The sequence below is a fragment of the Asticcacaulis solisilvae genome (assembly GCF_017875235.1).
GTDB classification, from domain to species: domain Bacteria; phylum Pseudomonadota; class Alphaproteobacteria; order Caulobacterales; family Caulobacteraceae; genus Asticcacaulis; species Asticcacaulis solisilvae_A.
Genome location: NZ_JAGGMI010000015.1, coordinates 57,672 through 110,336 on the forward strand (window position 1 = coordinate 57,672; position 52,665 = coordinate 110,336).

At 62.4% G+C, this 52,665-nt stretch carries 44 protein-coding genes; 21 read left to right on the forward strand and 23 right to left on the reverse strand.

The genetic code is table 11. The features are described from left to right. Positions 1-348: 348 nt before the first annotated feature. Both J2X24_RS19315 and J2X24_RS19320 read left to right on the forward strand, forming a co-directional pair. Positions 349-657 carry a hypothetical protein gene (locus tag J2X24_RS19315; RefSeq protein ID WP_209725145.1) on the forward strand — a complete coding sequence of 103 codons (309 nt, stop codon included), beginning with the start codon at positions 349-351 and terminating at the stop codon, positions 655-657. Positions 658-921: 264 nt separating this feature from the next. Further along, on the forward strand, positions 922-1,791 hold the full coding sequence (locus tag J2X24_RS19320; RefSeq protein ID WP_209725147.1) for a transglutaminase family protein: 870 nt from the start codon (positions 922-924) through the stop codon (positions 1,789-1,791). A gap of 134 nt (positions 1,792-1,925) precedes the next feature. On the opposite strand, the gene J2X24_RS19325 is transcribed toward J2X24_RS19320, so the two are convergent. Next, positions 1,926-2,774, reverse strand: a complete 849-nt coding sequence (locus J2X24_RS19325; RefSeq protein WP_209725149.1) for an MTAP family purine nucleoside phosphorylase — start codon at positions 2,772-2,774, stop codon at positions 1,926-1,928. A gap of 639 nt (positions 2,775-3,413) precedes the next feature. Between J2X24_RS19325 and J2X24_RS19330 the strand changes: the two genes are divergently transcribed. Together J2X24_RS19330 and J2X24_RS19335 are read left to right on the forward strand one after the other, a co-directional pair. After that, positions 3,414-5,252: a hypothetical protein gene (locus J2X24_RS19330; RefSeq protein ID WP_209725151.1), complete on the forward strand. Its 1,839-nt coding sequence runs from the start codon at positions 3,414-3,416 to the stop codon at positions 5,250-5,252. Between the two features lie 130 nt (positions 5,253-5,382). Beyond that, positions 5,383-5,694, forward strand: coding sequence for a hypothetical protein (locus J2X24_RS19335; protein ID WP_209725153.1), 312 nt, complete (start codon positions 5,383-5,385; stop codon positions 5,692-5,694). A 304-nt stretch (positions 5,695-5,998) separates the two neighbouring features. Here J2X24_RS19335 and J2X24_RS19340 read toward each other — a convergent pair whose 3' ends face one another. Further along, entirely contained in the window at positions 5,999-7,075 is a 1,077-nt protein-coding gene (locus J2X24_RS19340) for a serine hydrolase domain-containing protein (RefSeq protein WP_310004898.1), read from the reverse strand. A gap of 249 nt (positions 7,076-7,324) precedes the next feature. Between J2X24_RS19340 and J2X24_RS19345 the strand changes: the two genes are divergently transcribed. Next, the gene (locus J2X24_RS19345; RefSeq protein ID WP_209725157.1) at positions 7,325-8,050 is read left to right on the forward strand and encodes a hypothetical protein; all 726 of its coding nucleotides are present in this window, start codon (positions 7,325-7,327) and stop codon (positions 8,048-8,050) included. Between the two features lie 4 nt (positions 8,051-8,054). Here J2X24_RS19345 and J2X24_RS19350 read toward each other — a convergent pair whose 3' ends face one another. After that, positions 8,055-8,747, reverse strand: a complete 693-nt coding sequence (locus J2X24_RS19350; RefSeq protein WP_310004834.1) for a YdeI/OmpD-associated family protein — start codon at positions 8,745-8,747, stop codon at positions 8,055-8,057. 99 nt (positions 8,748-8,846) lie between these two features. On the opposite strand from J2X24_RS19350, the gene J2X24_RS19355 reads away from it, so the two are divergent. From J2X24_RS19355 to J2X24_RS19370, 4 genes are all read left to right on the forward strand, one after another. Beyond that, positions 8,847-9,059 (forward strand): ParD-like family protein, encoded by a 213-nt coding sequence (locus J2X24_RS19355; protein WP_209725159.1) that lies wholly within the window; start codon positions 8,847-8,849, stop codon positions 9,057-9,059. Beyond that, on the forward strand, positions 9,056-9,835 hold the full coding sequence (map, locus tag J2X24_RS19360) for a type I methionyl aminopeptidase (RefSeq protein WP_209725161.1): 780 nt from the start codon (positions 9,056-9,058) through the stop codon (positions 9,833-9,835). Before J2X24_RS19355 ends, map begins: the two co-directional genes overlap by 4 nt. Positions 9,836-10,205: 370 nt before the next feature. Beyond that, the gene (locus J2X24_RS19365) at positions 10,206-10,532 is read left to right on the forward strand and encodes a PadR family transcriptional regulator (RefSeq protein ID WP_209725163.1); all 327 of its coding nucleotides are present in this window, start codon (positions 10,206-10,208) and stop codon (positions 10,530-10,532) included. Further along, a complete protein-coding gene (locus J2X24_RS19370; protein ID WP_209725165.1) occupies positions 10,529-11,077 on the forward strand; it encodes a hypothetical protein in 549 nt (182 codons plus the stop codon). Before J2X24_RS19365 ends, J2X24_RS19370 begins: the two co-directional genes overlap by 4 nt. Before the next feature lie 187 nt (positions 11,078-11,264). On the opposite strand, the gene J2X24_RS19375 is transcribed toward J2X24_RS19370, so the two are convergent. Beyond that, positions 11,265-12,821, reverse strand: a complete 1,557-nt coding sequence (locus J2X24_RS19375) for an FAD-dependent oxidoreductase (RefSeq protein ID WP_209725167.1) — start codon at positions 12,819-12,821, stop codon at positions 11,265-11,267. A 134-nt stretch (positions 12,822-12,955) separates the two neighbouring features. Here J2X24_RS19375 and J2X24_RS19380 point away from each other — a divergent pair, with 134 nt between their 5' ends. Continuing rightward, positions 12,956-13,492, forward strand: a complete 537-nt coding sequence (locus J2X24_RS19380) for a DUF488 domain-containing protein (RefSeq protein WP_245344966.1) — start codon at positions 12,956-12,958, stop codon at positions 13,490-13,492. A gap of 213 nt (positions 13,493-13,705) precedes the next feature. On the opposite strand, the gene J2X24_RS19385 is transcribed toward J2X24_RS19380, so the two are convergent. From J2X24_RS19385 to J2X24_RS19395, 3 genes are all read right to left on the reverse strand, one after another. Continuing rightward, positions 13,706-14,563 carry a hypothetical protein gene (locus J2X24_RS19385; RefSeq protein WP_209725169.1) on the reverse strand — a complete coding sequence of 286 codons (858 nt, stop codon included), beginning with the start codon at positions 14,561-14,563 and terminating at the stop codon, positions 13,706-13,708. Continuing rightward, complete coding sequence (locus tag J2X24_RS19390; RefSeq protein WP_209725170.1) at positions 14,560-15,285, reverse strand: tetratricopeptide repeat protein; 726 nt, start codon at positions 15,283-15,285, stop codon at positions 14,560-14,562. Before J2X24_RS19390 ends, J2X24_RS19385 begins: the two co-directional genes overlap by 4 nt. 85 nt (positions 15,286-15,370) lie before the next feature. After that, positions 15,371-16,075: a hypothetical protein gene (locus J2X24_RS19395; RefSeq protein ID WP_209725172.1), complete on the reverse strand. Its 705-nt coding sequence runs from the start codon at positions 16,073-16,075 to the stop codon at positions 15,371-15,373. Positions 16,076-16,239: 164 nt separating this feature from the next. On the opposite strand from J2X24_RS19395, the gene J2X24_RS19400 reads away from it, so the two are divergent. Together J2X24_RS19400 and J2X24_RS19405 are read left to right on the forward strand one after the other, a co-directional pair. Continuing rightward, the gene (locus J2X24_RS19400) at positions 16,240-16,812 is read left to right on the forward strand and encodes a gluconate 2-dehydrogenase subunit 3 family protein (protein ID WP_209725174.1); all 573 of its coding nucleotides are present in this window, start codon (positions 16,240-16,242) and stop codon (positions 16,810-16,812) included. 13 nt (positions 16,813-16,825) lie between these two features. Next, positions 16,826-18,541 carry a GMC oxidoreductase gene (locus J2X24_RS19405; RefSeq protein ID WP_245344967.1) on the forward strand — a complete coding sequence of 572 codons (1,716 nt, stop codon included), beginning with the start codon at positions 16,826-16,828 and terminating at the stop codon, positions 18,539-18,541. 72 nt (positions 18,542-18,613) lie between these two features. Here the strand turns inward: J2X24_RS19405 and J2X24_RS19410 are convergent, their stop codons facing one another. Continuing rightward, positions 18,614-19,960: a serine hydrolase gene (locus J2X24_RS19410; protein ID WP_209725178.1), complete on the reverse strand. Its 1,347-nt coding sequence runs from the start codon at positions 19,958-19,960 to the stop codon at positions 18,614-18,616. A gap of 28 nt (positions 19,961-19,988) precedes the next feature. Beyond that, positions 19,989-20,174, reverse strand: a complete 186-nt coding sequence (locus tag J2X24_RS19415) for a hypothetical protein (RefSeq protein ID WP_209725180.1) — start codon at positions 20,172-20,174, stop codon at positions 19,989-19,991. Between the two features lie 346 nt (positions 20,175-20,520). Between J2X24_RS19415 and J2X24_RS19420 the strand changes: the two genes are divergently transcribed. Next, positions 20,521-20,925 carry a hypothetical protein gene (locus J2X24_RS19420; protein ID WP_209725182.1) on the forward strand — a complete coding sequence of 135 codons (405 nt, stop codon included), beginning with the start codon at positions 20,521-20,523 and terminating at the stop codon, positions 20,923-20,925. Positions 20,926-21,050: 125 nt separating this feature from the next. Here J2X24_RS19420 and J2X24_RS19425 read toward each other — a convergent pair whose 3' ends face one another. After that, positions 21,051-22,796: an SLC13 family permease gene (locus J2X24_RS19425; RefSeq protein ID WP_209725184.1), complete on the reverse strand. Its 1,746-nt coding sequence runs from the start codon at positions 22,794-22,796 to the stop codon at positions 21,051-21,053. Positions 22,797-22,944: 148 nt separating this feature from the next. Between J2X24_RS19425 and J2X24_RS19430 the strand changes: the two genes are divergently transcribed. Both J2X24_RS19430 and J2X24_RS19435 read left to right on the forward strand, forming a co-directional pair. Then, on the forward strand, positions 22,945-23,931 hold the full coding sequence (locus J2X24_RS19430; RefSeq protein ID WP_209725186.1) for a mechanosensitive ion channel family protein: 987 nt from the start codon (positions 22,945-22,947) through the stop codon (positions 23,929-23,931). 215 nt (positions 23,932-24,146) lie between these two features. After that, positions 24,147-26,747, forward strand: a complete 2,601-nt coding sequence (locus J2X24_RS19435; protein WP_209725188.1) for a glycoside hydrolase family 2 protein — start codon at positions 24,147-24,149, stop codon at positions 26,745-26,747. A 178-nt stretch (positions 26,748-26,925) separates the two neighbouring features. On the opposite strand, the gene J2X24_RS19440 is transcribed toward J2X24_RS19435, so the two are convergent. Beyond that, positions 26,926-27,828, reverse strand: coding sequence for a LysR family transcriptional regulator (locus J2X24_RS19440; RefSeq protein WP_209725190.1), 903 nt, complete (start codon positions 27,826-27,828; stop codon positions 26,926-26,928). A gap of 388 nt (positions 27,829-28,216) precedes the next feature. On the opposite strand from J2X24_RS19440, the gene J2X24_RS19445 reads away from it, so the two are divergent. Next, the gene (locus J2X24_RS19445; RefSeq protein ID WP_209725192.1) at positions 28,217-31,012 is read left to right on the forward strand and encodes a TonB-dependent receptor; all 2,796 of its coding nucleotides are present in this window, start codon (positions 28,217-28,219) and stop codon (positions 31,010-31,012) included. A gap of 102 nt (positions 31,013-31,114) precedes the next feature. Here J2X24_RS19445 and J2X24_RS19450 read toward each other — a convergent pair whose 3' ends face one another. The 3 genes from J2X24_RS19450 to J2X24_RS19460 form a co-directional block, all read right to left on the reverse strand. Next, a complete protein-coding gene (locus J2X24_RS19450) occupies positions 31,115-31,528 on the reverse strand; it encodes a type II toxin-antitoxin system death-on-curing family toxin (protein ID WP_209725194.1) in 414 nt (137 codons plus the stop codon). Next, positions 31,525-31,752, reverse strand: coding sequence for an AbrB/MazE/SpoVT family DNA-binding domain-containing protein (locus J2X24_RS19455; RefSeq protein ID WP_209725196.1), 228 nt, complete (start codon positions 31,750-31,752; stop codon positions 31,525-31,527). Before J2X24_RS19455 ends, J2X24_RS19450 begins: the two co-directional genes overlap by 4 nt. A gap of 81 nt (positions 31,753-31,833) precedes the next feature. After that, positions 31,834-32,673: a helix-turn-helix domain-containing protein gene (locus tag J2X24_RS19460; protein ID WP_209725198.1), complete on the reverse strand. Its 840-nt coding sequence runs from the start codon at positions 32,671-32,673 to the stop codon at positions 31,834-31,836. Between the two features lie 270 nt (positions 32,674-32,943). On the opposite strand from J2X24_RS19460, the gene J2X24_RS19465 reads away from it, so the two are divergent. Further along, the gene (locus J2X24_RS19465; RefSeq protein ID WP_209725201.1) at positions 32,944-33,681 is read left to right on the forward strand and encodes a DoxX family membrane protein; all 738 of its coding nucleotides are present in this window, start codon (positions 32,944-32,946) and stop codon (positions 33,679-33,681) included. 549 nt (positions 33,682-34,230) lie between these two features. Next, positions 34,231-37,494, forward strand: coding sequence for a TonB-dependent receptor (locus tag J2X24_RS19470; protein WP_209725203.1), 3,264 nt, complete (start codon positions 34,231-34,233; stop codon positions 37,492-37,494). A gap of 264 nt (positions 37,495-37,758) precedes the next feature. Here J2X24_RS19470 and J2X24_RS19475 read toward each other — a convergent pair whose 3' ends face one another. Genes J2X24_RS19475 through J2X24_RS19485 form a run of 3 tightly spaced genes read right to left on the reverse strand, consistent with a single transcriptional unit; the run spans position 37,759 to position 40,736 of the window. Further along, positions 37,759-38,220, reverse strand: a complete 462-nt coding sequence (locus tag J2X24_RS19475; RefSeq protein ID WP_209725204.1) for a hypothetical protein — start codon at positions 38,218-38,220, stop codon at positions 37,759-37,761. Between the two features lie 21 nt (positions 38,221-38,241). Next, positions 38,242-39,252, reverse strand: coding sequence for an endonuclease/exonuclease/phosphatase family protein (locus J2X24_RS19480; RefSeq protein WP_209725206.1), 1,011 nt, complete (start codon positions 39,250-39,252; stop codon positions 38,242-38,244). Beyond that, positions 39,249-40,736 (reverse strand): hypothetical protein, encoded by a 1,488-nt coding sequence (locus J2X24_RS19485; RefSeq protein ID WP_209725208.1) that lies wholly within the window; start codon positions 40,734-40,736, stop codon positions 39,249-39,251. Before J2X24_RS19485 ends, J2X24_RS19480 begins: the two co-directional genes overlap by 4 nt. Positions 40,737-41,387: 651 nt before the next feature. Between J2X24_RS19485 and J2X24_RS22680 the strand changes: the two genes are divergently transcribed. Next, the gene (locus J2X24_RS22680; RefSeq protein WP_245344968.1) at positions 41,388-43,913 is read left to right on the forward strand and encodes a PAS domain S-box protein; all 2,526 of its coding nucleotides are present in this window, start codon (positions 41,388-41,390) and stop codon (positions 43,911-43,913) included. A 3-nt stretch (positions 43,914-43,916) separates the two neighbouring features. Here the strand turns inward: J2X24_RS22680 and J2X24_RS19510 are convergent, their stop codons facing one another. Continuing rightward, positions 43,917-45,053 carry an acyltransferase family protein gene (locus tag J2X24_RS19510; protein ID WP_209725210.1) on the reverse strand — a complete coding sequence of 379 codons (1,137 nt, stop codon included), beginning with the start codon at positions 45,051-45,053 and terminating at the stop codon, positions 43,917-43,919. 225 nt (positions 45,054-45,278) lie between these two features. On the opposite strand from J2X24_RS19510, the gene J2X24_RS19515 reads away from it, so the two are divergent. Next, positions 45,279-46,319: a LacI family DNA-binding transcriptional regulator gene (locus tag J2X24_RS19515; RefSeq protein WP_209725212.1), complete on the forward strand. Its 1,041-nt coding sequence runs from the start codon at positions 45,279-45,281 to the stop codon at positions 46,317-46,319. A 15-nt stretch (positions 46,320-46,334) separates the two neighbouring features. Here the strand turns inward: J2X24_RS19515 and J2X24_RS19520 are convergent, their stop codons facing one another. From J2X24_RS19520 to J2X24_RS19540, 5 genes are all read right to left on the reverse strand, one after another. Further along, on the reverse strand, positions 46,335-47,042 hold the full coding sequence (locus J2X24_RS19520; protein WP_209725214.1) for a hypothetical protein: 708 nt from the start codon (positions 47,040-47,042) through the stop codon (positions 46,335-46,337). Between the two features lie 104 nt (positions 47,043-47,146). Beyond that, the gene (locus J2X24_RS19525; RefSeq protein ID WP_209725217.1) at positions 47,147-48,481 is read right to left on the reverse strand and encodes a S41 family peptidase; all 1,335 of its coding nucleotides are present in this window, start codon (positions 48,479-48,481) and stop codon (positions 47,147-47,149) included. 102 nt (positions 48,482-48,583) lie between these two features. Then, positions 48,584-49,819: a zinc-dependent alcohol dehydrogenase gene (locus J2X24_RS19530; protein WP_209725219.1), complete on the reverse strand. Its 1,236-nt coding sequence runs from the start codon at positions 49,817-49,819 to the stop codon at positions 48,584-48,586. Between the two features lie 96 nt (positions 49,820-49,915). Continuing rightward, complete coding sequence (locus J2X24_RS19535) at positions 49,916-50,266, reverse strand: DUF2200 domain-containing protein (RefSeq protein WP_209725221.1); 351 nt, start codon at positions 50,264-50,266, stop codon at positions 49,916-49,918. Between the two features lie 88 nt (positions 50,267-50,354). Continuing rightward, entirely contained in the window at positions 50,355-50,855 is a 501-nt protein-coding gene (locus J2X24_RS19540; RefSeq protein ID WP_209725223.1) for a CAP domain-containing protein, read from the reverse strand. Positions 50,856-51,013: 158 nt separating this feature from the next. Between J2X24_RS19540 and J2X24_RS19545 the strand changes: the two genes are divergently transcribed. Beyond that, positions 51,014-52,516, forward strand: a complete 1,503-nt coding sequence (locus J2X24_RS19545; RefSeq protein ID WP_209725225.1) for a TolB family protein — start codon at positions 51,014-51,016, stop codon at positions 52,514-52,516. Positions 52,517-52,665: the final 149 nt, after the last annotated feature.

Consider the following 52,665-nt stretch of genomic DNA (forward strand, 5'->3'; position numbering starts at 1 on the left):
GATCTTGAGTGCATCGCCCCCGCGCGGCTTCCAAAACGCAATCATGTCCACCCGGCACGCTGTCGGCGCGCGGTCCATGCTTGTGCTCCACGCCAAACATGACAGGCTGGGGCAATGGTACGACATTCCACTAAAGGCGTCTCAGCTGCTCGGTCCAAATACGACCCGCTACGAATTTGCAGCTATCGATAGCGAGGATTCCGTCAGCATGGCGTGCATCGTCAGCACAGTGCCACGATCACCGCCTCGGGCCTGGGGCGAAGCTGGCTAGTTCAGCCGGCTGGGTTGGTTCAACGCAGGACATACCCATTGACTTAAACCTTAGGAAAGCAGGTAAAAATGATAACCGTGGACGAAACCGAACGGGCAAGTATCAAGGGAATTATCGACGACATTATGTTCCGCCATCGCGCCGGCTCGCTGACCGACCCACGCGGGCGAGGCGCGGTTGCAGCGTTTGTGACATCTTATGCGCCCCTCGATTATCTGAATGAAAGCGATGCCACGGCCCTGAACATCTATGTCGATGTGACCCTGCAGATGAACAAGCTGTCGCGGCAGACAGAGGACCCATGCGTGGTCCATCGTGTTAATACCATCATTCAGGTTGCGCTCGGCGACGAAGATGTGCTCCCAGCCATCCGACGCTTGCATTAGCCCTAAATCGCATTAGCAAAAGGCGATATCGCGCCTGGTTTGACGCGAACGGCCTCCACATAGTCAATATCACCGCCTGCGACGCAACCTAGTCCGTTCCAGCACGGGCCCAATCTGTCGTGGACGCGTCTCTGCACACCCACGGGGCAACACAGGCTTACGTCAGTATGCGGAAACTTGTTACGCGGCGATGGCAGCGCGTCGCAAAGAAGGAGGATTGGGGGGCACTGGTTCCAAAGTGTCGGTTCTGCCCAGGACAGTATAATGAAAAAACTATCGATCATGCACAGCACCGTCTATCGGTACAGTCGTCCCGTCGTGTTGAATGAACACAAGCTTATGGTGCGCCCGAGGGAAGGGCACCAGCTCAAACTCATCTCTCACAAGGTCAGTGTTTCGCCTCACGCCTCATTACGCTGGTCGCAGGATGTGCAGGGCAACACGATAGGTCGGGCAACATTCGAAGAGCCGACCGATATCCTGCAAGTCGACGCGCATAGCGTAGTTGAGCTGGACAGCGAACCGTGGCCCGTCTTTGACATCGATGCGTCTGCCATCTCTTATCCGTTTCTATATTCCGAGCACGACCTTACCGATCTCGGGCCCATGATGACCCCGCACTATCCAGACCCGGATAGCCTGCTGGAAAACTGGGTCAGAGGCTTCGTACGCAGTGTTCCAACCGACACGCTGTCCATGCTTAAGGACCTCAGCGCCGGCGTATCGAAGGCCATTACTTATGTGGCGCGTGACGCTGAAGGAACGCAGACGCCGTTGCAAACACTTGGCGTGCAGCGAGGGTCGTGTCGCGATTTCGCGGTTCTCCTGGCGGAAGCCGCGCGAAACCTTGGCTTCGGCAGTCGTATCGTGTCTGGCTACCGCTATTTTGGTGACACCGACGAACCGCGAACCGGCGACAATGACTCAACCCACGCCTGGGTGGAAATCTTCCTGCCGGGCGCCGGCTGGATCGCGTTTGACCCCACTAACAACTGGGTGGGAAACCACAATCTCATCCCGGTAGGGGTTGGAGGGGATATCCGGCAACTCGCCCCGGTAGCGGGTAGTTTTGCCGGGCCGTCGGATGCACTCATTAAAATGAAAGTTGGCGTTCAAATAAAGTCGTATCTATGATTCCTCTGACAAGATATCTGCAGGCATCCGGGAGCGCTGCCGGTTAAGACTTCAGCTGTCCGGAAAACAAACGAGTAAATGCAACTGATCCGGATATGTTTCCGGTGTTGGGATCAAAAAGCAGAAGCCATGTCCTATCGCCTAAGAACCTCCAGCCAGGCCTTTTGCTCCGCGCCGATCAGGCTATCGGGCGTCATGACCGCGCCTTTAAGCGCGCCCCGGATATCGTCCGGCGTGTCGCTGAACGGCGCCCGCATCAGTTCGGCCAGAAGTGCCCGCCCCTTCGCCACCGAGGCGGCATAAACCTCGAGGAAGCTTGAGACACTCACATGCTGGCTGGGATCGTCCATCCAGCAGTCGTAGTCGGTCACGACGCAGACTGTGCAATAGGCCATCTGGGCCTCGCGCGCCAGAAACGCCTCAGGCACATTGGTCATGCCGACCAGATCGCAATTCGCCGCGTCCCGCAGGAAGAAGCTCTCGGCGCGGGTGCCCAGGCGCGGACCTTCGACGCAGGCGTAGGTCTTGTCCATATGCAGGGGCTGGCCGATACGGGCGGCGGCGCGGGCGATGTCGGCGCTTAATGCCGGACAGGCCGGGTGGGCGGTCGAAACGTGCGCCGCCACGCCATCGCCGAAGAAGCTGTAGGCCCGCTTGCCGCGCGTATGGTCGAAATATTGCGACACGACGGCCAGGTCGCCGGGCCGGATCTCTTCGCGCAAGGACCCCGAGGCCGACAGCGAAAAGACGCGCCGCGCCCCCAGCTGTTTCAGGGCGAAGATATTGGCGCGGTAATTGACCTCGTGCGGCAGCAAGCGGTGCCCTGCCCCGTGGCGCGCCAGGAAGAGCAGGCGCTGCCCCAGATACCGGCCTTCGGCTATGGGGCCGGACGGCTGGCCGAACGGCGTCTCGATCCGGTGTTCCGCGGTGATCTCAAGCCCGTCCAGCGCGTAGAAGCCGGAACCGCCGATGACGCTCAGCATGGGGAAGGTCCTTGTGGAATCAGAGCGGGCACATTGGCGCATTTCGGCAGCGGCCGGAAGCGCGCCCCCGCGCCTTCCGCTGCGCGCCAATCGCGGACATAGAACCGCAAGGATGGCGGTTTCGAGAAATGTGCTCCGAATCGGACATCGACGCCGAGGAAATCAGCTTTCCGGTGCCCAAAAAGCGTTGGTGCATACCTATACGGGCCGCGTCGTCGCAAGGCTATGACTTCGTCGCGCAACATGGTGGTGTGATCAGGCCATATGGTAAAGCGGCATTAAGTGCAATTCGCCGATAAGATGTAATTCGTAAAAGATTATATTTCCAAAGTGACGCAATTCATGTAGGATGGCCTTGGTCGAGTTAGTAAATTATCGACCTCCGGATAAGCCCCGGATGTACGCATAAAGTCCAAGTGCGTTTGTATATCTTGCAAATTTCAGTTCAAAAAATATCAGGGTGAGTATTCCGGCGCCATCGGCGTGAATCCGGGATATATTTCTTATGCGATTTCTCAGATTGCCTGCATCATACTGCGATGCGGAATGCGTCTCCCTGTGCCTGATTATCGATCTGACCGGACGTTTGAGCCGGCCGCGCCGGGCGGTCGCGACGTTCGGTCCCAAAGGGATATCCTCATGACACTGATGCGAAGCCTGTTACTGGCGACGGCCCTGTCGTCCTTGACCGCAACCGCAGCCCTGGCGACGCCGCAATGCGTCGACCTGGGTTATGGCAGCCTGCCGGGCGCCAAGGGCAACAAGCTCTATCTCTATTTCCCGACGACGGACGACGCCACCTATCCCAGCTTCGGCGACAGCAATACGCCAACCCAGCCCGCGCAAAGTTTCGATGTCAGCGAACTGACAAGCTATACGGGCACGGCGACCGATCTGAAGAATGCCATCTTCGACGTCGTCAGCGATGACTATTGCGAGTTCAATGTCGAGGTCCTGCAAACGACGACGCGGCCGACCAGCGGGCCGGCGCGGCGCAACGTCGTGTCCATCGGCACCGATACGGCGGAATGGACGGACGCGGAGGGCGCTCACTGGGTCTGGGGCCTGGCCCAGGACGTCGATACGGGCGACGCCACGGCAATCGATTACTCCAAGGTCTGGGCGGGCACCTATCAGTTTACGGCAGGCGGCGCGGGTGGCGCGCTGAACGGCGCCAATTCGACCCTGGAACGGTGGGCGCATTCGATCGGCGGCACGGCGGCCCACGAAGCCGGCCACAATTACGGCCTCAGCCACAATGACGGCCTGCCCGTGGCAGCGGGCGAAGACGTGCTGACGCACCACCTGATGGCCAAGGGTTCGAACTATACGGATGAACAACGCGCCGCCTATCGCCGCCACTTCAGCAACCACGAATACGAGGTCCTGGCGGCCAATGTCGGCCTGTCGGTCCAGACCATGTGGAACTGGGACTTCGTCAATCCCAATGCCGAAACGGCGGTCAAGGTCCGCATCAACTTCCTCAGCACCCAGGCGTCGATGACGGTCAGCGGACCGTATCTCGGCGACCGTTCGCCGTGGAGCACGCCGACCGTATCGGGCGCCCTCGGGACACAGAGCTTCCAGGGGACGTCGTACAACAAATTCTCCGTCACCTGGTCGACAGCCAAGTCGTGGACAGGCGGAACGGCCGGCCAGGTCGCCGGCGGCCAGGTCTTCCACGTCGGCACCGGATTTTCAGGCGTCAATTACAACACCACCAACCCGATCATCATCACCAGCGTCGACCTGATCGACGCGTCGAACAACGTCCTGGCCCTGCACCCGCGCATCACCGGTTTCGACACCGGTACGCTCGACGCCGGCGACGGCGGTTTCGCCATCCAGGCGATCAACTTCAACGCGGTGCCGCTGATCGTCACGGATATCCGGGCGGCCTTCCTGCCGCGCCTCCTGTCGATCGACGCCATGCTGCCGGGCGAACAGAGGCTGACCGACATCTTCGGCCAGCCGCTGAAGCCATGGCGCGAGGCGCGCATCGGCGTCACCAAGACGACCCTCAAGCGCGGCCAGGCCGTGCCTATCCCGATCGCGAAACTGTCCGATGGTCCGCACTTTGTCCAAACCACGACAGAAGCGGACTGCAAGGGCCAGCGCGGCGACCGCAACGACGACCGTCCCGACACGGCAGGCTGCCGCGCGGGCACAGTGGCGTCGCTGTTCCCGTCGACCACGACCTATGTGACGGCCACGGTTATCGATCCCCAGGCCAAGCACTGGGACGCGGAGAAGAAGGCCTATGCCGTGGGGCCCGTCGAAAGCCGCATCTTCTATCAGGTCGCGGGCATTCACCCGGACCTGAACAAGAACCGTATCGACGATTTCGTCGAGATCGCGCAAAATCCGCGCCTCGACGCCAACAAGGACCGGGTCATCGATGCTGCTCAACGTAAGCTCCGTACACCGGTCCGGGCAACCACCCTGCCCAAGACCGCCGTGCCGCAACCGAAGCCGTAAGGTTCTGACACCGCTGCTGGCGCTCCTGGCGCTGGCAGCGGCCCCAGGCGCCTGTGCCAGCGCGGACAGTCTCCAGGCCCGCGCGGAGGCCGGCTGTTCCCAGGAAGACCTGCCAGCCACCATCATCACCTTGTCCAAGGGTGGCGAACCGCAGGTCGAGATCGAAGTCAGCGGGCTGGGCAGCGGACAGGTGCCGCCGGTATTGCGGATGACGACGGGGCGGAGGACACCCGGGGCGCGCCATCTGGCGCGCGCGGCGTGGGTCGGCGATGGCGGGCGCACGGCCTTGTCCGGCACCTTGACCCTCAGCGAAGTCGTACCTGGTGATCACCTGTCCGGCCGCTACGATCTGGCGGCGCCAAAGGACCGCAAGTTAGATGGCCGCAAGATCGCGGGCAGCTTCCACGCCCCTTGGCCGCGCAGCGCCCGGGGATGCGGTTAAGGGGATCTTCAAGGTTTGTCAGCGCGCGGCGCTCGACGAAATCAGCCTGGCGGAACGCCGTCAGCGGTTACGCCCCCGGAAACCGCGCGACAGCCGCATTGAATGCGTCCGGCTGGTCCATGTTCGACAGTGCCCGCAGTCGTACCGCGATCTCGTCCTCCGTCCAGGGCCCGTCGGGGCCGCGCCGCGTTAGATCGGAATGATTTTTAGTGGAAACATCATACCGATCTAAGTTTTTGTTTTGTCGCGATATTTAAGGCGAAAACCCCAAAAAACGCATCTTGGCACTTTTCGCCATATCGCTCTAGGCACTTTCGCGGATCGCGGTCCGCACCATGGGCGCATAGAGGCTCGACCCGAGAAACGTGCTGTAGCCGCTTGCCACGGCAACCGGGACGTCCGCCTTCGCCAGCACCACGCCCCACACGTCCATCCGTTTGTCGAGCCAGCCATAGGCGCCGGCCCACCCGGGAGACGACAGGAGCGTCGCCTGCCCGCGATCGTCGACCTCCTCGCGCCACACCCCCAGGCCATAGATGTCCGCTCTTCGAACCGCGCGCGCCGGCGCGACGAAATCATCCTTGAGCACCCTCGCCTTCCCGACATGATCGTCGTGCATGACGCGGACGGAACCGCCACCGAGCACCCGCGTCCCCAAGAACATGCCGTCCTGGCTGAGCATCGCCAGGAAGCGTCCATAGTCGTCCACGGTCGTGAAAAATGCCCCTCCCAGCATGGGACTGAAACCGGGTTCGGCGGATACGGGGGAAAAGCCCGAACGCGTCATCCCCAGAGGCCGCGCGACCCGGGTGAGAAAAATCTCGTTGAAGGGCTGACGGGCCGCCAGTTCCGCCATCCGGCCGGCGACCTGCATGGCCAGGCCGCCATATTGAAAAACCTGCCCCGGCGCCGCGACCGCCGGCAAGGGCACGATATGGCGCACCGCCTCCTCAAGCGTCTGATAGTCGTCGCGTCTCGCCTCCGGAGGCTGATAGTCCGGATAACCGGCGGTGTGAGACAGGAGCGCGCTCAGCCGCGCATCGCCCTTGATGTCGATCAGCTCAGGGAGAAGGTCTCGCGCCCGGTCTTCCCACTTCAGCCGGCCTTCGTCGACCAGGGCGGCTATCGTCGCGGCCGCGACCCACTTGCCCGCCGACGCGACATGCAGCACCCGGTCCGGCGCTCCATCGCCGAAGTGGGCCTCATGCAGAAGCCGGTCGCCGCGACCGACCCTTAGGCTCATCCCCGGGAAGTATCCGGCGGAGACGAGCGTGCGAAGGTGCGCGTCCAGATACTGAAAATCGGGCTTGCCCATGGCCACGGCACTCTTTGACGAAAGCCCGGCGGCCATTGTGGCGGCCAGGACGATGCGGCGAGTCACAGGTGTCAAACGAGCGGTCTCCTGGGCCTGGCCTGGAACGGGAGGCCAAAGCCAATCATCAACGCTCCCCTGTAAAGGCGCGCATCCTGATATCGATATCAGGAATACTTGGAGCCTTCAAACGAAAAGCGTTGGCAAGACGCGCGGTGGTTCTGAATATCGATGCAGGCCTGCTATACGCCTCAGATGCCCAGATGAGTTGACGCCACGCCCGCCTTCAGGCACCAATGGGGCCTTGGGGGGAAACACATGAAGCGCATCATTATCAGCCTGTTAGCGGTTGCCGGGACCGTATGGGCCACCACCGCCTGGGCCACGCCGCCTTCGCTCACGCCCGGCAAGGGCAAGGGCATCGTCATCATCCAGCTCGAGCGCAAGTCCGACGCCCCCAGCCTCGACATGATGTGGAACCTGCGCGCCGCGTGGTTCGACGCGGCGGCCGGCAAACCCTATGTCGAAAACGCGCCCACCCGCAGCGACACCGGCTTCGGCGTCTACGCGGCGCCATCGGGCAGGTATTACATGGTCGCCCGCGCCAATGCCGGACGATCGGTCTTCACCCAGTTCGAAGCCATGGTGCAGTGGAAGATGTGCCTCGACGGCGGAAGCTACGCCTTCAGCGTGCCCGAGGACCGCTATACCTATCTCGGCCGCCTCGATCCGCGTCCCGCCCAGCGGCGGATCAACGGCGCCGTCCAGAGCGGCCTCCTGCTCGCCTACCCGAACCGGAACACGCTGATGACCGGGCGGCTGGACGGCTTTGTCCCGGCGGGCGACGCCGCCGAACTGGCGCAGGTGCAGAAGGACATCTCGGGGATGTACGAAAAGGCGGTCGAGGTCACGGCCGGCGACGCGGCGCCTGAAACGTTCGAAACGGCGCTGGTCCCGGAAAAGGACGGCGCGATGGTCAAGGCGTGCTGGGCGTGGTCGTCGAAGGACACGCGGCCCCAAGGTTTCAACGGCTTCAGGGAATAGGCGCTTACTGCCATGCCTCGCCACGCGACAGGGCTTCAAGCATCTTCGTCATCAGGGCCTCCCGCGTCGCCTCGCGCTTCGCTGTCGTCAGGCGGTGGTACATGGAATAGCGCTGCGCCTTCTTGAGGCCGTCGAAGGTCGCCTGGGTGGTCGCGTCGGCCTTGATGCGGTCGAGAAAGGCTGCGGGGAATTCCATGGCGGAGCTGGCCTGATAGGCGGCGTCCCAGCGCCCGTCAGCCTTGGCCGCTTCGACGTGAACCAAACCCGAGGGCTGCATGCGGCCCTCCCTGATCAGCCGGTCGACATGGTCACAGTTGATCTTCGACCAGATGGATTTGCCCTTGCGCGGGGTGAAGCGCTGGTACCAAGAGGCGTCGTCATTGGATTTCTTGATGCCGTCAATCCAGCCCCAGGCGAGCGCTTCAACCACCGCTTCGGCCCAGGTCAGCGACGGCACGCCCGACGCCTTCTTGTAGAGCTGAAGCCACAGCTCGGTTTGCGACGCGTGATTGTCCGAGAGCCAGGCCGAAAAGCCGGCAGGCGTGGCAAAGGCGCGGACACGGGCGGGATCGACTTCCATGGCGGGGACCTTTTCGAGATGGCAATGATACTCATTGTCCGATGGAGCTTGTCCCGATTCCGTCAGCAACAGGGCGGCACAGCCGGTAAGGACGGTCCACAGATTACACAGATGCACACAGATTATCCGTGCATCTGTGTAATCCGTGGACTCTCCCTTGTTATCTCTTCGCATATGGCATATATGAAACATATACATTCCATATAGGAGCCGACCATGGGCATTGTGAACATCGATGACGAAGTCCACGACCAGCTGCGGCGCGCCAGCAAGGTGTCGTGCCGCTCGATCAACGCCCAGGCCGAATACTGGATCAAGATCGGCCGGCTGTGCGAAACCCACCCGACCCTGACCTTCACCGAGATCATCGAGCGCGAAATGCGCGCCGCCGGGGTCGACCTGCCCTCGCCGGCCTTAAGCCGGACATGAGCGGCAAGCCCCCTGTCATAAAGACGCCGGAAGAGATCGCACTGATGGCCGAGTCCGGACGGCTGCTGGCCTCGGTGTTCGAGATGCTCGATGGCCTCTCGCTCAAAGGTAAATCGACGCTTGAGATCAACGACGCGGTCGAGCGCTACATCGTCGATGCGCTGAAGGCGCGCCCGGCCAGCAAGGGCCAGTACGGTTTCGCCTTTGCGATGAACACCTCGCCCAACACCGTGGTCTGCCATGGCGTGCCGTCGGCCTCGGACGTGCTGGGCGACGGCGACATCGTCAATTTCGATATTACGCTGGAAAAGAATGGCTTCATCGCCGATTCCTCGAAGATGTACGCCATTGGCGCGGTTCCCGCAGCGGCGAAAAAGCTGATGCGCGTCACCTATGAGGCTATGTGGCAGGGCATTCGCGCGGTGCGGCCGGGCGCCCGCCTGGGCGATATCGGCGCGGCCATTGAACGTCACGCCAAGCGCCACGGCTTCAGCATCGTGCGTGACTACTGCGGCCACGGCATCGGACGCGAAATGCACGAAGGCCCCGACATCCTGCATTTCGGCAAGCCGGGCACCGGCCTCGTTTTGCGCGAGGGCATGACTTTCACCATCGAGCCGATGCTGAACCAGGGTAGCCGGCAGGTAAGGACGCTGGACGACGCATGGACGGTGGTGACGGAGGACGGCAAGCTGTCGGCGCAGTGGGAACACACCGTGGCGGTGACAAGGTCCGGTGCGGCAGTCCTGACGCTTAGGCCTGAGGAAAAAAGATGAAGGCCGGCCAGGGGAGCCCCCTGAGCCTTTGAGGAAGCGAGGGAGCGACCTGACCGGCCAACGCCTTATGCCCGAAGAACAGGCACAGCTTATTGTGGCGGACCCTTCGTAAAAACGGAATAAGGTTATAGGGTTAGCTCTGTCAGGACGATAATATGGGCGTGCGGAACGCCACACGCTTTTGCCGGTATTGATGGCCACGGCCTCGCCTGAACCGGCTCAAGCCCCATGCCGGAAAGCTGGTGCGGATCGGCTTCGGCTGCAAACTGAACTAAGCCGCCTCATATTTTCGTGAAATGCGAAGATATGACTTGATCGGTACCGAGGATATCTTCATGATAAACGAAGATATCGCACGGAGACCGCACCCATGACAGGTGACCTTACCGCGTCCCAGCAGCACGCCATGCTGGCCATGCGCTGGCTGGGCCGGGATGCCTATGGCATTTCGATTCGGGACAAGATCCGGGAACTGGCCGGGATCGACTATTCAACAGGCTCGATCTACGCCATCCTCGAAAAGCTGGAAAAGGACGGGTACCTGCGCACCCGCGAAGGCGAGGCAACAGCTGAACGCGGCGGGCGCAGGAAGACCTATTACGAACCGACCGCCCAGGGCCAGGCCGCCCTCACCCGCGCCCTGGCGCAGATCGACGCCCTGAGGGGCGGCGCGTTTCCGGACGGAGTGCTGACATGACTAATGTTGATAAGGAATTCTCTTTCCAATTCCTCCCAGAAAATCTTCTCCAAATTTGCATTAGCCATAAGTATATTCACATCAAACTTTCACCGGAAGAATGTAGTCGTGAAGATTTTGAGGACGTTATACGCAAATACTTTCCTCACGTAAATGCTATTCAATCTTACAACTATTCGGCTTTCATGTGGGACGATTACCCAAAACGCGGCGCTGCAATTTTGGGTGAGACCTCAGCTTCATATTCAAATATAATGCAGTCAGACAAACATGTTATCGAATTCATTGCTGCCCCCTCCCCCCTTCCCGAACCTCCTGCTCAATTGGAATGGCTGGTCGGCTTTATCGTCTCGAAAGCCCAGCGTGAAGACGTCCTCGGCGACCTGACCGAGGACTTCAACGCCGACCTCAAGGCCGGTATGTCGGCTCAGCGCGCCCGGCGGCGTTATTCGACGCGTGCCTGCGCCACCATCCGCGACCAGCTCTGGCCAGCGATCAAGCGGCTCGGCGTCTGGGGCATGATTCTGAAAATGTTCGCGTCCTGAGACGGGTCCGCACACGCCCTCCTCCCTACGCAGTGGCGGGATGACGGAGGCGGGCAACTGACGGAGAATACCCTCCGTCATTTGCTATCGCAAATGCCACCTCCCACCGCTTCGCGCTATGGAGGAGGGAGACGGTTGAGCCGCTGAAGCCAGATCGTCCAGGCCAGAACGGATCAGATCGCGCCCCCTAAACCTCCACCTTGCCCAGAGGTTTCACGGCCGGTCCTTGCAGAACCTGGCCGTTGATGTCGAACTGCGAGCCATGACACGGGCAGTCCCAGCACCTCTCGAAGCTGTTCCAGTGGACGACGCAGCCGGCGTGGGTGCACGTCGCGCTGCATACATGCAGCCGCCCGCCCGCGTCGCGATAGGCCGCCACCTTGCCCAGGCCGTGGCGGCAGAGCGCCCCCTGCTCCGGTTTTATATCGTCGAACGATCCAACCTCGACCTCGCCGTCGTGTTCATGATTGCCGGCGGGCAGGATGTGTTCGGCGACCGACGTGGCGACCGTCAGGTTTTCCATGATGTAGTCGCCGACCGTCGTCGGCCGCGCCGGCTTGCGCCTGGGTTCATAGAGGTCTGCCCAGGGGTTTTCACGGCCTTCCAGCAGGTCGCGCAGGATCAATCCGGCCGCCGCCCCGGTCGTCAGGCCTTCGCCGGAATCGCCGGTCACCAGGTAGACGTTGTCGTATTCCGGCGACTTGCCGATATAGGGCGCGAAGTCGGCGGGCTCATAGACCTGGCCCGACCAGCCGACCAGCCGCGCCCGAATACCCGGATAGCGTTCGCGCGCCCAGGCCTCCAGCGCATCGAGCCGCGCTTCGCCGTCATCGGCCTCGCCTGATTTATGGTCCTCGCCGCCGACGATCAGGATGTCGTGGTCGGCCCCCGGCTGGATGCGGACATAGTGATAGCCGGGCTCGAGCGTGTCCCACAACAGGATGTCCGGCACCGCGCCCTTCTCGACCGACAGCGCGACGACGTAAGAGCGGTACGGCGCCTGTTTGGTATGCATCGGGATCGTCAGGTGGAACGGCGTATTGGTGGCGACGACGACCTGGCGCGCCACGATATGGCGGCCGTCCTCCAGGTTGGCGGTCACCTTGCCGTCCTTCTCCTTGAGGTTTTCCACCGCGATATCTTCGTAGAGGTGCGCGCCTCCGGCCTTCAGCGCATCGACCAGGCCGTTCAGGTATTTCAGCGGGTGAAAGCGCGCCTGGCGTGGAAAGCGTAAGGCCGGCAGGGTCGGATGGCCCGGAACGCCGCCGGACTCAACCCAGGTGACGTCGGTGTAGCCGATCCGGTGGACGGCATCGAGTTCGTCCTTCAGATATTTGACGTCTTCGATCTTGGCCGGCACGAAATAGCCATCGACACGCGCGAAGTCGCAGGCAATGCCCTCGGCGGCGGCTATGGCCTCGATGCGGTCGACGGCGGCCGACTGGCTCTGGTAATACTGCCGCGCCGCGTCCTGCCCCAGCATCCTGATCAGTTCGTCGTAATAGTCGTCGCACGCGAAGGCCAAGTGGGCGCTGGTGCGGGCGGTCTGGCCACGGCCAAACTTGCCGCGATCGACGACAACGACGTCGCGCCCCTGCTTCATCAGCTCATAGGCGGAGGACAAGCCGGCGATCCCGGCTCCGATCACCAGAACGTCGGCGGCGACGTCATTAGGCATGCGCTCACAAAAAGGCGCCGGGACATCCATCCACAGCGACCAGCTGGCTTCAACGTCTACATTCATCTGAACAGTCCTCATCACCGTGGCGGCCGGCGCAAAGTAATGAGGCAGCGATAAGTTCGATATAAAGAGCACCCGCGCATGGATAGTTTGCCGGTAAATGGCAGGCGGGCGCGGAAATGCTATGGCGTTGCGCCATGATGCAAACCGGACACCTGCCGGTCTTTACGATCGGTCATTCGACGCGAACCATCTCCGAGTTTGTCGAACTGCTGCGCGCGGGCGGCGTGACGATGGTGGTCGATATCCGCACGGTGCCGCGATCGCGCACCAACCCGCAGTACAATGCCGACAGCCTGCCCGACGCCCTGACGCCCTATCAGATCGGCCATACCCGCATCGCCGAACTGGGCGGCCTGCGCAAAAAGTCCGATGTGACGGAGACGGTCAACGGCTTCTGGACCAACAAGAGCTTCCACAACTACGCCGACTACGCCCTCTCCGAGCCGTTCCGCGCCGGGCTGCGGCAACTGCTCGACCTGTCGACGCGGCAGTGTACGGCCATCATGTGCGCCGAAGCCGTATGGTGGCGGTGTCACCGGCGGATTGTGGCGGACTATCTGATCACCGCCGGGCGCGAGGTCTTCCACCTGATGAACGCGGATACAGTCGCACCGGCAAAACGCACCGAAGCGGCGGTCCCGTGCAGCGATGGTTTGCACTATCCAGGGTGAGCTGATGATGCTGCATAGACGCTTTGACTGGGACCCGCAGTTGGGCGCGATGCAGAAGAAGGCCGCGATGTTCGGGGCCTTTCAACAAGCATTGTCGTGAAGGAGAAATGGCTGCATCTCGCCCTCCCCATTTATGGGGAGGGGGGACCGCCGAAGGCGGTGGGCGGGGCCTTCTTCTGCTCGCCGCGACGGTCAGCGGCGGGTGGACACGGATCAGCACGTCTCCTCTGCCTTGGCCACAAACGCCGGATCGTCGGCGAACTGGTCGCGCCAGCCTTCCGCCACCTTGGCCTTGAACAGCCGGTAAGGCACCGACACGCATTGACGGCCGCTGGCATAGGAATAGGTCGTCTGGACGACCACGCCCGTGAACTTGCCGCCTTTGGTCACGAATCCGGCGAGAGATGGCGCCTTACCAAAATAGCCGCCGGCGCAGAGCGCCTCGCGCTTCACATCGCTCAGCACAGCCAGGAAGCGGTCGCAGGCAAACATCTCGGCTTCGGGCACGGCAACGTCGGCGATGAACAGACTATCCGGCTCCACCTGCGTAAGCGTTGCGCGGTCCCACAGTCCGACGTTCAGACTGCCGCTGCCGTGGGCGGCGCCACTGACAAAGCCCCAGTCCGAGACAACCAAGGCCACCAGCCTGGGCGTCAAGCTATCCAGCGTGACCGTCACTTGCCAATTGTCAGTCTGGCCCTTCCGGCCGCCATAGGTGACGAAGCTTTCGTCCATCAGGGCGCGCCGTTTGGCGAAGTCGGCGGCAAAGACCTCGGGGATTTTGCGGAAATCGCCTTCGTATTTCAGCGTCGCTTCGTAATAGTCCGACTTGCGGTGCCAGACGGTAGCATCTTTGGCGAATTTGGCGGCCTTGGGCGCAGGCGTGGTGTCGGCGTCAAAACTGACGCTGTCGCCATTGTCCCACTCCGCCGTGCCGCCAATCATCGACGCCGAAGCCTCCACGGCGGCTTCGGGAGACGCATCCCCCTCGCCGCCTGGTGCGGGCGTGCAGGCGGCCAGGAGCAGCGCGGCGATCACGGCGAGCGTGGGCTGCATAGGCGTTGCCATCATCGCACCGTTTCCTTGCCATCGCGCAAGTCCCGGACAATCTGCGCCCGCTGACGGCAGAACGGCTGGAGCGCCGGGTTTTCGTTCCAGAAGGTCTCGATATCGTACTTTGGCTCGAAGTCGCCGTTGGTCTTGCCGTTGAGGGCGTCGCGCGCGGCATCGGCCTCCGGCCAGCCGCCTTCGGCGGCCCTGGCGTACCATTCGCGCGCCTTGGCGACATCCAGCTTGACCAGTTGCAGGGCGGGAGACGGCAGGGACTGCACATACAGATCGCCGAGTTGGTTCATCGCCTGCGGGTTGCCCTGGGCGGCCGATTTTTCCAGCAGATCAAGGATTTCGACAGCGTCGGGATAATAACGCGTCATGGCCGCGGTAAAGCCGATCATCTGTTCGGCCAGGGCGAACTGCCCCAGTGAACTGCCGCTCCTGGCCGACAGGTCGTACCAGTGCATGGCCTCGGCGCTTTGCGACGGGGCGTTTTGCCCAAGCGTGAACTGGGCATCGCCGTGGCCCTGCGCCGCAGCTTTCCTTAACCAGACAAGGCCAGCCTTCGCGTCCTGTTCGGCGCCGTCAGCGTAGTAGAGCGCAACGCCCAGCCGGAACTGACTTTCGGCATCGCCCTTTTCGGCGGCGGCGCGCGTTTCCGCGTCGATTTCAGCCCGTGCCGTCAGCGGCGCGAACAGGCAGGCGACGACGACCGAAGCCACGATAAACCGATTGCGCATGATACCCCCTCTTGTCCCCGTTACGCAGGCTAGCGTGCAGAGGCCACGGCGTCAAATGGTGGACGGAGGAAGCACGCCGCTTCTTTTAGACCTTTTGGATTTCATTGACATGAGCGCCGAACGCGCGTTGCGCCACATCGACCTTGTCGTGCAAAAGCTTTTTGAGGCCGTCGTATTCCCCGGCCTTGGACGCGTCCCAGTCAACCATGGCCCTGTCGAAATTATATTCCGGCGCAAGGCAATAGCGGTAGTCGGCACGTATGGGCTGAGTTTCCGGAAATATGGAAAAATGATCTATGGCAAAGGCGTGCAGGTCGATGGCGGCCGTGCGATAGGCGTCGTACTTTGCCTTGACGGCCGGGTGCTGGAAGGTCGAACCGGTCGCGGCGAAGGTGTCATAGGATTTGCGGAACACGGTGTCGAGGCTGCTCCGATAGGAATGATCATCGACCAGATTGCGAAAATAGCTGTCCAGCTCCGGCAGCGACACGCCCTTGTCGTCAAATAACTGACGGTCATGGGCGCGCTGGCGGTCGGAAAGGTCCAGGACAAAAAATTTGTAGCTAGCCAGCGCTACCCCCAGCAGCAGCGACATAACTCCGACAAGGGTTTGCCACGGCCTGACCGCAACATCCGTCAGCCCCGCCACGCCCAACAGCGCCTCGACGATCGCCGCCCACCATGGCCCGGACAACGCTATGATCCCATTGGCTATCAATGCGACCGCGACGACGACAACCACATGCGGCTTATATGTGAACCGGAAGTCGCGGTACCCGATGTCCAACATGATGTATGAGCTCCCCCCGCCACAGCCTGATCCGCCTCAGCTATAGTCATCGCCGTCGTAACTGTCACCGGCCTTCTTGCCCCCTCTTGCGCTTACGCCGAACCGTGTCAGTATGTATGACAATTTCAAAGTAAGCGGGTACCCGAACCCGCGGGAGTGATATAATGGAAACGCGCCGCCAGATCCTGCAGGGGCTGATCTTCAGCCTGGGCGGGGCCGCCGCCCTTACCGCCTTCGCGGCCAAAGCCGCCGCCCCGGAGGCCAAGACAACAAGCGCCGCAAAGCCCGGCTTCTACACCAAAGGCGAACTGGCGACGGTCACCTTCCTTGCCGACGGCATCATTCCGCGCACCGACACGCCGGGCGCCTTGGATGCCGGCGTGCCCGCCTATATGGACCACCTCTACGCCACCTGGGCATCGGAAAAGACCAAGGCCGACCACCGCGCCCACCTGGCGGCCATCGCCGGCCACCTCGACCGGCTGACCGACGTCCAGTCGATCGAAGCCGGCAATCGCGCCAAGCAGCGGGTCAAAGCGCTGGAGGCGCTGGACGCCGCCGCTTTCGGCGCCGAAGCTTCGGCGCACTGGCCCTACCGCAGCGTCAAGTCGCTGATCGCCACGGTCTATTACCTGTCCGAGCCCGGCGCCACTCAGGAGCTGCAGTACGAACCCGTGCCGGGACACTGGATTGCTTCCGCCCCGATCGCCGAAATCGGCCGCACCTGGGCGCTGTAAAGGAGTTATGACGATGAACCAATTCGATGCCATTGTCATAGGCTCGGGCATGAGCGGCGGCTGGGTCGCCAAGGAGCTCAGCGAAAAAGGCCTGAAGGTCCTGGTGCTGGAACGCGGCCGCGAACTGAGCGTGGAGAAGGACTATACCGACATGCTCCAGCCGTGGGAACTGCCCAATCTCGACCGCATCAACGAGGACGAGCTGAAGAAGTCCTACCCCATGCAGTCGCGGTCGGTCGGCTACGCGCTGCACGAAACCACCAAGCATTTCTGGGTCAAGGAGGACGAGCAGCCCTATGAGACCCCCGCCGACGCGCCGTTCGAATGGGTGCGCGGCTATCATTCGGGCGGCAAGTCGCTCCTCTGGTCGCGCCAGTCCTACCGCTTCGGGCCGCAGGATTTCGAGTCGAACAAGAAGGACGGCCACGGCGTCGACTGGCCGATCCGCTATGACGACCTGGCGCCGTGGTACGACCACGTTGAACGCTTCGCCGGCATTTCGGGCAATGCCGACGGCATACCGTCCCTCCCCGACGGCGTCTTCCAGCCGGCGTTTGAACTCACCCTGCCGGAGAAGGCGTTCGCCGAGCGCGTCGCCAAGGCCTTTCCGACGCGCCGGGTCATCGCCGCCCGCGTCGCCCACCTGACCCAGCCGACCCAGGAACAGATGGACCTGGGACGCGGCCCGTGCCAGGTGCGCAATCACTGCCACCGGGGCTGCTCCTTCGGCGCCTATTTCTCGTCGATGTCGGCGACGTTGCCGGCGGCGCGCAATACCGGCAACATGACGCTGATCAGCCACGCCATCGTCCATTCGATCGACTATGACCCCAAGACCAAGCGTGCCTCCGGCGTGCGCGTCATCGACGCCAATACGCGCGAAGCGAAGACCTATACGGCGAAGATCATCTTCCTGAACGCCGGCACGGTCGCTTCGACGATGATCATGCTGAATTCGAAGTCGGCCAGCTTCCCGACCGGGATCGGCGACAGCTCGGGTGTGCTGGGCAAGAACCTGATGGACCATTTCGGTGGTGCCGGCGCGTCCGGCGACATGCCGGAATTCGACGGCTATTACCACGCCGGCCGCCGTCCGGGCGGCATCTATGTCGCCAACTACGCCAATATTACCGAACACGATAAGCCCTACCTGCGCGGCTATGGCTTCCAGGGCGGGTCGCGGCGCGGCGGCTGGACGGGCAACCGGCCGGGCCTGGGCCAGGCCTTCAAGGAGGCCAACCGCACGCCGGGGACGTGGAATATCGGCATTTCGGCGTTCGGCGACATGCTGCCGGACCCGCGCAACACCATAAGCCTGCATCCGACCAAGGTCGACAAGTGGGGCCTGCCGGTTGCGGTGATCGACTGCCGTCTGCGCGAGAACGAACTGAAGCTGATGCAGGCGGCGTCAAAGGACGCCCTGGCGATGCTCCAGGCGGCGGGAGCGGTCAATATCCGCTCGACCGAGGACGGCGACGGCGTGACATTCGCGTCGCTGACGTCTCCGGGCAACAAGATCCACGAGATGGGCACGGCGCGCATGGGTCGTGATCCCCGCACCTCGCTGCTCAACGGCTGGTGCCAGTCGCACGACGTGCCGAACCTGTTCATCAGCGACGGCGCGTGCATGCCGTCCTCGGCGGTGCAGAACCCGTCCCTCACCTACATGGCGCTGTCGGCGCGGGCGGCCAACCACGCGGCGGAACTGGTGAAGACCGGGGTTTTGTAGAGAGAGAGAGAGAGAGAGAGAGCCCGTCCTGATACGAAGCGAACGCGTGTGGCCTTCGTAGCAGACTTGGCCTTACTTTCTTTTCGCTGTCATCTCGCGATTGCCCTGGTACAGGACAAGGTGGCTTACCTTGCCGGAACCGTCTTTGAAAAACGCGATGTCGGCGTCAACGGCGGAAGCGTAGAACCGGGTTTGGGACACCGCGGCCAGCGGCAGCTTGGGCTGACCGCTGCCTTGGACCACTAATTGCCCCGCTTCGACCGTTACGGTCAGGGTGAAGCCAGGCGCGACCTCGTAAACACCAGCGTAGGTTTGCAGCACGTCGGCGGCGACGGACACGGCTGGCCGTTCGGATTTCAGAACCACGGTTTCGCCATGGGCGACGGAGGTAAGGTTCTCCGCAATGCTGCTCGGAGCGCCGCCATTCACATTGCCAAGGACGACAATGGTCAGCTTTTCATCGGGAAAGTGCGTGAGCACGGTGTTGAAGCCTTCGATGCTTCCGGAATGCGTAATGCGCCGCTGGCCCTTGCTTTGATCGACCTCGACACCCAGCGCATAGTTCGACGTGGCCGATGGCGTCAGCATGGCCTGCAATGATTCAGGCTTCAGCAGCTTGCCGCCGAACAAAGCATTTTCCCATTTGAGCAGGTCGTGCGTGGTCGAATAGAGGCCGCCGGCCGCAAAGGGTATGGTCATATCGGCATATGGTGCGTTCACGGGGCCTTCCGGCGACATGCGGTAGCCCGACGCCCGCTTCGGAATAACGGATGTAAAGGTGTCGTACCCTGAATCCTTCATGCCGAGCGGCGTGAAGATATTGTCCTGCACGAAGCGAGCATAGGGCACGCCGGAGGCTTTTTCGATGACATGGCCCAGCAGGACATAGCCGGAATTGCTGTAGCTCATCTTTTCCCCGGGCCGGAAGTCCAGCGGCCTGTCCCGAAAGCGGGCGATAGTCCTCTCCGGCGTCGTAGGCAGAGTATTTTGCGTTGGGTAATCCGGGAAGCCGGTAAAGTTGGGGATGCCCGATGTGTGTGTCAGCAGGTGCCGAAGCGTGATCCCGTCCCACGTCGCCGGCGCATCTGGATACCAGGCCTTGACCGGATCGCTGAGTTTCAACTTGCCGTTTTCCTGCAGCAGCAGGATCGCGGCGGCGGTGAACTGCTTGGTGACCGACCCCAGCCGGTACCTGGTATCCGGCGTTCCAGGAATCATCCATTCCAGGTTGGCGTAGCCATATCCCTTGTCCAGCACGATCTCGTCGCCGCGCGCAACCAGCACAGACCCCATGAACTGGTTCGACTTCACGTAGGACTGGATGATCTCGTCCATTCTCTGGACGTTGTCGGCGGCGGCGGCCGGAAATGCCAGGGCCGCGAAAGCGGCGGTGACGGCTAGAAAACTACGGAATCGCATGGGCATGGCCCCTGTTTTGAAAGGAGTGTCAGAAACCTGAAATCGGGAATTCGACGGTCTTGTCACCTTCGCTGAGCGTAAGATTGGCCGGAACGGCGCCGCTGTCCGGATTGAAAACGTAACGGACCTTGAGTTCGGCGCCGGGGGCGACTACCGGCGTGTTGTTGAACAGCGCGAGCCGCCGACCGCCGCGCGTCGAGATACGGTGAACCATGAAATGCGGACCATGCAAGAGTGTCGAAGCGCGTACGCGCTGCCGTTGCTAAAGGTGTATCGGACCGGGCCGTCGAAGGTGCGTCGTGCCGCCCCGAACCTTGCAACAGTTGTGACAACAGCTATGCTGTCCTCCTGAAATGCTGTGTCGGACAGGCTGGATCGGTATGATTTTAAGTGGAAACATCATACCGATCTAAGTTTTTGTTTTGTCGCGATATTTAAGGCGAAAACCCCAAAGACGCTTCTTGGCACTTTTCGCCATATCGCTCTAATAAACTTGCTAGCTTTCGCCTTAAGTCGTGCTAGCAATCTATGTGGCAAGATAAATTAGGTGCGGTACTGTAATGAACGTCTTCGATGGACTGCTTAAATCCGTGCGTTTAGCCTGGCATAGCCCGCAGGGAGGCGACATGAGGAATCGGCCTTTCTGGTACCTTGTCGCGGCAGTTGTCGGCTGCGGCCTTCTCGCATCAATCGCCTCAGTCGTGGAAGACTGGGAAGAGTTCCTGGTGGTGACCTACGTCGCGCTGGGCTGCATAGCTGGTGTGACCGCCTTTCTTTTAGCCTGGGGCCTGGCCATCATGGAAAAGGGAGTGGTGGTTGGCGGAACCATTGGCTTGATACCGGCGCTTGTGCTTGGTTGCCTTTCCAGCGTGGCGTGGCCGCTGGAATTGATAGTCTTGCTTGTGGCTCGGGAAAAAGGCTGGCTGGGAGCAGCGTGGGCTCGTTACCGATCCAGAGCGATATGAGGCGCAGAAGTCTGGCGCGAGCGATTTAATCGGCAGTGGACATGCTTCTCCGTTACCGGGACTGTGCACCTGCCGGCTATAGATGCAAAGGCCTCCAACGTCTGCTGCGATCGCGCCGATGCCCCTTAGCCACCGTAGATCAAACTCAGGACCGTCGCCGAGGTCGCAACGACAATAAGCGACAGAAGCGCCCCGGCGCGGGAGTAGTCGCTGAACTTGTAGCCCCCGGGGCCCATGACCAGCAGGTTGTTCTGGTGGCCGATCGGCGTCAGGAAGTCGGATGACGTGCCGATGAGGACGGCCAGCAGAACGGCGTCCGGGCTGACGTTCAACAGGCCCGCCAGCTGGATCGCCAAAGGTCCCATGATCAGGGCAGTGGCAACATTGTTGAGCATGATGGTCAGCACCAGGGTCATGGCGCAGACCGCGGCCAGGCAGACTATCAGCGGCGTCCCGGCCAGCACATTCCCTGCGGCCTGAGCCACAATGCCCGCCGCGCCGCTCGTCTCGAAGCTCTGGCCGACCGGGATCATGGCGGCCAGCAGAACGATTATGCTCCAATCGATCGACCGATAGGTCTCGCGGCCGGGAATGAGCCTGAGCGCGGCCATCGCCACGCCGGCGGCCAGGAAGGCCAGCGCCGGCTGCGCATCAAAGAATACCGCCGCACCTATGGCGATCAGGAATATGCCGACCGTCATGGCAGCCTTGCGGCCATCCATGGGCGCCGGATCGCTGCGGTCGACCTCCAGCAGGCGTTCGCGGGCCGCAAAGGTCGATATCGCTTCGGGACTGCCGGTTAAAAACAATTGGTCGCCGGTGCGGAAGATCAGGCTTTCCATGGGAACCAGGTCCCCGCCCTTGCGCGGGCCGACGCCGGTCAGGCTGACCTCGCCGTTGCTGCGCAGGCTGATGGCCTCATAGCGCTGTCCGACCAGCAGCGAATTATTGCCGATGACCATGTGGGCCGTGATGTCGCTCGGCTCCGGCGCTGGAGAGGCGACCGGAAAGGCCACGGCGGCGGCGACGTCCTCGGGCCGTGCGCGGGTCAACAGAACCAGGCGGTCCCGGCGCTTCAGCCGATCATCCTGGGGCCACGGCAGGTGGCGGCCGCGGCGAACGAAGCCCAGGAGCCGCGTCGACGTCTCGCGCAACTGCCGCGCCACCTCGGACCGCGCCAGGGTGACCGCCTCAATAAGCTGCAGTTCAAAGATGCGCCAGGGCATTTGCCCGTCCTCGGCACTCGTCCTCCTGGGCAGGAGCCGCCAGCCCACCAGGGCAAGATAGGCCAGTCCGGCCACTGACACCGCCACGCCGACCGGCGTCATGGCAAAAAACGCAAAGGGCTCGCCCAGGCGATCTTCGCGAACGGACGACAGGATCATGTTCGCCGGCGTGCCGATCAGCGTCGTCATGCCGCCCAGGATCGTCGCGAAGGCCAGGGGCATCAGGACCGCACCCTGCGGCCGCTTATGCAGGCGGGCGATCTCGGCGCCGAGCGGCATGACTATGACCAGGGCCGCGATGTTGTTCATGAAGGCCGACAGAAAGGCGCCCATCAGCATCAGCACGGCCAGTTGCAGGCTGAACCCGCCATTCTTCGGAAGCGCAACGCGCGCCAGCCGCCCGGCCACGCCGCTGAGTTCCAGCGCCCGGCCGACAACCAGCACGGAGGCCACCGCCACCACGGCCGGGTCGCCGAAGCCATTGAGCGCATCCTTGGGGGCGACGAGGCCGGTGGCGACGGCCGCCAATAGCGCCAGCAATGCGACCAGGTCATGCCGTATCTTTTCGGACACGAACATGATCAGGGCGGCGACCAGTATGCCGGCACTGAGCCAGTAGGCGGGAATAATCGAACTGAGGTCCATACGGTTGTCCGGTGAACAAGGCGTCAGGACACATCACGCCACAAAGCTTTCCCATCCGGTCCCGCCCGGAAATTTGTAAAATCGGGATGTCGTTCAGTGTCCGACAAACCCTATTGCCTTCTTACGGCCACGCCCCTCACCTGCGGCCATGAACGTACTGGACGGCTTGCGGCGATTTGACTGGGGTAACCTGGCTCAGGATATCGGTCTGGCGCTGCTCATCTTTATCGGCGCCTTCATGGCTTCGAGCCTCGTGCGGCAGCTTTTCCAGCGCGCCCGCCAGCAGACCGTGCGGGCGAATGCGTCGCTGTATGTCGCCGAAAAGCTCGTCACCTACGGACTGATCATCTTCGGCGGCATGTTGGCCCTGTCCGTGACCGGGCTTGATCTGACCTCGCTGGCGGTCTTCGCCGGCGCCATCGGCGTGGGTGTTGGCCTGGGTCTGCAGGGCGTCGTCAAGGAGTTCGTTTCAGGCCTGGTCATCATCTTCGATCCGAATATCCGCGTCGGCGACTTCATCCAGATCAATGAGGGGCTGCGCGGAGAAATCACCGAAGTCGGGCCGCGCGCCACGCGGCTGCGCACCAATGATGGCCTGAATGTCGCCATACCGAATTCGACCATCATCGAAAACCAGGTGATCAACTGGACCTTTCGCGGTGGTACCCGCCGTATCCACGTGCCTTTCCGGGTTGCCTACGGGTCCGACAAGGCCAAGGTCAGGGAAGCCGTGCTCAGGGCCGCCCACGACGTTTCCTTTACCATGCCCGACACGGACAGCCGGCGCACACAGGTCTGGTTGACCGGCTTTGGCGAAAACGCGCTTGAGTTCGAGCTGGTCGTCTGGCCGACGCCCGACGCCGTGCGTCGGCCGGCCGCCCTGACGGCGGCTTATAACTGGGCCATCGAAGACGCCTTGCGCGCCGAATGCGTCGAGGTGCCTTTCCCGCAATCAGACCTTCATGTCCGCAGCTTCTTCGGGTTGACCGGTGAGGACGCCCTTGGTGCGCTTGGTATGAAGACCAGGGAGTTGCCCAAGCCGGAGGTGGTTACGCCGTCGCAGAACGACGCGGAGCGCGACCTGCGCACCGACCTGCCGCCTGAACCCGAGGATGACCCGCCGCCGAAGCCGTGACCGCGTACCGGGTGATATATGGGCGCGCTGCGGTGGTCTGCTTTCGCTCCGACCGGACGACGATATCTCTTGTCATATGTGGAAATGATTTTTATACATGACATTCATGGACGGATATGGGTGGTCGTGTCGTTGTCGCGTTGAATAGCCACCCAAAGCCTCCGCAAAAATAACAATTCATGGAGGACGCGGTGCAAAGCCCTATCCGGACCATAATGGCCGCCGCTGTTGTGGCGCTTCTGGCATTTGACACAAGCGCCGCGCCCCCGCGCAAGGCAGCGACCACGCCGGTCGCCGAGGCCCCTGCCCGCACGCGCACCAGTTTCAACGCCGACTGGCGGTTCCATCTCGGCGGCAGCGAGAACGCGCAAAGCCCTGCGTTTGACGACGGCGGCTGGGAAGCCGTCGGCCTCCCGCACAGTTTCAGCATGCCTTACTTTCGCGCGGCGGACTTCTATACCGGCGACGGCTGGTACCGCAAAACCTTCGTGCTGCCGGCGAAGCCCTCGGACCAGCGGTTCTCGCTCGAATTCGAAGGGGCGTTCCAGGACGCGCGCGTCTACGTCAACGGCATCGAGCTGGCCCACCATCGCGGCGGCTATACTGGATTTCCCGTCGATATCACCGACGCTGTAAAGCCCGGGCGCAACGTCGTCGCGGTCAAGGTGAACAATGACTGGGACGCGACCCTGGCGCCGCGCGCCGGCGAACATGTCTTCAGTGGCGGTCTTTACCGTGACGTGTGGCTGGTTTCGACCGACGCGGTGCACGTGCCGTGGACAGGGACGCGCGTGACGACGCCCGACCTGTCGGCAAAGTCGGGCAAGGTCAATGTCGAAACCGAGGTCCGCAACGACAGCCCGCAACCCGCCGATGTGACGGTCGAGACGCGCATTATCGACGCCAAGGGCGCGACGGTCGCCGTGCTCCCCAAGGACACGCTGCGACTGTCCCCCGGCGAGATGACAATCGCCCGCCAGCTTTCGGCGCCGATCGCCAGGCCGGCCCTGTGGTCGCCCGCCACCCCGGTGCTTTACCGCGCGGTGACGCAGCTGCGCGTCAACGGCAAGCTGAGCGACCGGTTTGAAACCAGCTTCGGTTTCCGCTGGTTCGAATGGACAGCCGACCGGGGCTTTTTCCTCAACGGCAAACACCTCTATTTCAAAGGCGCCAACGTCCACCAGGACCAGGCCGGATGGGGCGACGCGGTCACCAATGGCGCGATTGAGCGCGACGTCCGCATGATCAAGGACGCCGGCTTCGACTTCATCCGGGGCTCGCATTACCCGCACGATCCGCACTTCGCCGAAACGACCGATAAGTTGGGGATGCTCTTCTTGTCGGAAGCGCCGTTCTGGGGCACGGCCGGCTTCAAAAACCCGTGGGGCGCGCCGGCCTACCCGTCCGATCCCGCCCAGTTCGCGGCCTTTGACGCCAGCGCCAAGCAGCAGCTGGCCGAGATGATCCGCATCAATCGCAACAGCCCGTCCATCGTCGCCTGGGGCATGAACAACGAGGTCTTCTTCACAGAAGGCAAGACCCTGCCCGAGGCGCGCCGCCTGCTCAAGGAAATGGTCGCCCTGTCGCATGAGCTTGACCCCAGCCGCCCGGCCTCGATCAACGGCGCGCAACGCGGCGAGATGGACAAGCTTGGCGACATCGCCGGCTATAATGGCGACGGCGCCAGCCTCTTCCCCGACCCCGGCATTCCCAACTTCGTCGCCGAATACGGAGTGACGATGGCCGACCGGCCGGGCGCCTACGCACCGGGCTTCGAAGACCTGGTCAACACCAAGGGCGCGGACAAGACCAAGGAAGGGTCCTGGCGCCTGCCCTGGCGCTCGGGCGAAGTCATCTGGGCCGGGTTCGACCACGGCTCGATCGCCGGCAAGCGCTTCGGCGGCATGGGGATGATCGACTATTTCCGCCTGCCCAAGCGGCAATACTACTGGTACCGCAACGCCTATGCCAAGGTCCCGCCGCCCGTATGGCCGGTCGAAGGCACGCCCGCGGCGCTGCGCATCACCACCAGCGCGCCGGTCATCCGCCGCGCCGACGGCACGGACGACGTTCAGGTTATCGTCAGCGTCGTCGATGCGGAAGGCCGCCGCCTCAGCAACAGCCCGCCGGTCCGGCTGGCCATCGAATCCGGCCCCGGTGAGCTGCCGACCGGACGCGCGATCGATTTCTCACCCGACACCGATATCGTGATTCGCGACGGCGAAGCGGCCATCGCCATGCGCAGCTGGCAGTCGGGCGTCACCCGGCTGCGCGCCACATCGCCGGGCCTCAAGGACGCGGTGGCGGACATCCGCACGCTGACGGGGCCTGTATTTGAGGCGGGCAAGACGCCGCTCGCCGCCGACCGGCCTTATGTGCCTTTCGTCAAGCCGCTCCGCGAGTATGCCGGCGACATGGTGTTCGGGCTGAACAACCCGACCTTCTCGAGCTCGAACGCGCCGGACCACAGTTCGCGGCTGGTCAATGACGGCGATCCCGCGACCTATTGGGCGCCGGCGGCCGGCGACACGGCGATGAGCGTCACGGTGGACATGGAACGCGTCGTGGAAGTCCACCGGCTGAAAGTGACCTTCCCTGAGGCCGCGCCTTACGGCTACGTCGCAGAGATCCAGGATGGCCAGGGCAACTGGCAGAAGCTGGTGGAACAGATCCCCGGCATGGACGCCAGCCAGACGCGCGAGCTTGAAACCGAAGCCCGTGAAGGCCGCAATGTCCGTCTGAGACTCTGGCCGTCCGGCGACGGCGTGGTCGGCGTGTCCGAGATCCAGATCACCGGCGCCCTGCGCGCGGAGTAGGGGGACGGGGCGGCGGTGTTGCTCAAATGGTAGGTGTCCAACTATGCAGCGGCGTTAATGAAGACGGGGGGTGTATCCGCTTCTGGCGCGGGCCTGCTGCCCCCCCCAGTCGTGCAGGCACAAGCACGAAACGCAATCCCGGACTGATTGCTGGCGCACATTGCCGCGCACCACGCGCTCAGGCCGTGTAGACAGGGACCGCGCGCCGCTTGATTTCGTCGACAAGGGCGATAACGCGCGGATCGCTGCTGCGCTCCCGCAGATAATAGACCCCCATCCGCACAGGGTCCGGCGCCTCGCCGGGGGCAAGACGGATCTTATACACGCCGTGGCGCTCAAACTCCTGCGCCATCAATTCGCCGTGCTGCAAAACCGCATCGGTGCCATTGACATAGTCGAGACAGGCCTGGAGTGAGTTTGACGTGAACGCCTTGCCCGCCGTTCCGTCCGCGAAGACAAGACTCGACAGCCGTTTCTGATGGCTTTCCCACGGAAAGGCGATGGTCGAAGGATAGGCTTTCAAATCGGACTGCGTCCGCAGTCCTTCCAGCAGCGGATGCCCCCGGCGGACGAAGAAGCCGTCCTGTTGCCGCCCGATGGCTTCAAAATCCGTTCCCAGGTCCGGATCGAGGTCCGCCACCTTGTGCCCGACAAAGACAAGTATATCGCCCGCCAACAACTGATCCATCAGGCGCAGGACGTTGCCCAGACTGACATTGATCGGAACATGGGGATGCTGGGTGCGGTAGTCGAAGACCAGGCCGCGCAGGAAGGTGGCCCAGGCCGTATAGCCGGACCCGACGCTGATGCCGTTTTCAAAATTGTTCTTCTGGCGTTGGATCGATTCCAGGGCATTTTCGTGCAGCCGCTTCATGACAAGCGCATGCTGATAGAGCGTCTGGCCGTAGGCCGTCAGGCGCATGCCGCGCGAGGTCCGGTCGAACAGACTGACACCCAACGCGCTTTCCAGCTTTTTCAGGTTAAAGGTCAGGGTCGGCTGGGTCACGTGCAGCCGCTCGGCTGCATTGCTGATCGAGCCGGCATCGGCGACGGCAAGGAATTGAAGCAGGGTCCGGTCCATTCGCTCGCGCTCCGCTATAGATTTTTTCTATATTATGGCGGAAATTTCGTATTTTTCCACCAGAATGGCAAATGATAAAGTGCTCGTGCTTCGGCAAGGAAGCTGATCGCACTGTGATCCCGACCACACGTCACATGCGCCACATGTAATGCGTATTCAATTTTAAGCAACGCTACGAACGAATGCCTCGCTTTACTGCGAAAAGGCTGCGATTTTGTGTGCGTTATAAGTAATTTCAAATTAAATGTGCCATTTAAACAACTATTATAATTAATTTAATTTCCAGTGCATTGAATTTCGATGACTCGAATATTACAATCATATGCAATCATCTTCGCTACGAAGTGATCGCACCAAGTCCAAATAAACAGAACTCAGGGACGTAATCATGATCCATTCCAGCTGGCGCACCCATGCGTCTGTTATAGCCCTCACCGCCGCCATGCTGGGCGCGGGCACGCTTACCTTTGCCGCGCCGGCCCATGCCCAGGAGACGGCCAGCCCCAGTGCGCCGGCGGCCGAAACCGATGGTGACACGGTCGTCGTACGGGGCATCCGCAATTCGCTGCGCTCTTCCATGAACGTCAAACGGGACGCCGTGAACGTCGTCGACGCCATCACCGCCGAAGATGTCGGCCAATTCCCGGACAAGAATCTCGGCGAAGCGCTGCAGCGCGTGACGGGTGTCCAGATTTCGCGTCAGGACGGCGAAGGCCGGGGCGTTTCCATTCGTGGCGGCGACCCGAACCAGACCCGCGTCGAAGTCAACGGCTCGACCGCCATGTCGCTGACGGTCGGCGCCGGTGACCGCGCGGTCGACTTCCGCGACCTGCCGGTCGAGTTCATCTCGCGCCTAGAGGTCGTCAAATCGGTGACGCCGGAAATGACCGAAGGCGGGGTCGGCGGCACGGTGCGCATTGTCACGCGCCGGCCGTTTGACAGCCGCAGGCCGTTCCTGGCCGCTTCGGCCCAGGGCGTCTATTCCAATCTGTCGGAAACCTGGGACCCCAAGCTGGCCATCATCGGTTCGCGCCTCTTCGCCGATGACACGATCGGCATCCTGGTCAGCGCCACCTTCGAAGACCGCCACCTGTTCTCCAACAATGCCCGTACGACCGGCTGGATCCGCCGCGAAGACGCCGCGCGCGAACGCGCCGACGGTCCCACCGGCCGCGACTCCGACCTCAATGGCGACGGCGTCAACGACTGGATGCCCGAAATCCCGCGCCTCATCATGGACCGCCGCGACACCCGGCGCACCGCGCTCAATAGCGTCCTGGAATGGCGGCCGAACAGCGACCTGCAACTGTTCGCCGAGCTGACCTATGCCACCGCCACCGAGGACGTCTACAGCCAGTTCCTGCAGCTGAGTGGCTCGGCCGGTGAAATCGACTATGCCAATTCGGCCGTCGGGGACGACAATACCGCCTCGCATATTGAACTGGTCTCCACCGCCGCCTTCCCCATCGACCTGACCTACCGCAATATCCTCGGCAGCCTGACGCGCACCCAGTATACCAGCGCCGTCGGCGGCAAGTGGAATATCGGCCAATGGACATTCGACGGCCGCGCCTCCTATTCCAAGGGCGATGTCCACAACGACGAAATCAACTCGACGGCCTATGTCTTCGGCGTGCCGCGCGCGATCGTCGATTATACGGGATCGCAAGGGTCGCCGCAGTTCACCTTTCCGGGACTGGACGTCACGACCGGCCAGGGCGTGAACCAGCTCGACGCCATCTACAATCCACGTGACAACATCGCCGACGAAGCCGCCGTGCGCCTCAACGCCACCTGGACGCCCGTCGATTCCTTGTGGGTCAACAACGTCAAGTTCGGCATCGGACGCAGCGAAGTCACCAATGACAGCCTGTTGTACCAGCGCACCATCCGACTGGCCGGCCGGACCCCCATGCCGACCAGTTCGGGCGCCACGGTCGTCCACGCCGTTCCGGCCGCGACGCTGCAGTCGATCGTCAACGCCAATTCAACGGTCAACGACATTCCGTTCTTCAGCACGGGCGACCTTGGCTATTCCGGCGGCGTCCGCCAGTGGCTCGACAACACCTACGACACCTATTACGCCACCATCGCCGCCAGCGGCACAACCATGGACGTGATGGCGACAAACCCCAATGCCGGCACGATGGGCAGCTACCAGAACTTCCTCGACACCTGGACGGTCGAGGAAAACACCGATTCCGCCTACCTCCAGATGGGCTTCCGCTTTGATGAGGACTTCCCCTTCCCGATCGATGGCGTGATCGGTGGCCGCTATATCGAGACGGACACGCGCTCAAGCGGTTTCAACCGTGTCCAAAACGGTTCGACGGTCACCTTCGTGCCCGGGGTCCGCGAAGGCAGCTATTCGGAGTTCCTGCCGTCGTTCAACATGCGCATGAAGTTCGTGCCCAACCGCTGGGTCGGCCGCTTTACGGCGACAAAGGTGATGTCTCGCCCTGCCCCAAGCCAGCTGGCCCTGCGCCGCTCCACCGACATAGTCGGCCTGACCGGCTCACGTGGCAATCCGGAACTGCTGCCGTTCGTGGCGACGCAGTTCGACCTGGGCCTTGAGCACTACATCAATTCGGACAGCTTCTGGTCCTTCACCCTGTTCCAGAAAAACATCTCGCGCTTCATCGTCAATCAGGTCGGACCGGAGGATGTCGATGGCATCACCTACAGCATCAGCCGGCCGGTCAATGTCGATGACCCCGTGAAGATCTCCGGCTTCGAAGCCGGCGTGCAATACGCGCTGGACTTCCTGCCGGCGCCGTTCAACGGCCTGGGCATCCTGGCCAATGTCACGGTCCAGGAAGACAAGGGCTATAAGGGCACCGATCTCCTGACGGGCGCCACCCTGCCCTATCCCGGCTTGTCCAAGACCAGCTACAACACCTCGGTCTATTACGAAACCGACCGGATGAGCGCGCGCCTGTCCTATAACTGGCGTGACAAGTGGCTCATCACCCCGGCCGGGCGCGGCAACCTGCCCGAGTTCAACAAGGCCTATGGATCGCTGGATGCCGCGGTCAACTTCAACGTCAATCCCAACTGGACGGTGTTCCTGGAAGGCGTGAACCTGACCGACCAGGTCCGTGTCGAATATAATGCCGACGCCCGCGTCATCGGCAACGAAACCTTCGGCTCCCGCATTTTCCTGGGTATCCGTTACAAGCAATAGCTCCCCGTCGCCGACTCCTCCTTGTGAAGACGCGATCAACTGGCTGCCACCCTCGGGTGGCAGCCTTTTTCTTCGGCGGTGCCGGCAAGGCATACCGGTACTTCAAAGAGCGGATGACGACGCCGCCTGTTCCGGGCGGCAATTGTCCCTGAGGAATCCTTCATAATCGACGTTCGTCCACGTTCCGGCGGCGAGCGCCAACACGGCTTCTGTAGCGGCCGCCTCACTCGCTTCGAACACCATGCCGTTGAGTTCCAGAAACAAGATGCCGAGGATAAAGCCGGTACGCTTGTTGCCATCGATGAAAGGATGGTTTTGCACTATGCCGGCCGTATAGGCGGCCGCCAGTGACACCACGTCGACCTCGCCGCCATTGGCCATCAATTGCTTCGGCCTGGCCAGGACGGATGCCAGCAGGCCCGCATCCCGGACGCCATCCGGTCCTCCGTGCAGGACGAGCGAGCGGCCATGAATGGCCAACGCCTCCCGCTCTTCCAGCCACACCCAGTCCGTCATTTTGCCAGGACGCTGAGCGTATTCCGATAGCGGCGCATGATCGATTCCGCCTTGTCCATCTTCTCGGCAAAGCCGGGGTCATATGGCGTCAGGCGATAACCGCCATCCGGCGTCTCCACGGCGTATAGGGTGTCGCCCTTGGCGACGTTTAGCCGGCTCAGCATTTCCTTTGGAATGACGACGCCCGTGGACGTGCCGATGGCGGTCAGTTTCAATGTGTTCATAATAGCGTCTCGTCACATTATTATAAACATTATAATGACGGATATTAGAAATTCAAGGCAGAGCAGGCCAGCTCCGCCCCACTATCCCACCGGCAGCAAGCGCGTATGTACCGCGTGTTCGGGAGCCTCCGAAAACACGCGCCGGCGCCGGGCCAGGTAGTCGCCTGGCGTATGACCGGTGAAGAACTTGAATTCCTTGTTGAAATGCGCCTGGTCCGAGAACAGGAAGTCCTGAGCGACCGAAGTCCAGCTTGACGGGCGCTTTCCGTCGACCGCGTCGATGACCTGCTGGATGCGGTAGAGCCGCGCCAGCCGCTTGGGCGGGACGCCGACGACGCAGTTGAACAGCGAAATCATATGCTTGGGCGTGAAATCGGGCAGCGGAAAGAGGTCGCCATGCTCGCCCAGGCCATTATCGGCCCTGAACGCCTCGAGCGCCCGGGCGATCTTTTCGAACTTGGCCGCGCGGTCCAGGCGCGCCATCAGCAGGCGTTCCAGCAGGACGAACCGCGCCTGGACACCGCCCGCCCCGTAAAGCCGTTCACGCAGTTCCCCGGCAAACCGGCGCCAGACGTCATCGAGCGGAACGAGCTGGTTGTGCACCGCGTTGACATCGATTCCCAAGAGGCTGTGGGCGCCGCCCGGCCAGAAACTGACCCCGATAAAGTCGGGATCATTCGGCCAGACGACGGTGTGGTACTGGTCCCAGACCCCCATGAACCAACCCCTTGGGTCGACGGCGAAGAATTCGGCGTCGCCAGGGCGTTTCGCCAGGAAACCGCCGCCGAAATTGATCTTCAGGTCGGTCTGGGGCGAAGGCAGCACCTTTTCCTCGCGGTACGGCATCGTGCCCGTCGGGGCGTAGAAGTAGCGCACGTAGCGGTTCAGCGGATAGCCCGGTGTGTAGGCCTGGAATGACATGGTTATATTGTCCGCCATATCCCCGGATTTTCAACCGGAATCGGACGGCGAAATTTTTGGCCGGAGGTTAAATAAATACAATTTCGCGCCGGCGCGATGGTTTAGGCTGGGCCTGCGCCCGCCGCGTCCGCGTGTCCGGCCGGCTTACTTTGCCGCGAGATTAGGCCGAAAACCGCTGCACACTTTTCGGCATATCGCGGGTTATCGCCGCCGGACACGCACCTTCGCGCGCGCAAAAACGATGAAAAAAGGTCAGGGAAACACAGCGATATGAACAACTTGTCTTTAGTGAACCGTCTGCCGTTCGCCGCGGGGATGGCGGGTCTGGGTGCGGTCTGCCTGGTCTTTCGGGACTTTGCCCTGCAGTGGCAATCCGCTCCGGAGTGGGTAAAGCTCATCCCCTTTGCGGCGATCGTCAGCGCGCTGTGGCTCGTCGCCACCGGGATCGCGCTGGCCGTCAGGCGGCTGGCGTTCGCGGGCGCGGTGTCGGCCATAGTCTTGTTCGGCGTCTGGGCGTTTGTCTTTCACGGGCCCTTGGTGGCACAGCAGCCGACGCAGCTCTATCTCTGGCTTGGCATGGCCGAAACAGGCTGTTTGATGGCCGCGGGTCTGGCGCTGATCGGCGCCCACAGGCAGGACGCCCGTATGCTTCAGGGCGCGCGGATCGTCTTTGGACTGTGCGCCGTGGTGTTTGGTTTGAGCCACTTCGTCTATGTCGATCCGACGGCGAAGATGGTGCCGGCGTGGCTGCCTTTTCCGCTGGCCTTTGCGTACCTCACCGGCGCCGGCCATCTTGCGGCCGGCCTGGCTCTGGTGTCCGGCGTCAAGGCGCGGCTGGCGGCGGGCATGGAAGCCGCCATGTGCGCGTCGTTTGTGATTCTGCTGCACGTGCCGCGCGTCATCGCCGCCCCGGCAAGCCAGCTGGAATGGACCATGGTGTGCGTGGCTTTGGCCATTGCGGGCGCGGCATGGGTGATCCGCAGTTACGCTACGGCGACAAAGGTGTGATTTTTACAGGTACGCGTTGACACCGTCCCTCCTCCCTAGCGCGAAGCGGTGGGGAGGTGGCGTTTGCGCCAGCAAACGGCGGAGGGTAAAACTGCCTGTTATACCCCTCCACCCCTTCGGGGTCCCCCTCCCCATGCTACGCATAGGGAGGAGATGTGCTGCCTAGCCTGAGGTCAATCCGCAAACTCCCTCATCGCCAAGCCATTGTCTTGTCGCGCGGCATCCGTTTTCGTGTGACCGGTATCACAGGTAAAATTTTTACAATCCAATCCCGTCAACCCGGCTTATTTCACTAGCTCTCCCCTTATCGAGGGAAGGGCTTTCCGTACCGGCGCCGGTGCGGATTTCTCTCCGCAAGGGCTGTCTCCCCAACTGGATTGGGCCGCCTAAGCCCGCGGCTCCGTCATTTTACAACAGGCCCACAAGGGCAAGCGGCAGACGGGGAAGCAAGGCGGGTCCTGAGAAAAACCGCCCAATGAAAAAGGTTGCAAGCCTGCGACCCCTGTATCCGCCGGCAGAAAAAGCAAGTGGCAACAACATAGATTTGGGATGAAAACAGTGACTACACACGTAAAAAACACGCACAGCCTCGCGCTGCGCAAAGCCATTCTTGGCGGTGCGTCCACGCTCGCGCTCCTCGCCGCGGCCGGCACCGCCATGGCCCAGGACGCCCCTGCCCCCGCCGCTCCGGCGGAAGCGGACGTCGTCGTCGTCACCGGCGTTCGCGGCTCGCTGCAGCGTTCGATGAACATCAAGAAGAACGCCACCGGCGTCGTTGACGCCATCACGGCTGAAGACATCGGCAAGTATCCGGACACCAACCTGGCCGAGTCGGTCCAGCGCATTCCCGGCGTTTCGATCGACCGCGTCAACGGCGCGGGCTCCAAGGTCACGGTGCGCGGCTTCGGCCCCGGCTTCAACCTCGTGACGCTCAACGGCCGCGTCATGCCGACCGCCTCCATCGATCTGATCGGCGGCGGCAATACCTTCGCCATGGGCGGATCGCGCAGCTTCGACTTCTCGAACATCGCCTCGGACAGCATATCGGGCTTCGAAGTCTACAAGACCGGCAAGGCGGGCGTGGCCTCCGGCGGCATCGGCGCGACGCTGAACATCAAGACCCTGCGCCCGATCAGCAAGGCCGGCGCGACCGGCTCGGTCAGCGTCAAGGCGCTGCACGGCGACGGCATGGTCGACGGCAAGGACTGGACCCCGGAAGCCACGGGCGTCTTCAGCTGGGCCGACGACGCCAAGACCTTCGGCGTCGCGCTGTTCGCGCAATATTCGGAACGGGACGTGGCGACTCGCCAGGCGACCCAGAACAGCTGGAACCTCGACACCCGCGCCCAGTTCTACGATCCGAACAGCGGCCGCCTGCGTTACGCCGCGGACAAGACGACCCTGCTGACCCAGATCACCAACCCGCCGCCGGCCGGTTCGCTGGTCGCCTATCCGAACGACAGCCGCTACGCCCTGTCGCAGACGCACAACCAGCGCACCAATATCGGCGCCACGGTCCAGTTCCGCCCGGCCGAAAACTGGCTGTTCACCGCCGACGCCCTCTATGTTGAAAACAAGGGCTCGGAACAGCGCGCCGAACAGACCAACTGGTTCAACCGCCCCTTCGACCAGGTCAAGTTCGAGCAAGGTGAGTCGGGCATCTACAACGCCCTCTACCTGCAGGAAAACCTGAACGGCACCAAGGACATCGGCTTCGAACAGCAGTTGCTGGGCCAGAAGAACACCCTGCAGTCAATCGGCTTTAATGCGAAGTGGGACATCAATGACAAGATGTCGCTGACCTTCGACGTCCACAGCTCCGAAGGCAAGGCGACGCCGGACAATCCGAACGGCACGTCGTCCGTCATGATGTCGATCGGCGCACCCGTCGTGAAGGACCACTCGGTCGACTTCACGGGTGACATTCCGGTGCAGAAATATACCGTCTGGGACGGCAATCCGGTCTACAGGACCAATTCCGCCGGCCAGTTGGTCAACTCCGCCGGCACGGTCATCGTCGACGCCAACGGCAACTACCTGCCAGGCTTCTCGGCCGCCAATCGCGTGATCGCCGGCTATCGTGGCAACAACAACGGCAAGCTGGACGTGGGTGACCTGGGCAGCCAGGTCGCGCGCATGGCCGTGAACAGCCAGGAGCACAAGGTCGACGAAGCCAAGATCGATTTCTCTTACGACTTCGACGGCGACAGCCGCTTCGACGCCGGGCTGGACTTCATCAAGTCGCGCATGCAGACGACCAGCGGCCAGACCTATCAGGCCCTGGGTGACTGGGGCATCGGCAATCCGGGCGACATCGCCCAGTACGCGCCGGGCCTGGTCGAGACCTATAATCTCGGCGAACTGTTCGAGGACTTCAATCCGGGCCAGTCGGACATCGCCTTCCGCGGCAATGCGCTCGACATATATGAGGCCATGGCGGCGTCATCGCTCTACAAGGCGACGATTCCGACGGCGGCCATGACGTCCAACGCGGTCGAAGAGCAGATCATGGCGGCCTACGGCCAGTTCACCATGAAGGGCGACTTCCTCGGCCGCCGCGCCACGGTCGTTGCCGGCGTCCGGTATGAAAAAACCGATGTCACCGCGTCCGCGCTGCAAAGCACCCCGATCGCCATCCGCTGGACGGCCGACAACGACTTCACGGTCGACAGCAGTTCCGCCACGGTCGCCCAGGAATACAAGTCCGATTATGATCACTGGCTGCCCAACCTCGACATCTCGTGGGAAGCCATGGATGACGTGATCGTCCGCGCGTCCTTCTCGAAGACCATAGCGCGTCCGGCCTATTCGAACCTCTATGCGACCACGGCTCCGGGCACGCCGCCCCGTCCGACCGCCAACGGCACCAACCCGACCGCGACCCGCGGCAACCCGGCCCTGCTGCCGCTGGAATCGTCGAACGTCGACTTCTCGGCCGAATGGTACTACGGCCGCGACAGTTACGTCTCGCTTGGCTTCTACAACAAGGATGTGAACAACTTCGTCGGCACCGGCCGCATCCAGGCGAACCCGTTCGGCTTACGTGACCCGTCGTCAGGCGCCGCCGGCTCCAGATCGGGCATCGCCAAGGACCTGCTGGCAGGCATCAACCAGTCGACCACCGACGTGAACCTGTTCACGATGACGGCGCTCTACGACCACTATCTCAAGACCGGCAGCACGCCCACGGTCGCTCAGACCCAGGCACGCAACGATTACGTCGCCAACCTGGACGGCTCCGGCAACCTGAACCAGACCTATGTCGACCAGGTGCTGAAGGCCTATGACCTGGTGGCCGACGCGAACGATCCGCTGTTCGTGTTCGAGACCAACATCCCGGTCAACAACAAGACGGCCAACCTGCACGGCTTCGAAGCGGCCTTCCAGCACTTCTTCGGCGACACGGGCTTTGGCCTGTCGGGCAGCCTGACGACGGTCAACGGCGACATCGGTTTCGACAATTCCGCGCCTCCGGGCACGCAGCAATTCCCGCTGCTGGGCCTGTCGAACACCTATAACATCACGGCCATCTACGATAAGGGCGCCTGGTCCGGTCGCGTCTCCTACAACTGGCGCGACGAGTTCATCAACGCCACCAACATCGGCGCCCAGACCGATCCGGGCTATACCGAAGCGTTCGGCACGATCGACGCCTCGCTGAACTACCAGATCACGGATCACCTCCAGGCGACCTTCGAGGGCCTCAACCTCAACAAGGCCCACCTGCGCCAGCACGGCCGTGACACAAGCAACCTGTACTTCGCCCAGGAACTGGACACGCGCTACCAGTTCGGCCTGCGCTACAAGTTCTAGAGCGATATGGCGAAAAGTGCCAAGATGCGTTTTTTGGGGTTTTCGCCTTAAATATCGCGACAAAACAAAAACTTAGATCGGTATGATGTTTCCACTTAAAATCATACCGATCGAAGCCAAAGCATTTCCCGGCGAAGTGGCTGCCGGTTCGCCGTCGGAAATGCGACAAGATAGAGTCTTGAAGACATGACCGGTCACGGGAAAGGCCGCGGCTTCAACCGCGGCCTTTCTTGTTGAGGGCGGGAGGCAAGGTCGCCGACCAGGCTACGGCTTGCGGCTATTCGTCAGCATCGCGGCAGCTTGGGTTTCAACCTGAGTTGTGCGTACCAGAGGATCCTTGGACCCATCCTGAAGAATTTTATAGAACCGTCCCAGCGCGGCTGTGTCGATTGTACGAATGGAATTGTCGCGCGCCCACTCCAATCCGACTTTTTGACCGAGGCCGCAAAGCCTTTTCTTTAAACTCGCTCGCTGACCTGCAGGCGCTTCACGCTGCAGATCATTCATGACTCCAAGCCAGTTTGGAGTGCCTTTGTGACACCACGCAAGCCCCCTGGCGCAGTCTCCCGTCCAGAACCTGTCGTACCACAAGCCATGCGTCTTGTCATCGAAGGCCAATGGCACCGCCATACTGGGACAGGCCGATTGGATACGGGCATCCTCGGCCTGCGCGCCGAAGGCCAGTCCCCAGCTGACCAGTGACAATGTGAGATAAAGCGAACGCATATGGCCTCCGTTGGTTGATGATCAGGTCGGACAACGTGTTGTTTCGGGCTTGCCGGCCGAAACCGTCAGCGATACGGGCTGGTGATCGGAGTATTGAAAATCGAGGTCATGGGTCTTGACCGCGATGACTTCGACTTCCGGAGAAACCAGAAAGCCGTCAATGATGGTCGTGTAGTTCTGACCACGCTTGTAGGCGCGTTCATTGGTCCTGACGGTCGGCACCGCTGGATCGAAGGTCAGTTTCCAGCCTTCAGCAAAACTTCCGGCGGGAAGATCGTGAATCCAGAACAAGGCGGACGGATCGCTGGTATGAGAAAAGTTCGTCGCGGTCAGGCGCTGGTTCCAGTCTGCGCCGATGACGACATGCCACCCGTCCTGGCGAGCACGCGCAGCGATTTTCATCAGTTCGCCGAGTTGCCGGCGCCGCAAGGCCCCTCCGGGATCAAACGCCGCAAGGTGGGTATTGATGAAAAGCCAGCAACCATTCGTTCCCTGATAGTAGGTCCCAAGCGCGGCATATTTTTTCCGGACAGGTCCGCCGGAATAGGCGTCCCCGTCGCTGGGTAAAGGCCAAACCGCGGTCCGGAGCGGCGGTTTGCGCAGGTAGGTGCTATGGCCGTTGCTGATCTTCAAAGGATACGGCAGAAAGCGCGTACGAAAATCCGCATGATAGATATTGGCATACTTGGCCAGCGCTTTGTCTACGGCGCGCTTGATATTGACCCAATAGTTGATGATGGATGCCTCGGCCGTCTCCTGTGTCAGGATGACATCGGCGTCCTGAGCGGCCAGCCAGGCCGCTATCGCGTCACGATTTTTCACAACCGCCTTGCGGGAGGGCGGCAGATAACGTTTTCCGCCATCAGCAAAGAAATCGGATTCAGCTCCGAGGCCGCCATATCCAAGGTTCCAGGTCACCACCGTAAGGGTACTCGGTGACGTACCCCTTTCGTCCGCATGTGCTGCCGGGGCGGCAAGAGACAGTACGACCAAGGCCAGGCGAACCAGCCGGTTTGAGGACAGTCCGGTCATTGCTCGGGCCCCGCTTCGCCGCCGGCTGGACCAGGTCCCGCGTTGCCACCTGTCGGTCCGCCCCTCGTACGCCGCCTGAGGAACCAGAAACGCGGCAGCCTCCCGCCGTTAAGAAGAAAGTGTTTCACCCAACCCACGAATCCGAGCCACGCGCCCAGCAGGACTGGCACTGCTATCGTTCGGTAGGTTATCATCGCGCCCCCGATCAGGATCATTAGTATGAACAATTGTTTTGATCCGATCCAGCCAACGGGCCAGATTTGCATCTCCTTCTCCAGCCTATGCTCCAATATTTCTTTTGAAAGGCCCGCTTGCGCAGCCAATCTTTCACTGTGCCGCAACGAACATTGCTGGGCGTCCACAGCCTTGACATGAAGGACGATCCAGCATCCGACGAATGACCCTATGAGTACGATGGCGAACAGCAAGACGCCGAAGGCGACCTGATGGTTCATAACGGCCTCGAACGGCTTCAGGATCCATCCCGTAATCTCCAGCACTGGCCATGTTCCCTTCTCGATCTGGTCCAGGAAGCCCTCGACCTCTTTCACTTCGCCGATGATGAAGCTCCAGATGCCATTTGATGTCGTATCGCGGAGATAGACGTTTTGTACCGTCATCAGCCAGAGACCAATCAGGATCGCCAGGTTCATGAGCAGGTAGTTATGAAAAAATTCGGAGAAGTTCTTGAACCCGAAATGGTCGGGCTGGTCGGGAGCCACCACGAACTGGATATTTTCGCCGTCTATTTGGACGGTCGTAAGAAACCACATGAACGACATGGCGCAAAACGTCACCGAGATCACCAGCGCGGGAACGAGCGCGGCATAGATCGCGTATGCGACAAACCCGAAGATCAACAAGGGGATTTGGGCAACCTTCGAGTTGGCGAACAGGTACGCAACCGACCAGTCGTATTCCATGACGGGGTCCGATATCGGCGCTTTCACTGTGTTCGGGTACAGGATCGGCTCGCCCACGACCGTCCACCAATCGCTCATGATGTAGTAGACCACGAGCAAAAAGACCAAGGTGAACAGGGGCTTTAGTCGCTTCAGGTGAGCGTCCCAGGCGCGTTGGATAGTGGCGTACGGGATCGGCTCGAATTCCCCGTTTCGAAGCATTTTGGCGTCACACAGCTTTTCCAGGGTCGCATCCGTAGCGTCGAGCGTGTTCAGCCCGAACCACACAATGCACGGAGTGATGACGGTACAAAAAACGGACCAGTTGCCTGACCAGAGAAAGCCGACCTCTTTCCTAACTATTGTACCCGGTGCTGCATCAAAGCCTGTAAAAAGACGGCCTTCGAACACGACGAAATCGATTTTGATCGTCACGGCGAAAACGCACATGGCGAAACCCAAGACGATCATCCAAAGCGCCAGGTTGTCGCGCTCGCCAACAAACGCCCTCACCCGGCCTTCAACTAAACAGTTTAGCCCACGCCAACTGCTGGCAACGGCCCGCAATAAATTTTGAAACATGCCAACGCCCCATATATCAACGTTATACTAGGACATCGTTTGCACAGGACACGTCAAAAGTTGCATCAGTTAATAATTTTCACCACGTAGTTGTATTTTTACATCTCTTAACCCTAAAGGACTATCGCAGACGGTGGGAGCCAGAGAATTGCGTGGCGTATTCCTACAAATAAATCAGCCTCCCCACGCAGGCGGCGCACCACCCAGTTGGTTTTCCACGTCTTGCCGCCGTCGGCCGAAAAGGCCTGTTCCTACTGGGCAGTGCCGGCGTCGATGTCGATGAAGGTGTCCCGCATCACGATCGGCCGGCCTTCAAAGACATCCGCTGACAAAAATTTCCCCTGCCCCCCCGGTGATACGCTCCACTCCCGACGGCTCCATGTGACCAAGCGCCCGCTGCACAGCGTCCAGTCGGCCCATGTGCCTACCCTTGCGTCGATGGCGCGCAGGCCGATGCCGCGCGCTTCGGTCCGCCACGCCAGGCATGGCCCCCGGTGGCCCGCAACCGCATCGCCGCGCTCAGGCGTGCATCCCCGGCCTGCCGTGAGACGCCCCTTCCCTCCGCGCTTTCTTACTGCTTTCTTATTTTTTTCACTTTAGGCGCTTGAGCTTGCCCACCTGAACGGCGCAGTTTTTCATGAGCATTCTCCGTTGAACGACCCGCGAGATCCCGAAGCCGCCATGATCGTTCAGGCGCGGCTGGCCGCCATCGTTGAATCGTCCGATGACGCCATCGTCAGCAAGGACCTCAACAGCATCATCACCTCGTGGAATCAGGGCGCTCAGCGCATCTTCGGCTATGCGCCTGACGAAATCATCGGCAAGCCCATTCACACCCTCATTCCGCCAGAACTGCAGTCCGAGGAAGACACCATCATCGGCAAGATCCGCGCGGGCGAGCGCGTCGATCACTTCACAACCGAGCGGCTGTGCAAGTCGGGCCAGCGCATCAATGTGTCGATCACCGTATCGCCGGTCCGAGACGCCTCCGGCAGGATCATCGGCGCGTCGAAGATCGCCCGCGACATCACGGAGCAGCAGCGGGCGGAGGCGCGCCGGGCCGCGCTCATCCGGCTCAGTGACGAAATCCGCGACCTGCAGGATCCGAATGCAATCGCCTTCGTCGCCGCCCGCATCCTGGGCGAAACCCTGCACGTCAGCCGGGTGGGCTATGGCGTCATCGACACCGAAGCCGAAACCATCACGATCGAACGCGACTGGAACGCGCCCGGCATCCGGAGCCTGGCCGGCGTGCTGCACTTCCGCGACTACGGCTCCTATATCGAAGACCTGAAGCGCGGGGAAACCGTGGTGTTCGCCGACGCCGAAACCGATCCGCGCACCGCACCTACGGCCGATGCGCTCAAGGCCATCAGCGCCCAGTCGGTGGTCAACATGCCCGTGACCGAGTATGGCCGCTTCGTCGCCCTGCTCTATCTCAACCACGCCACGGCGCGCGAATGGCCGGAGGTCGAGCTGGATTTCGTGCGCGAAGTGGCCGAACGCACCCGCACCGCGACCGAACGCGCCAGGGTGGCCGCTGAACTGAAGGACCGCGAAGCCGAGTTGCGCGAGTTGAACGAACAGCTGGAACGGCGTGTGGAAGCCGCGCTGGCGGAACGGCGCATCCTGGCCGACATCGTCGAGACCACCGACGCCTTCATCCAGGTGGTGGACACCCGCCTGAACCTGATCGCCATCAACCCCGCCAGCGCCGCCGAGGTGGCCCGCGTCTTCGGCGTGCGTCCAAAGGCCGGCGACAATGTCATCGACATCATCGCCCACCTGCCCGAGCAGCAGGCGGCCATCCAGGCGTTGTGGACGCGCGCCCTGTCCGGCGAAGCCTTCACGGTCACGGACACCTTCGGCAATCCCGGCATCGACCAGCGCCATTATGAACTGAAGTTCAATCCGCTGCGCGACGACAACGGCGCGATCATCGGCGCCTACGAATTCGTCTTTGACGTCACCGAGCGCATCCTGGACCAGCAGCGCCTCAAGGACGCCGAGGACAAGCTGCGCCAGGCGCAGAAGATGGAGGCCGTCGGCCAGCTGACCGGCGGCGTGGCGCACGATTTCAACAACATGCTGGCGGTGGTGTCGGGATCGCTCGAACTGCTCGACCGCCGCACCGGCCCGGACGAGGTCCGGTCCAAGCGGCTGATCGCCTCGGCCCTGGAAGCCTCCAAGCGCGCCGGCACCCTCACCCAGCGCCTGCTGGCCTTTTCGCGCCAGCAACCGCTCAAGCCCGAGGTGGTCGATCCCAACAAGCTGGTGGCGGGCATGTCCGACCTGTTCCGCCATTCGCTGGGGGCGCACGTCCAGCTTGAAACCGTGCTGGCGGGCGGCGTGTGGCGCATCCATGCCGACCAGAACCAGCTGGAAAACGTCCTGCTCAACCTGGCGGTCAATGCGCGCGACGCCATGCCGGGCGGCGGGCGACTGACCATTGAAACCCAGAACGCGCATCTCGACCAGCGCTATGCCGCCAGCGAGCTCGGCATCCTGCCGGGTCAGTATGTGCTGATCGCCGTGACCGATACCGGCACCGGCATGCCCGACGACGTGATGCGCAAGGCCTTCGATCCCTTCTTCACCACCAAGGAGGTCGGCAAGGGCACGGGACTGGGCCTCAGCCAGGTCTATGGCTTCGTCAAGCAGTCGGGCGGCCATATCAAGATCTATTCCGAGGTCGGCGAAGGCACGACGATCAAGATCTACCTGCCCCGTCACATCGGCGCGGCCGAGGACGACAGTGATGCCCGGCACGAGGAAAGCCTGCCGACCGCCGACCGCCGCGAACTGATCCTGGTGGTCGACGACGAGGACCTGGTGCGGCAGTTTTCCGTCGAGGCCCTGACCGACCTCGGCTACCGCGTGCTGGAAGCCTCGAGCGCGCAAGCCGCCCTGGCGCTGATCATCGAACGGCCGGACATCGAACTTTTGTTCACCGACATCGTCATGCCGGAAATGAACGGCCGCAACCTGGCCGACCTGGTAAAGGAAAAGCGGCCGGACCTGCCGGTGATCTACACCACCGGCTATACGCGCAACGCCGTGGTGCACAACGGCACGCTCGATCCGGGCGTCGAACTGATCGGCAAGCCGTTCACGATCGAGGAACTGGCGACGCGCGTGCGCGAAGTGCTGGACGCGGCCGGCGCCCGGAATGCCTGAAGCCTACCCCGCCCGCTTGAGCAGCTTGCCGGCCAGCCAGCGCCGGGCGGGTTCGTCCCAGAGCTTGAGGGACAGCCAGGCGATCGCCACCGTCGCCACGAACACGCCTGCGCCGACCAGCGCCCCCTGTTCCGGCGGAATCTTCCTGTCGACCACCCAGCCGGTATAGATGTAGATCAGCGGGTAGTGGGTGATATAGAGCGGGTAGGACAGATCGCCGAAGACCTTGGCGACCTTGACCGACACGCCGCTGGCCTCCTTTTCGCCGGCGCCGATGGCGACGATCAGCGGGAACAGCAGGATGACACAGGCGGCTTCGTAGATGCCATTCATCCACAGCTTCTCCGTGCCGCCGAAGCGCGGCAGGCACAGGGCCACCAGCAGGAGCAGGCTGCACACCAGGAAGCCGCTCGGCACCTTGATCCGCATCCCCAGCCGCATCAGGAGCACGCCCGCGAAGAAGGGGAACATCACGCGCGTCAGGCCGATGGTGATGCCGTCGGCGTCCAGCGCCCAGCCGCCGATCAGGTCGCCGCGCTTGCCGAAGACAGCCAGGTGGACCAGCGCCGCGCCGGCGATGACCACCAGGATGCCCAGCGCCCATTTCGGCAGTTTGCGCACGCCCACGGCATAGAGGATGTTGGCGACGTACTCATAAAAGAGCGACCACGCCGGGCCGTTGACCGGATAGGTCTCGTTCCAGCCGCGGATGTCGGCCGACGGCGGCAGCGGGATCATGGTCATGCCGATCAGGGTGACGATGATGATCTGCCACAGGGTCGCGTTCTCGACCTTGGGGAAGATCGAATAGTGCTGGAAGGCGAACAGGGCCGCGCCAATCAGGCTGCCCACGATGATCATCGGCTGGAGCCGGACCAGGCGGCGCTTGTAGAACTCCCACTGCGTCATGCCGGCCGCCCAGCGGTCGTCATAGGCATAGGCGACCACGAACCCTGACAGCAGGAAGAAGAAGTCGACCGCCAGGTAGCCGTGATTGATGATCTGGTTCTGGGGGCTGCCGCCCGCATAGGCTTCAAACAGATGGAAGACGACGACCATCAGCGAGGCGACGCCGCGCAGCCCGTCGAGGATGATGAAGTGGCTCTTCGCGGGAGCCGCGGTCGTGGTCGATAGGGACATGGTTTTCCGCCCGGTGCTTTATGTGTCGGCGCACGGTGCGTGCGCGGTTGGCGATCATCGCGGCAGTTTGACCGCGCTGTCAAATTCGGGCAAAGTCGTGAAACCGCTTTCACGAAATGCGGTATTGAACCGGGTGATGACGTACAGAAATTATGACGGCATTTCAAATGGATATCGCAAACCGCATTCGCGCCCCGTTGCCAATTCATCACACGAAATCAGACCATGCCTGCCAAAAAGACCATCCGTGACGTCGCCCTGCTGGCCGGGGTCAGCCCCGCCACCGTGTCGCGCGTGCTCAACGACAATCCGCGCGTCTCGGCCGAAAACCGCGAACGCGTGCTTGGCGCGGCCAAGGCGCTGCGCTTCCGGCCGAACACCCAGGCGCGGCTCCTGGCCGGCAAGCGCACCAGCACCCTCCTGCTCATCCATCCGATCGCCGGCCCCCTGACCTGGTATTTTCACCTGCTCGAAGCCGGACTGCTCAAAGGCTGCGGCCGCAATGGCTTTCAGCTCGACACACTGATGGTCTTTCCGGATTCGCCGCGCCGGATGGCGAAGATCCTCCAGCCGATCGAACGCGGGACGTGCGAAGGTGTCGTCCTGGCCGCGCCGTTTTCCGACGATCCGGAGATCATCGCCGCCGTTCGCGCCAGCCGCATGCCCTTCGTCATCATCGCCGCCGGGGCGGAAACGCGCGCCCTGGCGGCAGGCGTCGGCATGGACGACGAAGCCGCCGGCCACATGATGGCGCGCCACCTGCTCGGGCTTGGCCACCGCCGCTTCGGATTTACGCTCGGACTGCCGGACCACCTGTCGGCGCAGGAACGCTTTGTCGGCGCGCGCAAGGCCTTTGCCGAGGCCGGATTGGGTGAAGACGCTGTCGTCGAGGCCGAAGGCGGGCTCGATTTTCCATCGGGCTTCGCGGCGTTTAACCGCATCCATGATACGGGGTTCAAGCCGACCGCCGTAATCTGTGCCAATGACGAGTCGGCTGCCGGGGCGATCCATGCCGCCCGGATGCACGGTCTTCAGTTGCCCGGGGCCTTGAACATTGTCGGTTTCGATGACGCACCGTTCGCCCGTCTGCTGTCGCCGCCGCTCACCACTATCGCCCAGACGATCGACATCATGGGCACGCGGGCGGTTACGATCCTGGCCGACGCCATCCGCAAGATCGAACGTCCCTATGAGATGGTCAAACCCCGCCTCGTGATCCGCGAATCTTCGGAACGCGTGCGCGATTTCGCGGCCAGTGCGGAGTGATGCCTGGACTGGCCCCTACCCCAGCGTGTCGGCCAGCGCTCTCAACTGAGCCGGGGCGTCGCGCGTAATCGGCTCGCCGTGCGACATGATGATCCGCTTCAGATCCGGCAGGTCGGCCCACGCCTCCAGTTGGGCGCGCAGGGTTTCCTTCTCCTTCAGGCTCATCTTTATCGGTACCGGAATATGAGGCTCGTCGCCGGCAAAGCCCGTCAGGCGCAGCACGAAGCCGGAGTCGTGCGGCATATTGCCGATGATGTCGTTGACGATCAGGGTCGTGCCGGCTGCTCTGCGGACGATCAGGGCGGCTTCGTGGCCGGCCATGCCGCTGACCGTGACGAAGCGCACCGCTTCGTCGCCAAAATCCGGGTCGGTGGCGTCGACATGGACGACGTCTTCGGCCGCCTTCTGCGCGCCAGAGGGCGCGACGACCCTGAGGTCGGGATAACGCGCCTTCCAGATCTTGGCGTCCATGCGGTGCAGGTCGCCCGGCACAATCAGCCACGCCGGCCGGCCCGCCGCCTCAAGAGCGGCCATCTGGGGTTCATCGAGTGCGATGGCGCTATAGATGACCAGATCGCCGGTGTTCAGGCGCACCACCGTCATGCGCCTCTGCAGCGGCGTCAGCGGCATGTGCAGTTCGCCGGTCACGGTCCACAGGCCGTCATCGACCTCACTCAAACGCCCATGGGGCAGGACTTTCCACTCTTCGAGGATCTTCGGCATGACAGGTCTCCGCGCCCGCCCCGGTCAGCGGCCCGAACCTAGACGCGTCCATGCAAATTTTCGATGCCTTGGCTGGACGGCCTGCCGCGATCTCCGTCTACGCTCTATTTTGGCCGGTACTGGCACGCGGCGATCCTGCCGCCGGGCTCCATCGCCACGGTGAATATCAGCGCGCCATTTTCGAACCTGGCCTCATAGACGTCCTCGCCAATATCGTTGACCTTGACGAAGCTCACGCCCTCAAGCGCGCCTAACCGCTTCAGGTCCGCCTGGTACATGGCCAATTGCTGGCCGGCCAGCCATCCCATGGCGCCGCCTACGACATCGTCGGGCACGCGGCCCTCGGCCATGGCGGGGATGAAGCGCCGCAAGGCGGCTTCGGCGCCCGGAGCGGCCGTCGTGCGCTGCGGCGGCAGCAGGCGCGCCTCGGTCACCGCATCGGGTGTGGTTGCGGACGGTCCCTTTCCGCCCGTGGCTTTCAGCGCCAGCGCATAGGCGGTGGCAAAGCTCTCGTCCCTGGCGGTGACGATGTCGGGCTGGACGCCCTTGCCCTCCCAGTTACCATGGGTGATCGGATTGTCGCTGCGGCCGGTTGGAATGGCCAGCCACAGTCCCGCCCCTATAGGCCGGGCCCCTCCGGGATTGGCGCCGCCTTTCGAGACCTGCCCCACGATCGTGGCGCGTTTCAGCGCCTGCATGTCGTAGGCGAAGTGCTCGGCGGCGGAAAAGCTGTCGGGACCGATGAGGATATAGACCGGCTTGTCGAGATAGCTCGACGGGGTCGGTTCAGTCTTGAAGGCCTGGCGGTCGTAGTCGGTCGTGCCGGACTTGCGCCACAGGATGTCGCTGACCTGAACTGGTGCGTTTGCGTCGAAAAAGAAGCCGATCAGGTAGACGACGGCGGCCGGATCACCCCCGTCGTTCCGGCGCAGGTCGATGATCAGCGCATCGGTCTTATCGGCGGCGGTCATGGCCGGGGTCGCCCCAAGCCGCAACAGGGGGTGCCACATAAAGCCGTTGAGTTCGATATAGCCGATATTGCCCTTGAGCCGGTCGGCGCGGGCAAAGCCGAACAGCGACGGCGGCAGCGGCGCCAGGGTCTCACCGGGGAAGGCGCCGTCGGCGAACAGGTTCAGGTGCTTGTCGTGGGTCAGGTCGCGCAGGTCCTGCGTTACCTGCGCGGCAAAGGCGATGGGTGTGGCGGCGGCGTCATACTTGCCTGCGTCAAGGTTCCGCGTCAGCATCTCCGCCGCCTTGGCGCCAAGCTCAGGGAAGACATAGTCGTCGATGAGCATCTTCGTGGCGGCCGTAATCGCTTCGCGTTTGGCCGCCGCGCCAAAGGCCGGGGTCGGGGCGGTGATTTCCGCCGTAGCAATGTGCGGCGCCAAGGCGCCGGCGGCCAGCAGGCAGGCGAAGGCGAGGTGTTTCAAAACCGGCATGATGTTCCCCCTGTTTGCGCCATAGACCATTAGATTGACGTCATTGGCAAGGGGGCGCAGGAAGCGGTGGCGGCCCCGGTTCTCCAGGCCGCCGCACTCGCCTTAAACCAGTTCGCTGGCCGGGGTCGGCACCAGTTCGACCTTCGTCCAACCCTCTTCGCGCTGGTCGAAGTGTTCGAAGGCGTCGATGGCGCCTTCCAGGTGGGCGTGCCTGGACAGGATCAGGCTCGGGTCCAGCTCGCCGCTGGCGACCTTTGCCACCAGGTCGGGTACGTATTTGCGGTGGTTGCAGTTGCCCATGTTCAGCCGCAGATTCTTGTTCATCGCCATGCCCAGGGGAAAGGTTTCCATGGCCTGGGGATAGACCCCGATGATCGAGATGGTGCCGGCCTTCCTGACCGCCGCGACCGCCCATTCCAGGACCTGCGACGGCGCCTGGCCCGGCTGCCACAGCTCGCCGTCGGGATTGCGTTTGGGCGCGACCTGCTTGACCAGCTTTTCCTGCTTGGCCTCCTTGCCGGTCAGCATGGCGCCCCAGTGGTGCAGTCCGTGTTCGGGGTGTTCGGCGTCGACGCCCACGGCATCGATGACGCTGTCCACGCCCTTTTCGTCGGTCCAGTCCTTGATCGTCTTCAGCGGCTCGTCCTTGTCGAAATTGATGACGCGCGCGCCGATGGCCTCGGCCTTTTCCAGCCGGTCGGGCACGCGATCGACGGCGATGACCTGTCCCGCCCCCATCATCTTCGCGCTCATGATCGCGGCAAGGCCCACCGGACCGCAGCCGAAGACCGCGACCGTGTCGCCCGGGCGGATATTGGCCATGTCGGCGCCGAACCAGCCGGTCGGGAAGATGTCGGACAGAAGTATGGCCTGGTCATCGCTGACGCTGTCGGGCAGGCGCACCATGGTGACATCGGCGAACGGCACGCGCACCTTTTCGGCCTGCATGCCGTCAAATGGCCCGGTCAGCTTCGGGCCACCGAAGAAGGCCGTGCCGGCTTCCGGGCCGTTGGGATTGGCCTTGTCGCACTGGGAGAAATAACCGTCACGGCAGTTGCCGCAGGCGCCGCAGGCGATGGTCGAACAGACGACGACGCGGTCGCCGGGCCTGAACGCCTGGACTTCGGAGCCGACCTCTTCGACGATACCGACGCCTTCGTGGCCCAGTATGGTGCCGGGCTGCATGCCGGGGAAGGTGCCGCGCACGAAGTGCAGGTCGGTGCCGCAGATGGCGCTGGCGGTCAGGCGGACGATGGCGTCGCGGTCGCCTTTAAGAGTGGGCTCGGGTACGTCTTGCAGGCGAATATCGCCGACGTCGTGAAACACGACTGCTTTCATGATCATGGCCTCCGGGGGGAAAGTTCGCGCCATAGGAGTCTGGCGGTCCAGCCGTAAGGTTTCGATCATGTCTTGCGCCAAGAGGCGATTATCCGCTTATCCCCTTAGTATCTTTTCCATCGGCCGGCCCTTGGCCAGCTCATCGACCAGCTTGTCCATATAGCGCAACTCGCGCATCAAGGGGTCGTCGATCTCCTCGATACGGACGCCGCAGATCACGCCCTTGATCTGGTCACGCGCCGGGTGCAGCCGGGGCGCCTGTGCGAACATGTCCTCGAAATTGGTCTTCGCCGCGATAAGCTCTTCCAACTCGGCCTGGCTATAACCGGTCAGCCAGCGGATCACCTCGTCGACCTCGTCCTTCGTGCGGCCCTTCTTTTCGGCCTTGGTGATGTAGTGCGGATAGACGCTGGCGAAACTCATGGTGTAGATGCGGTGCTTGGTCATGGCGACATGGTAAGCCAGGCGCCGCGAACAGGCAAATGGCGGAGGGTGCGGCGGGCGCTTAATGTTTTTTCTTCGCTCGAGAAATGTTCTAGCGCATCGGCTTGCCAAATACCTGCACCCAATAGGTCCTGTAAGCCTGCTCCTTGCCGGGCAACGGTTTATCGTCGGCCTGATAGGTCACGGCAATGCCGGTTTCAGTCAGGACGCAGGTGAGGATATTGGCGCGATGGCCGGGACTGTTCATCCAGCCGCGCACGACGATCTCGGGCTTCATGTAACCGGCAGCGATATTTTCAGCGACCATCATCCACCGGTACCCGGCGGCCGCCGTCCGCTTTGCCGGCGTTGAGCCGTCAGGACCGTTGTGGGCGAAGAAATCCTGGTAGGCCATGGCATCGCTATGCCGGCGCGCTGCCTCGGTCAGCCGGGCATTGACCGTTAAAGGCGCGCAGCCATTGGCTTTCCGTTCAGCGTTGATAAGCGCGAATACGCGCGCTTCGTCCCCGGCGATATCGGCATGGGCCGGCGCGGACAGGACAAACGAGGCGGCCAAAAACCCGGAAACGGTACGCAAAGCTTTACTGATCATTGGCCGTACATGTCACACGCAAGTGTGGCGGTTCCGGGGCGCTTAAACCTGAGCACCCGCCTTTACACTTCCCTCGACGCGAGAACTCTGTTACCCCTTCGTAATCGATTACAAAAGCCGCGGCGCGTAATGATCGCGGCACGATCTGGGAGAACATCATGAAGCAAATCCTGTTTGCGGCCGTGGCCGCGTGCGCCGTCATGGCGGGTCAGGCCTGGGCCGAAGCCGTGGGCATCTTTGAACAGCATATCGACGTCGGCGCCACCGCCATCCCCGGCAAGGCGGCCTTTGAGAATGGTCGATACCGCCTGACCGCCTCGGGCGCCAATATCTGGGGTGCGGTCGACGCCTTCCACTACGCCGCCAATACCGTCCGGGACGACACCTATATCGCCACCGATATCGCGCTCGAAGGCAAGGGCGTCGATCCGCACCGCAAGGCCGGGGTCATGCTGCGCCAGGATCTCGCGCCCGACAGCCCCTATGTCGACATCATGGTCCACGGCGACGGGCTGGTGTCGCTGCAATACCGCGAAACCAAGGGTGGCCCGACGCAGCAGGTGGTCGCCAACCAGACCGGCGCCACGCGCGTCGCGCTCGAATATCACGACGGCTATGCCTGGATGTCGCTGTCCGACCCAAATGGCGAGGTCCGCCACGTCGGCGGTGGCGTGCGCGTGGCGCTGAAGGCGCCTTACCTGGCCGGCCTGGCGGTGACGTCGCACAACAACGCCGTCGCCGAAACCGCCGTCTTTTCCAATGTCGAGCTGGAGCCGCTGGCGCCCGGTGTCGCGGGCTGGCCGACGCCGCAGACCAAGGCCGAAAGCACGCTGGAAATCCTGACGATCGGTGACAAGAATCGCACCATCGTCATGCACACCAAGGACCTGATCGAAGCGCCGAACTGGTCGCGCGACGGGACCACCCTTCTCTACAATTCCGGCGGGCACCTTTACACACTGCCGGTAAAGGGCGGTGCGCCGGTAAAGCTCGACGCCGGGCCGCTGAAGAAGATGAACAACGACCACGGCTATTCGCCGGACGGCAAGTGGATCGTCGTCAGCGACCAGACCGAAGCCGACAACCAGTCGCGCATCCACATCCTGCCTGCCGCCGGCGGCGCCCCGCGCCTGATCACGCCAAAAGCGCCGTCCTACTGGCACGGCTGGTCGCCTGACGGCAAAACCCTGGCCTATATCGCCAATCGCAACGGCGATTACGACGTCTATACCATCCCCGTCGAGGGCGGCGCGGAGACGCGCCTGACGACGGCGAAGGGGCTGGATGACGGTTCGGAATACACGCCGGATGGCAAGTATATCTGGTTCAATTCTGTGCGCAGCGGCAATATGAAGCTGTGGCGGATGCGCGCCGACGGCTCCGGCGCCGAGCAGATGACGCATGAGGCCGATACGCGCGACTGGTTCCCGCATCCCTCGCCCGACGGCAAGTGGATCGCCTATATTTCGTTCGGCACCGATGTCGATGTCGGCGACCACCCTGCCAACAAGAATGTGACGCTGAAGCTGATCCCGGCCGAGGGCGGCGCGCCGGTGGTGCTGACGAAGCTGTTCGGCGGCCAGGGCACGATCAATGTGCCGTCCTGGTCGCCCGACAGCACGCGCATTGCGTTTGTCAGCTATCGCCCCGTGGCGGACTAACGCCCCGCGCCGGCGTTTGCTGTGATGACGGCGTTATACCCCTCCACCGCCTTCGGCGGTCCCCCTTGTATCTGGACAAGGTCGCTGAGTTGTACTGAAGCGATGGTGTCCGGGAAGGTATGCAGCCTTCCCGGACATCGGCGGCACGC

Bases quoted from the DNA above. Each gene is read 5' to 3' on its own strand.
- J2X24_RS19320 (WP_209725147.1), top strand. From the start codon at position 922: ATGAAAAAACTATCGATCATGCACAGCACCGTCTATCGGTACAGTCGT.
- J2X24_RS19325 (WP_209725149.1), bottom strand. From the start codon at position 2,774: ATGCTGAGCGTCATCGGCGGTTCCGGCTTCTACGCGCTGGACGGGCTT.
- J2X24_RS19330 (WP_209725151.1), top strand. From the start codon at position 3,414: ATGACACTGATGCGAAGCCTGTTACTGGCGACGGCCCTGTCGTCCTTG.
- J2X24_RS19345 (WP_209725157.1), top strand. From the start codon at position 7,325: ATGAAGCGCATCATTATCAGCCTGTTAGCGGTTGCCGGGACCGTATGG.
- J2X24_RS19355 (WP_209725159.1), top strand. From the start codon at position 8,847: ATGGGCATTGTGAACATCGATGACGAAGTCCACGACCAGCTGCGGCGC.
- map (WP_209725161.1), top strand. From the start codon at position 9,056: ATGAGCGGCAAGCCCCCTGTCATAAAGACGCCGGAAGAGATCGCACTG.
- J2X24_RS19365 (WP_209725163.1), top strand. From the start codon at position 10,206: ATGACAGGTGACCTTACCGCGTCCCAGCAGCACGCCATGCTGGCCATG.
- J2X24_RS19370 (WP_209725165.1), top strand. From the start codon at position 10,529: ATGACTAATGTTGATAAGGAATTCTCTTTCCAATTCCTCCCAGAAAAT.
- J2X24_RS19375 (WP_209725167.1), bottom strand. From the start codon at position 12,821: ATGAATGTAGACGTTGAAGCCAGCTGGTCGCTGTGGATGGATGTCCCG.
- J2X24_RS19380 (WP_245344966.1), top strand. From the start codon at position 12,956: ATGATGCAAACCGGACACCTGCCGGTCTTTACGATCGGTCATTCGACG.
- J2X24_RS19385 (WP_209725169.1), bottom strand. From the start codon at position 14,563: ATGATGGCAACGCCTATGCAGCCCACGCTCGCCGTGATCGCCGCGCTG.
- J2X24_RS19390 (WP_209725170.1), bottom strand. From the start codon at position 15,285: ATGCGCAATCGGTTTATCGTGGCTTCGGTCGTCGTCGCCTGCCTGTTC.
- J2X24_RS19395 (WP_209725172.1), bottom strand. From the start codon at position 16,075: ATGTTGGACATCGGGTACCGCGACTTCCGGTTCACATATAAGCCGCAT.
- J2X24_RS19400 (WP_209725174.1), top strand. From the start codon at position 16,240: ATGGAAACGCGCCGCCAGATCCTGCAGGGGCTGATCTTCAGCCTGGGC.
- J2X24_RS19405 (WP_245344967.1), top strand. From the start codon at position 16,826: ATGAACCAATTCGATGCCATTGTCATAGGCTCGGGCATGAGCGGCGGC.
- J2X24_RS19410 (WP_209725178.1), bottom strand. From the start codon at position 19,960: ATGCGATTCCGTAGTTTTCTAGCCGTCACCGCCGCTTTCGCGGCCCTG.
- J2X24_RS19415 (WP_209725180.1), bottom strand. From the start codon at position 20,174: ATGGTTCACCGTATCTCGACGCGCGGCGGTCGGCGGCTCGCGCTGTTC.
- J2X24_RS19420 (WP_209725182.1), top strand. From the start codon at position 20,521: ATGAACGTCTTCGATGGACTGCTTAAATCCGTGCGTTTAGCCTGGCAT.
- J2X24_RS19425 (WP_209725184.1), bottom strand. From the start codon at position 22,796: ATGGACCTCAGTTCGATTATTCCCGCCTACTGGCTCAGTGCCGGCATA.
- J2X24_RS19430 (WP_209725186.1), top strand. From the start codon at position 22,945: ATGAACGTACTGGACGGCTTGCGGCGATTTGACTGGGGTAACCTGGCT.
- J2X24_RS19435 (WP_209725188.1), top strand. From the start codon at position 24,147: ATGGCCGCCGCTGTTGTGGCGCTTCTGGCATTTGACACAAGCGCCGCG.
- J2X24_RS19440 (WP_209725190.1), bottom strand. From the start codon at position 27,828: ATGGACCGGACCCTGCTTCAATTCCTTGCCGTCGCCGATGCCGGCTCG.
- J2X24_RS19445 (WP_209725192.1), top strand. From the start codon at position 28,217: ATGATCCATTCCAGCTGGCGCACCCATGCGTCTGTTATAGCCCTCACC.
- J2X24_RS19450 (WP_209725194.1), bottom strand. From the start codon at position 31,528: ATGACGGACTGGGTGTGGCTGGAAGAGCGGGAGGCGTTGGCCATTCAT.
- J2X24_RS19455 (WP_209725196.1), bottom strand. From the start codon at position 31,752: ATGAACACATTGAAACTGACCGCCATCGGCACGTCCACGGGCGTCGTC.
- J2X24_RS19460 (WP_209725198.1), bottom strand. From the start codon at position 32,673: ATGTCATTCCAGGCCTACACACCGGGCTATCCGCTGAACCGCTACGTG.
- J2X24_RS19465 (WP_209725201.1), top strand. From the start codon at position 32,944: ATGAACAACTTGTCTTTAGTGAACCGTCTGCCGTTCGCCGCGGGGATG.
- J2X24_RS19470 (WP_209725203.1), top strand. From the start codon at position 34,231: ATGAAAACAGTGACTACACACGTAAAAAACACGCACAGCCTCGCGCTG.
- J2X24_RS19475 (WP_209725204.1), bottom strand. From the start codon at position 38,220: ATGCGTTCGCTTTATCTCACATTGTCACTGGTCAGCTGGGGACTGGCC.
- J2X24_RS19480 (WP_209725206.1), bottom strand. From the start codon at position 39,252: ATGACCGGACTGTCCTCAAACCGGCTGGTTCGCCTGGCCTTGGTCGTA.
- J2X24_RS19485 (WP_209725208.1), bottom strand. From the start codon at position 40,736: ATGTTTCAAAATTTATTGCGGGCCGTTGCCAGCAGTTGGCGTGGGCTA.
- J2X24_RS19510 (WP_209725210.1), bottom strand. From the start codon at position 45,053: ATGTCCCTATCGACCACGACCGCGGCTCCCGCGAAGAGCCACTTCATC.
- J2X24_RS19515 (WP_209725212.1), top strand. From the start codon at position 45,279: ATGCCTGCCAAAAAGACCATCCGTGACGTCGCCCTGCTGGCCGGGGTC.
- J2X24_RS19520 (WP_209725214.1), bottom strand. From the start codon at position 47,042: ATGCCGAAGATCCTCGAAGAGTGGAAAGTCCTGCCCCATGGGCGTTTG.
- J2X24_RS19525 (WP_209725217.1), bottom strand. From the start codon at position 48,481: ATGCCGGTTTTGAAACACCTCGCCTTCGCCTGCCTGCTGGCCGCCGGC.
- J2X24_RS19530 (WP_209725219.1), bottom strand. From the start codon at position 49,819: ATGAAAGCAGTCGTGTTTCACGACGTCGGCGATATTCGCCTGCAAGAC.
- J2X24_RS19535 (WP_209725221.1), bottom strand. From the start codon at position 50,266: ATGACCAAGCACCGCATCTACACCATGAGTTTCGCCAGCGTCTATCCG.
- J2X24_RS19540 (WP_209725223.1), bottom strand. From the start codon at position 50,855: ATGATCAGTAAAGCTTTGCGTACCGTTTCCGGGTTTTTGGCCGCCTCG.
- J2X24_RS19545 (WP_209725225.1), top strand. From the start codon at position 51,014: ATGAAGCAAATCCTGTTTGCGGCCGTGGCCGCGTGCGCCGTCATGGCG.